At 69.5% G+C, this 55,024-nt stretch carries 58 protein-coding genes, 1 tRNA gene and 1 riboswitch (2 of these 60 cut by a window edge); of the genes, 34 read left to right on the plus strand and 25 right to left on the minus strand.

Going from position 1 to position 55,024, the window contains the following annotated elements; genetic code table 11:
* The 5 genes from scpA to BLQ77_RS18110 all read left to right on the plus strand — a co-directional run.
* Positions 1–1,203, plus strand: partial view of a methylmalonyl-CoA mutase gene (gene scpA, locus BLQ77_RS18090; protein WP_008885594.1) — the 3' portion only. Its footprint begins 927 nt before the window's first position; the window shows 1,203 of its 2,130 coding nt (coding positions 928–2,130); its start codon lies off the left edge, out of view; the stop codon is at positions 1,201–1,203.
* A gap of 354 nt (positions 1,204–1,557) precedes the next feature.
* A complete protein-coding gene (locus BLQ77_RS18095; RefSeq protein WP_089961760.1) occupies positions 1,558–2,175 on the plus strand; it encodes a VOC family protein in 618 nt (205 codons plus the stop codon).
* The gene (locus BLQ77_RS18100) at positions 2,172–2,651 is read left to right on the plus strand and encodes a GNAT family N-acetyltransferase (protein ID WP_089961763.1); all 480 of its coding nucleotides are present in this window, start codon (positions 2,172–2,174) and stop codon (positions 2,649–2,651) included. Before BLQ77_RS18095 ends, BLQ77_RS18100 begins: the two co-directional genes overlap by 4 nt.
* Positions 2,652–2,692: 41 nt before the next feature.
* Positions 2,693–3,376, plus strand: coding sequence for a molecular chaperone DjiA (locus BLQ77_RS18105; protein WP_008885498.1), 684 nt, complete (start codon positions 2,693–2,695; stop codon positions 3,374–3,376).
* 10 nt (positions 3,377–3,386) lie between these two features.
* Entirely contained in the window at positions 3,387–4,412 is a 1,026-nt protein-coding gene (locus BLQ77_RS18110) for an endonuclease/exonuclease/phosphatase family protein (protein ID WP_089961765.1), read from the plus strand.
* A 29-nt stretch (positions 4,413–4,441) separates the two neighbouring features.
* Here the strand turns inward: BLQ77_RS18110 and hisA are convergent, their stop codons facing one another.
* Complete coding sequence (hisA, locus tag BLQ77_RS18115) at positions 4,442–5,164, minus strand: 1-(5-phosphoribosyl)-5-[(5-phosphoribosylamino)methylideneamino]imidazole-4-carboxamide isomerase (RefSeq protein ID WP_008883600.1); 723 nt, start codon at positions 5,162–5,164, stop codon at positions 4,442–4,444.
* 138 nt (positions 5,165–5,302) lie between these two features.
* Between hisA and BLQ77_RS18120 the strand changes: the two genes are divergently transcribed.
* Positions 5,303–5,692, plus strand: a complete 390-nt coding sequence (locus BLQ77_RS18120) for a DUF2147 domain-containing protein (RefSeq protein ID WP_008884491.1) — start codon at positions 5,303–5,305, stop codon at positions 5,690–5,692.
* A gap of 395 nt (positions 5,693–6,087) precedes the next feature.
* Here BLQ77_RS18120 and hisH read toward each other — a convergent pair whose 3' ends face one another.
* The 3 genes from hisH to fabB all read right to left on the minus strand — a co-directional run bounded on the left by hisH (position 6,088) and on the right by fabB (position 8,833).
* Positions 6,088–6,723 carry an imidazole glycerol phosphate synthase subunit HisH gene (hisH, locus tag BLQ77_RS18125; RefSeq protein WP_089961767.1) on the minus strand — a complete coding sequence of 212 codons (636 nt, stop codon included), beginning with the start codon at positions 6,721–6,723 and terminating at the stop codon, positions 6,088–6,090.
* A gap of 63 nt (positions 6,724–6,786) precedes the next feature.
* Positions 6,787–7,578: an enoyl-ACP reductase FabI gene (locus BLQ77_RS18130; protein WP_089961768.1), complete on the minus strand. Its 792-nt coding sequence runs from the start codon at positions 7,576–7,578 to the stop codon at positions 6,787–6,789.
* Between the two features lie 25 nt (positions 7,579–7,603).
* Positions 7,604–8,833, minus strand: coding sequence for a beta-ketoacyl-ACP synthase I (gene fabB, locus BLQ77_RS18135; RefSeq protein WP_008884798.1), 1,230 nt, complete (start codon positions 8,831–8,833; stop codon positions 7,604–7,606).
* Between the two features lie 260 nt (positions 8,834–9,093).
* Here fabB and BLQ77_RS18140 point away from each other — a divergent pair, with 260 nt between their 5' ends.
* Positions 9,094–10,050, plus strand: a complete 957-nt coding sequence (locus BLQ77_RS18140) for a hypothetical protein (protein WP_089961772.1) — start codon at positions 9,094–9,096, stop codon at positions 10,048–10,050.
* A 260-nt stretch (positions 10,051–10,310) separates the two neighbouring features.
* Here BLQ77_RS18140 and fabA read toward each other — a convergent pair whose 3' ends face one another.
* Entirely contained in the window at positions 10,311–10,820 is a 510-nt protein-coding gene (gene fabA / locus BLQ77_RS18145; protein WP_040384155.1) for a bifunctional 3-hydroxydecanoyl-ACP dehydratase/trans-2-decenoyl-ACP isomerase, read from the minus strand.
* Positions 10,821–10,998: 178 nt separating this feature from the next.
* Here fabA and irrA point away from each other — a divergent pair, with 178 nt between their 5' ends.
* Complete coding sequence (gene irrA / locus BLQ77_RS18150) at positions 10,999–11,418, plus strand: iron response transcriptional regulator IrrA (protein ID WP_008884686.1); 420 nt, start codon at positions 10,999–11,001, stop codon at positions 11,416–11,418.
* A 201-nt stretch (positions 11,419–11,619) separates the two neighbouring features.
* On the plus strand, positions 11,620–12,306 hold the full coding sequence (locus BLQ77_RS18155) for an FAD-binding oxidoreductase (protein ID WP_089961774.1): 687 nt from the start codon (positions 11,620–11,622) through the stop codon (positions 12,304–12,306).
* 2 nt (positions 12,307–12,308) lie between these two features.
* Here the strand turns inward: BLQ77_RS18155 and BLQ77_RS18160 are convergent, their stop codons facing one another.
* Positions 12,309–12,809 (minus strand): GNAT family N-acetyltransferase, encoded by a 501-nt coding sequence (locus BLQ77_RS18160; protein ID WP_242661773.1) that lies wholly within the window; start codon positions 12,807–12,809, stop codon positions 12,309–12,311.
* The gene (locus BLQ77_RS18165) at positions 12,809–13,678 is read right to left on the minus strand and encodes a hypothetical protein (RefSeq protein ID WP_089961778.1); all 870 of its coding nucleotides are present in this window, start codon (positions 13,676–13,678) and stop codon (positions 12,809–12,811) included. The genes BLQ77_RS18160 and BLQ77_RS18165 overlap by 1 nt, the downstream gene beginning before the upstream one ends.
* A 229-nt stretch (positions 13,679–13,907) precedes the next feature.
* On the opposite strand from BLQ77_RS18165, the gene miaB reads away from it, so the two are divergent.
* From miaB to BLQ77_RS18260, 19 genes are all read left to right on the plus strand, one after another.
* Positions 13,908–15,215, plus strand: coding sequence for a tRNA (N6-isopentenyl adenosine(37)-C2)-methylthiotransferase MiaB (gene miaB / locus BLQ77_RS18170; protein WP_089961781.1), 1,308 nt, complete (start codon positions 13,908–13,910; stop codon positions 15,213–15,215).
* Positions 15,216–15,435: 220 nt separating this feature from the next.
* Positions 15,436–16,047: an OmpA family protein gene (locus BLQ77_RS18175; RefSeq protein WP_089961784.1), complete on the plus strand. Its 612-nt coding sequence runs from the start codon at positions 15,436–15,438 to the stop codon at positions 16,045–16,047.
* Between the two features lie 10 nt (positions 16,048–16,057).
* Positions 16,058–16,369, plus strand: coding sequence for a hypothetical protein (locus BLQ77_RS18180; RefSeq protein WP_089961787.1), 312 nt, complete (start codon positions 16,058–16,060; stop codon positions 16,367–16,369).
* Between the two features lie 150 nt (positions 16,370–16,519).
* Positions 16,520–17,497, plus strand: coding sequence for a PhoH family protein (locus BLQ77_RS18185; protein ID WP_008885625.1), 978 nt, complete (start codon positions 16,520–16,522; stop codon positions 17,495–17,497).
* Between the two features lie 184 nt (positions 17,498–17,681).
* Positions 17,682–18,161, plus strand: coding sequence for an rRNA maturation RNase YbeY (gene ybeY, locus BLQ77_RS18190; protein ID WP_089961788.1), 480 nt, complete (start codon positions 17,682–17,684; stop codon positions 18,159–18,161).
* A gap of 39 nt (positions 18,162–18,200) precedes the next feature.
* Positions 18,201–19,187, plus strand: coding sequence for a transporter associated domain-containing protein (locus tag BLQ77_RS18195; protein WP_089961791.1), 987 nt, complete (start codon positions 18,201–18,203; stop codon positions 19,185–19,187).
* Positions 19,180–20,715, plus strand: coding sequence for an apolipoprotein N-acyltransferase (lnt, locus tag BLQ77_RS18200; protein WP_089961794.1), 1,536 nt, complete (start codon positions 19,180–19,182; stop codon positions 20,713–20,715). The genes BLQ77_RS18195 and lnt overlap by 8 nt, the downstream gene beginning before the upstream one ends.
* Positions 20,716–20,754: 39 nt before the next feature.
* Positions 20,755–20,803: riboswitch (SAM-SAH riboswitch) on the plus strand.
* Between the two features lie 3 nt (positions 20,804–20,806).
* Positions 20,807–21,985, plus strand: coding sequence for a methionine adenosyltransferase (metK, locus tag BLQ77_RS18205; RefSeq protein WP_008885914.1), 1,179 nt, complete (start codon positions 20,807–20,809; stop codon positions 21,983–21,985).
* Positions 21,986–22,185: 200 nt separating this feature from the next.
* Entirely contained in the window at positions 22,186–22,899 is a 714-nt protein-coding gene (gene trmB, locus BLQ77_RS18210; protein WP_207545856.1) for a tRNA (guanine(46)-N(7))-methyltransferase TrmB, read from the plus strand.
* 142 nt (positions 22,900–23,041) lie between these two features.
* The gene (aroA, locus tag BLQ77_RS18215; RefSeq protein ID WP_089961797.1) at positions 23,042–24,397 is read left to right on the plus strand and encodes a 3-phosphoshikimate 1-carboxyvinyltransferase; all 1,356 of its coding nucleotides are present in this window, start codon (positions 23,042–23,044) and stop codon (positions 24,395–24,397) included.
* Between the two features lie 117 nt (positions 24,398–24,514).
* Complete coding sequence (gene cmk / locus BLQ77_RS18220; protein ID WP_089961802.1) at positions 24,515–25,138, plus strand: (d)CMP kinase; 624 nt, start codon at positions 24,515–24,517, stop codon at positions 25,136–25,138.
* Positions 25,135–26,127 (plus strand): aldo/keto reductase, encoded by a 993-nt coding sequence (locus BLQ77_RS18225; RefSeq protein ID WP_089961805.1) that lies wholly within the window; start codon positions 25,135–25,137, stop codon positions 26,125–26,127. The genes cmk and BLQ77_RS18225 overlap by 4 nt, the downstream gene beginning before the upstream one ends.
* A 411-nt stretch (positions 26,128–26,538) precedes the next feature.
* Positions 26,539–28,215 (plus strand): 30S ribosomal protein S1, encoded by a 1,677-nt coding sequence (gene rpsA, locus BLQ77_RS18230; RefSeq protein WP_089961806.1) that lies wholly within the window; start codon positions 26,539–26,541, stop codon positions 28,213–28,215.
* 142 nt (positions 28,216–28,357) lie between these two features.
* Positions 28,358–28,588: a hypothetical protein gene (locus BLQ77_RS18235; RefSeq protein WP_089961809.1), complete on the plus strand. Its 231-nt coding sequence runs from the start codon at positions 28,358–28,360 to the stop codon at positions 28,586–28,588.
* Positions 28,589–28,624: 36 nt separating this feature from the next.
* Complete coding sequence (locus tag BLQ77_RS18240) at positions 28,625–28,966, plus strand: hypothetical protein (protein ID WP_089961811.1); 342 nt, start codon at positions 28,625–28,627, stop codon at positions 28,964–28,966.
* A 211-nt stretch (positions 28,967–29,177) separates the two neighbouring features.
* Entirely contained in the window at positions 29,178–29,459 is a 282-nt protein-coding gene (gene ihfB / locus BLQ77_RS18245) for an integration host factor subunit beta (protein ID WP_008885705.1), read from the plus strand.
* Positions 29,460–29,469: 10 nt separating this feature from the next.
* Complete coding sequence (locus BLQ77_RS18250) at positions 29,470–29,820, plus strand: LapA family protein (protein WP_008883721.1); 351 nt, start codon at positions 29,470–29,472, stop codon at positions 29,818–29,820.
* 96 nt (positions 29,821–29,916) lie between these two features.
* A complete protein-coding gene (locus BLQ77_RS18255) occupies positions 29,917–30,588 on the plus strand; it encodes a phosphoribosylanthranilate isomerase (protein WP_089961813.1) in 672 nt (223 codons plus the stop codon).
* 157 nt (positions 30,589–30,745) lie between these two features.
* Positions 30,746–31,564, plus strand: a complete 819-nt coding sequence (locus BLQ77_RS18260) for a transglutaminase family protein (protein WP_089961816.1) — start codon at positions 30,746–30,748, stop codon at positions 31,562–31,564.
* A gap of 408 nt (positions 31,565–31,972) precedes the next feature.
* Here the strand turns inward: BLQ77_RS18260 and ykgO are convergent, their stop codons facing one another.
* Positions 31,973–32,098 carry a type B 50S ribosomal protein L36 gene (gene ykgO / locus BLQ77_RS18265; protein ID WP_008884645.1) on the minus strand — a complete coding sequence of 42 codons (126 nt, stop codon included), beginning with the start codon at positions 32,096–32,098 and terminating at the stop codon, positions 31,973–31,975.
* 80 nt (positions 32,099–32,178) lie between these two features.
* Positions 32,179–32,253, minus strand: a tRNA-Val gene (locus BLQ77_RS18270).
* 215 nt (positions 32,254–32,468) lie between these two features.
* Between BLQ77_RS18270 and BLQ77_RS18275 the strand changes: the two genes are divergently transcribed.
* The gene (locus BLQ77_RS18275) at positions 32,469–33,341 is read left to right on the plus strand and encodes an N-formylglutamate amidohydrolase (RefSeq protein WP_008884365.1); all 873 of its coding nucleotides are present in this window, start codon (positions 32,469–32,471) and stop codon (positions 33,339–33,341) included.
* 21 nt (positions 33,342–33,362) lie between these two features.
* Here BLQ77_RS18275 and lpxK read toward each other — a convergent pair whose 3' ends face one another.
* The 7 genes from lpxK to rbfA all read right to left on the minus strand — a co-directional run bounded on the left by lpxK (position 33,363) and on the right by rbfA (position 39,415).
* The gene (lpxK, locus tag BLQ77_RS18280; protein WP_089961818.1) at positions 33,363–34,352 is read right to left on the minus strand and encodes a tetraacyldisaccharide 4'-kinase; all 990 of its coding nucleotides are present in this window, start codon (positions 34,350–34,352) and stop codon (positions 33,363–33,365) included.
* The gene (locus BLQ77_RS18285) at positions 34,352–35,581 is read right to left on the minus strand and encodes a 3-deoxy-D-manno-octulosonic acid transferase (RefSeq protein ID WP_040384150.1); all 1,230 of its coding nucleotides are present in this window, start codon (positions 35,579–35,581) and stop codon (positions 34,352–34,354) included. Before BLQ77_RS18285 ends, lpxK begins: the two co-directional genes overlap by 1 nt.
* A gap of 5 nt (positions 35,582–35,586) precedes the next feature.
* Positions 35,587–35,829, minus strand: a complete 243-nt coding sequence (locus tag BLQ77_RS18290; protein WP_008883895.1) for a DUF4170 domain-containing protein — start codon at positions 35,827–35,829, stop codon at positions 35,587–35,589.
* Positions 35,830–36,008: 179 nt separating this feature from the next.
* The gene (locus BLQ77_RS18295; RefSeq protein ID WP_089961820.1) at positions 36,009–36,788 is read right to left on the minus strand and encodes a 3'(2'),5'-bisphosphate nucleotidase CysQ; all 780 of its coding nucleotides are present in this window, start codon (positions 36,786–36,788) and stop codon (positions 36,009–36,011) included.
* A complete protein-coding gene (locus tag BLQ77_RS18300; protein ID WP_089961823.1) occupies positions 36,775–38,121 on the minus strand; it encodes a TldD/PmbA family protein in 1,347 nt (448 codons plus the stop codon). Before BLQ77_RS18300 ends, BLQ77_RS18295 begins: the two co-directional genes overlap by 14 nt.
* 143 nt (positions 38,122–38,264) lie before the next feature.
* Entirely contained in the window at positions 38,265–39,011 is a 747-nt protein-coding gene (locus BLQ77_RS18305) for a phosphodiester glycosidase family protein (protein ID WP_089961825.1), read from the minus strand.
* A gap of 5 nt (positions 39,012–39,016) precedes the next feature.
* Complete coding sequence (gene rbfA / locus BLQ77_RS18310; protein WP_008884880.1) at positions 39,017–39,415, minus strand: 30S ribosome-binding factor RbfA; 399 nt, start codon at positions 39,413–39,415, stop codon at positions 39,017–39,019.
* A gap of 87 nt (positions 39,416–39,502) precedes the next feature.
* Here rbfA and dapB point away from each other — a divergent pair, with 87 nt between their 5' ends.
* Positions 39,503–40,318 carry a 4-hydroxy-tetrahydrodipicolinate reductase gene (gene dapB / locus BLQ77_RS18315; RefSeq protein ID WP_089961827.1) on the plus strand — a complete coding sequence of 272 codons (816 nt, stop codon included), beginning with the start codon at positions 39,503–39,505 and terminating at the stop codon, positions 40,316–40,318.
* Positions 40,319–40,830: 512 nt separating this feature from the next.
* Here dapB and BLQ77_RS18320 read toward each other — a convergent pair.
* Complete coding sequence (locus BLQ77_RS18320) at positions 40,831–41,028, minus strand: DUF1674 domain-containing protein (protein ID WP_089961830.1); 198 nt, start codon at positions 41,026–41,028, stop codon at positions 40,831–40,833.
* Between the two features lie 71 nt (positions 41,029–41,099).
* Here BLQ77_RS18320 and BLQ77_RS18325 point away from each other — a divergent pair, with 71 nt between their 5' ends.
* The 3 genes from BLQ77_RS18325 (at position 41,100) to purH (ending at position 45,821) form a co-directional block, all read left to right on the plus strand.
* Positions 41,100–42,362 carry an RsmB/NOP family class I SAM-dependent RNA methyltransferase gene (locus tag BLQ77_RS18325; protein WP_089961832.1) on the plus strand — a complete coding sequence of 421 codons (1,263 nt, stop codon included), beginning with the start codon at positions 41,100–41,102 and terminating at the stop codon, positions 42,360–42,362.
* 98 nt (positions 42,363–42,460) lie between these two features.
* On the plus strand, positions 42,461–44,209 hold the full coding sequence (locus BLQ77_RS18330; RefSeq protein ID WP_008884298.1) for a heparinase II/III family protein: 1,749 nt from the start codon (positions 42,461–42,463) through the stop codon (positions 44,207–44,209).
* A gap of 22 nt (positions 44,210–44,231) precedes the next feature.
* Complete coding sequence (gene purH, locus BLQ77_RS18335; RefSeq protein WP_089961834.1) at positions 44,232–45,821, plus strand: bifunctional phosphoribosylaminoimidazolecarboxamide formyltransferase/IMP cyclohydrolase; 1,590 nt, start codon at positions 44,232–44,234, stop codon at positions 45,819–45,821.
* Between the two features lie 80 nt (positions 45,822–45,901).
* Here purH and BLQ77_RS18340 read toward each other — a convergent pair whose 3' ends face one another.
* The 7 genes from BLQ77_RS18340 to dapA all read right to left on the minus strand — a co-directional run bounded on the left by BLQ77_RS18340 (position 45,902) and on the right by dapA (position 52,612).
* Positions 45,902–46,132: a cytochrome b/b6 domain-containing protein gene (locus BLQ77_RS18340; RefSeq protein ID WP_207545857.1), complete on the minus strand. Its 231-nt coding sequence runs from the start codon at positions 46,130–46,132 to the stop codon at positions 45,902–45,904.
* Positions 46,133–46,229: 97 nt separating this feature from the next.
* Positions 46,230–47,546, minus strand: coding sequence for a M16 family metallopeptidase (locus BLQ77_RS18345; RefSeq protein WP_089961835.1), 1,317 nt, complete (start codon positions 47,544–47,546; stop codon positions 46,230–46,232).
* Positions 47,543–48,928 carry a M16 family metallopeptidase gene (locus BLQ77_RS18350; RefSeq protein ID WP_008884822.1) on the minus strand — a complete coding sequence of 462 codons (1,386 nt, stop codon included), beginning with the start codon at positions 48,926–48,928 and terminating at the stop codon, positions 47,543–47,545. Before BLQ77_RS18350 ends, BLQ77_RS18345 begins: the two co-directional genes overlap by 4 nt.
* Before the next feature lie 147 nt (positions 48,929–49,075).
* Positions 49,076–49,606: a DUF3035 domain-containing protein gene (locus tag BLQ77_RS18355; protein WP_089961980.1), complete on the minus strand. Its 531-nt coding sequence runs from the start codon at positions 49,604–49,606 to the stop codon at positions 49,076–49,078.
* Between the two features lie 53 nt (positions 49,607–49,659).
* Positions 49,660–50,148: a signal peptidase II gene (gene lspA, locus BLQ77_RS18360; protein WP_008886085.1), complete on the minus strand. Its 489-nt coding sequence runs from the start codon at positions 50,146–50,148 to the stop codon at positions 49,660–49,662.
* Between the two features lie 70 nt (positions 50,149–50,218).
* Entirely contained in the window at positions 50,219–51,394 is a 1,176-nt protein-coding gene (locus BLQ77_RS18365; protein ID WP_242661774.1) for a serine hydrolase, read from the minus strand.
* A gap of 342 nt (positions 51,395–51,736) precedes the next feature.
* Positions 51,737–52,612: a 4-hydroxy-tetrahydrodipicolinate synthase gene (dapA, locus tag BLQ77_RS18370; protein ID WP_089961839.1), complete on the minus strand. Its 876-nt coding sequence runs from the start codon at positions 52,610–52,612 to the stop codon at positions 51,737–51,739.
* A gap of 132 nt (positions 52,613–52,744) precedes the next feature.
* On the opposite strand from dapA, the gene BLQ77_RS18375 reads away from it, so the two are divergent.
* On the plus strand, positions 52,745–54,694 hold the full coding sequence (locus BLQ77_RS18375) for a lytic transglycosylase domain-containing protein (RefSeq protein ID WP_089961841.1): 1,950 nt from the start codon (positions 52,745–52,747) through the stop codon (positions 54,692–54,694).
* Positions 54,695–54,778: 84 nt separating this feature from the next.
* Here the strand turns inward: BLQ77_RS18375 and BLQ77_RS18380 are convergent, their stop codons facing one another.
* Positions 54,779–55,024, minus strand: partial view of an LOG family protein gene (locus BLQ77_RS18380; protein WP_008885000.1) — the final stretch only. It continues 306 nt past the right edge of the window; only the last 246 of its 552 coding nucleotides appear in the window; its start codon lies beyond the right edge, outside the window; its stop codon occupies positions 54,779–54,781.

Consider the following 55,024-nt stretch of genomic DNA (forward strand, 5'->3'; position numbering starts at 1 on the left):
TCCAAGATGCTGCGCACCCACTGCCAGACCTCGGGCGTCTCGCTGACCGAGCAGGACCCCTACAACAACGTCATCCGCACCGCCTACGAGGCGATGAGCGCAGTGCTCGGCGGCACCCAGTCGCTGCACACCAACGCGCTCGACGAGGCCATCGCGCTGCCGACCGAGTTCTCGGCCCGGATCGCGCGGAACACCCAGCTCATCCTGCAGGAAGAGACCGGCGTGACCAAGGTCGTCGACCCGATGGCGGGTTCCTACTACGTCGAGAAGCTGACCGCCGACCTCGCCGAGGCGGCGTGGAAGCTGATCGAGGAAGTGGACGAGATGGGCGGCATGACCAAGGCCGTGGCCAGCGGCATGCCCAAGCTGCGGATCGAGGAGACCGCCGCCAAGCGTCAGGCCGACATCGACCGCGGCGACGACGTGATCGTAGGGGTGAACAAGTACCGCCTCGCGAAGGAAGACGAGCTCGACATCCTCGACATCGACAACGCCAAGGTCCGCGAGGGCCAGGTCAGGTCGCTCGAGACCATCCGCGCGACCCGTGACGGGGCCGCCTGCGACGCCGCGCTGGCCGAGCTGGAGCGGCGCGCGAAAGAGGGCGGCAACCTGCTCGAGGCCGCCGTCGAAGCAGCCCGCGCGCGGGCCACTGTCGGAGAGATCAGCATGGCGATGGAAAAGGTGTTCGGCCGCCACCGGGCCGAGGTGAAGACGCTGGCGGGGGTCTACGGCGCCGCCTACGAGGGCGACGAGGGCTTTGCCGCCATCCAGAAGGCCGTCGAGGACTTCGCCGAGGAGGAAGGCCGCCGTCCGCGGATGCTCGTGGTCAAGATGGGGCAGGACGGTCACGACCGCGGTGCCAAGGTCATCGCGACGGCCTTTGCCGACATCGGTTTCGACGTGGATGTGGGCCCGCTGTTCCAGACCCCGGACGAGGCCGCGCAGGATGCCATCGACAACGACGTGCACATCGTCGGGATCTCGTCGCAGGCGGCGGGTCACAAGACGCTGGCGCCGCAGCTCATCGAGGCGCTGAAGGCGCAGGGCGCCGAGGACATCATCGTGATCTGCGGCGGGGTCATCCCGCAACAGGATTACAAGTTCCTCTACGACTCCGGCGTGAAGGCGATCTTCGGCCCGGGCACCAACATCCCGGAAGCCGCGCGCGACATTCTCGAGCTCGTGCGCAAGGCGCGGAGCTGAGCAGGGCCTGCGGCCCGGCGCATCGGGCCGTCGTGTGACATCGGACAGGGCGCGGAGGCAGGTCTTCCGCGCCCTTCTGTTTCGGACGCTTGGGGCCGGCGCCCCCCACGGACTGCGCCCCATGCGTTCGTCTGGTGGGCCTGCGGTGACGCCACCGCGCACCGGGCACCTTGGCAACTGCGTTCGAACCGGGAGTTTGTCGCGTTTTCGGGGGGCGCGGGCCGCCGCCGCGCGACATTCCCCTGAAAATCGACGGAGCGAGGGGGCAGCCGCGGCCCCTGACACTCTTTTTCGATTTTCTTGGCGATTTCCGTGGCCTATCGTTTCCCGAACCTTTCTGAAGACGGGCGGCGGATGAAGCTGCAACTGGATCACATCGCGGTGCTGGGCGAGAGCCTCGAGGAAGCGGTCGCCCACACCGAGGCGGCGGCGGGCGTGCCGATGCTGCCGGGTGGCGCACATGAGCGCTACGGCACCCACAACCAGCTTCTCGGGCTGGGCGGCGTCTATCTCGAAGCCATCGCCATCGACCCTTCGGCCGAGCCCCCGGGGGGCCCGCGCTGGTTCGGGCTCGACCGGTTCCACGGGCCGGCGCGGCTCGACAAGTGGATCTGCCGGGTGAGCGACATGGACGCGGCCCTTGCGGCGCTGCCCATGGCGGGCCGGCCGGTGGAGCTGGCGCGCGGGCGGCTGCGCTGGATCATGGCGGTGCCCGAGGACGGGCTCCTGCCCTATGACGGCGTCTTCCCGGCGCTGATCCAGTGGCTGAGCCCGGTGCCCGCGGGCGCCATCCTATCGGCCTCCGGCACGCGGCTCGAGGGGCTCGAGGTCATCCACCCGCAGGCCACCGAGCTGCAGGCGCTGCTGGCGCCTTGGCTCGACGCGCCGATGGTGCGCTTCACCACCGGTGCCAAGCCCGGCCTGCGGGCCGAGCTGCGCACGCCGCAGGGCCACCCGCGCGTGCTGCAGTGATCGTCCGTCCGGCCAACGCGTCGGACGCGGCAGCGCTCGAGGCACTGTGGAACCCGTGGATCGAGACCACCGCCATCACCTTTTCGACCGAGCTCAGGACCACCGAGGGCATCGCCACCGACATCGCGGCCCGGGGGCCCGCCTTCCAGGTCGCCGAGGACGCCGGCACGCTGCTCGGATTCGCCACCTTCTTCCCGTTCCGCGGCGGCCCCGGCTATGCCCGGACCAAGGAGCACACCGTCATCCTCTCCCCCGAGGCAAGAGGTCGCGGGGCGGGGCGCGCGCTGATGGATGCCATCGAAGAGGTCGCGCGGGGGCAGGGCGTGCATTCGCTCTTCGCCGGCGTGTCGTCGGAAAACCCAGCGGGCATTGCGTTTCACGCCGCCATAGGCTTCCGCGAGGCCGCCCGCCTGCCGCAGGTCGGCTGGAAATTCGGGCGCTGGATGGATCTTGTGCTGATGCAGAAATTTCTCTGAACCGCGCTGACAGTCCGCGCGGGACCGCGTAGAATCCGCCCATGTCGATCTGGACCCGCATAACCGAAGCGCTTTCGGCGCTGGCGAAGGGCGAGGGGCTGGGCGCGGTGTTCGACCGCCTCCGCCAACCGCCCGAGCGCAGCGTTGCCTTCACCATCGCCGTCATCGCGCTATCCGCCAAGATGGCCAAGGCGGACGGGCAGGTGACCCGCAACGAGGTCGCCGCCTTCCGCGAGATCTTCTCGATCGCGCCCGAGGACGAGAAGGCCGCAGCGCGCGTCTTCAACCTTGCACGGCAGGACGTGGCGGGGTTCGAGGAATACGCCCGCCGCATCCGCCGCATGTTCGACGACACCAAGGGGCCGGTCTGCGACCTGCTCGAGGGGCTGTTCTACATCGCCATGGCGGACGGGCACTACCACCCGGCAGAGGAGGCCTTCCTCGACCGCGTGGCCGAGATCTTCGAGATCCCGGCGGCCGAGTACCGCGCCGTCCGCGCCCGCTTCGTGCCCGACGCGGTGCCCGATCCCTACGCCGTGCTGGGGGTCGATCCGGCGACGCCGCTGCCCGAGATCCGCAGCCACTGGCGGCAGCTGGTGCGCGACAGCCACCCGGACGTGATGCAGGCGCGGGGCGTGCCGCCAGAGGCGGTGAAGCTGTCCGAGAAGCGGCTCATCGACATCAACCGCGCCTGGGAAGAGATCTCGGCGCAGCGCGCGGCCTGAGGCCGGGCGGGTGCGGCTCGCCACCTACAACATCGAATGGTTCGACGCGCTCTTCGACGATTCCGGCCGGCTGCTGGCGGACGGCGGCTGGTCGGGCCGTCACGACATCACCCGGCGCGACCAGGCCGAGGCGCTGGGCATCGTCTTCACCGCCATGGACGCCGACGCGGTGATGATCATCGAGGCCCCGGACACGGGCTCGCGGCGCTCGACCGTGCGCGCGCTCGAGGCTTTTGCCGAGGCCTATGAGCTGCGCACGCGGCGGGTGCTGACCGGCTTCGTCAACGAGACTCAGCAGGAGATCGCGCTGCTCTACGATCCGGCGCTCCTGAGCGCCCGTCATGCGCCGCTGGGGCAGGTGACCGGCAGCCACGGCTCGCCGCGATTCGACGGGGTGTTCCGCATCGACCTCGACATCGACGCCACCGAGGACCGGGTGGTGTTCTCGAAGCCGCCGCTCGAGGTCGAGGCGGTGACCGCGACGGGGCACGTGCTGCGGCTCATCGGGGCGCATCTGAAATCGAAGGCGCCGCACGGGGCGCACAACCGCGACCAGGTGATGCGGCTGGGCATCGCCAACCGCCGCAAGCAGCTGGCGCAGGCGATCTGGCTGCGGCGGCGGGTCGAGACGCACCTGCAGGCCGGCGAGAGCGTGATCGTCATGGGCGATCTCAACGACGGCCCGGGACTCGACGAGTACGAGCACCTGTTCGGGCGCAGCTCGGTCGAGATCGTGCTGGGGGAGGGGGCCGTGGACGAGGCGATGCGGCTGCACGACCCGCACGCGGCGCAGGCGTTGTGCAACCGGCTCGGGCCGCAGCCCACCACCGCGCGGTTCTTCCTGAAGTCCCAGGGGCGCTACCTGCAGGCGATGCTCGATTACATCATGGTCTCGTCCGACCTCGCCGCGACGCGCCCGCACTGGCGCATCTGGCATCCGTTCGACGACCCGGTCTGCTGGCGCACTCCGGAGCTCCGCGAGGCCCTGCTGACCGCCTCGGACCATTTCCCGGTGACGATCGACCTTGCGCTCTGAGGCGCGACTGAGGCGCGCTTGGCGGCGCCTCAGTCGCGCAGCAGCTTCAGCGCCTCGCGCAGGTCGATGGCGCCATCGTAGAGCGCCCGGCCCGAGATCGCGCCGTTGAGCGAGGTGCCGCAGTCGCGCAGCGCCTTGAGGTCCTTGAGCGACGACACCCCGCCCGAGGCGATGACCGGGATGGTGACCGCGCGCGCGAGCGCCGCGGTGGCCTCGATGTTGGGGCCCTGCATGGCGCCGTCGCGGTTGATGTCGGTGTAGATGATGGCGGCGACGCCCGCGTCCTCGTAGCTCTTCGCGAGCTCGATGGCGTCGACGTCGGTGACCTCGGCCCAGCCCTTGGTGGCCACGCGGCCGTCCTTGGCGTCGATGCCCACGGCGATCTTGCCGGGGAACTCGGCCGCGGCCTCGCGCACGAGGGCGGGGTTCTCGACCGCCACGGTCCCGAGGATCACCCGCGCCAGCCCCTTGTCGAGCCAGCGCTCGATGGTGGCCATGTCGCGGATGCCGCCGCCGAGCTGGGCGGGGGTGTTGGTGGTCTTGAGGATGGCCTCGACCGCGGCGGCGTTGACCGGCTCGCCGGCGAAGGCGCCGTTGAGATCCACGAGATGGAGCCACTCACAGCCGGCGGCCACGAACTCCAGCGCCTGGGCGGCGGGGTCGTCGTTGAACACGGTGGCCTTGTCCATGTCGCCGCGAAGCAGGCGCACGGCTTTGCCGTCCTTGAGGTCGATCGCAGGGTAGAGGATCATTGCTGTCTGCTCAGTGCCGTTTTCTTGATCGTTTCATGACGCCGGGTCGCACATTATCGGACCCGGCGTCAATATTGAACGAAAACCCGGGCGGGTGCCATGCTGCAAGTCGATTTGCTCGACGGGAGGAGAGGAGCGATGAAGAAGGTGACGGCAATGGCCTGCGGACTGGCGCTGATGGCGGGTACGGCGCTGGCGGATCCGGTGGAAGGGGTCTGGAAAACGCAGGGCGACGACAACGGCCATTACGCGCTGGTGAGCATCGCCCCCTGCGGCAGCGAGATCTGCGGCACGCTCGGCAAGGGCTTCGACCGCGCCGGTAGCGAGATCCGCTCGCCCAACATCGGGCGGCAGATGATCTGGGGCATGAAGCCCAAGGGCGGCGGCAGCTACGGCGGCGGCAAGATCTGGGCCCCGGACCGGGACAAGACCTACAATTCCAGGATGCAGCTCACGGGCAATTCGCTGAAGGTCGAGGGCTGTGTGCTGGGCATCTGCCGCGGGCAGGTCTGGACGCGGGTGCGCTGAGGGGGAGAGCGCGGGGGGAGGTTTTCTTGCGGCTCTTGGTGCGCCTGGGGTTTTCAGGGCCGCACGTCGTGCAGGTGGCGGGGAGGAGGGGGCGCTGCCCCCGTCTCCTGCGGAGACTCCCCCGGAGTTTATCCGGCAAGATGAAGGGCGGGCGTGGCGCGTTCGGTGAGGTTCGGGCCAGGGTTGACGCGGTGGCGGCGTCGTGGCGCCGCGGCGCGGGTTTGGGATCGGGCGAGGCCGGGGAGGTGAGGGGCGCTGACAAACGCCATGGGGCGTCAGGTTTCGCCGATCCGATCGCGTCCTGGATCGGCTGAAGACCACCCACTCAACGAGATCGTGCCCGGGAGGGTGCCCATGCGCCCCGCCGGTCGAGATCTCGCTTCTACGGTGACCTGTCAGGGGTGCCAGGTCAGGAAGTTGGCGATCATGCGCAGGCCGGTGGCGGCGCTTTTCTCGGGGTGGAACTGCAGGCCCACGACGCTGTCCCTGGCCACGATGGCGGTGACGTCGCCGCCGTAGTCCACGTGGGCCACGCGCTGCGCCGGGTCGCTGAGGCGCATCTGGTAGGAGTGCACGAAATAGGCGTGATCGCCGGTGGCGATGCCGTCGAGCACCGGGTGCGGGCGGTCGACCACGAGGTCGTTCCAGCCCATGTGCGGCACCTTCATCGCGGGATCCGAGGGCGCGATGCGCTCGACCTCGCCGTCGATCCAGCCGAGCCCGTCGGTTTCCGTATACTCGTGGCCCTTGCGGGCAAGGAGCTGCATGCCGACGCAGATGCCGAGGAAAGGCACGCCGCGGCGCTCTACCGCCTCGACCATGGCCTGGAAGCAGCCCGAGCGCCACAGCGCGGCGGCGCAGGACGGGAAGGCGCCGTCGCCGGGCAGCACGATGCGGTCGGCGCCGGCCACGGTCTCGGGGTCGGTGGTCACCACGACCTCGCCGGCACCCGTCTCCTGCGCCATGCGCTGGAACGCCTTCTCGGCCGAGTGCAGGTTGCCGCTTTCGTAGTCGATGATCGCCGTCAGCATCCGTGCCGTCCTTTCCGGTTCGCCCGCGACATGCGCCGCCGGGGCGGGCACGTCAAGGCAGGCTCAGAGGTTCTCGTATTGCGGCATGCCCAGCACGTGGTAGCCGCAATCGACACGGATGGTCTCGCCGGTGGTGCAGGCGCCCGCGTCCGAGACCAGGAACACCGCGGTGCCGCCCACCGCCTCGAGCGTCGCGTTCGAGCGCAGCGGGGCGTTCTGCTCGGTGAACTTGTAGGTCTTGCGCGCGCCGCCGATGGCCGCGCCGGCCAGCGTCTTCATCGGGCCGGGGGAGATGGCGTTGACCCGGATGCCCTCGGGGCCGAGGTCGTTGGCGAGGTAGCGGGTCGCCGATTCCAGCGCCGCCTTGGCCACGCCCATGACGTTGTAGTTCGGGAACACCCGGGTGCTGCCGTCATAGGTGAGCGTGAGCAGCGTGCCGCCGTTCTCGACCATCAGCGGGTGGGCGCGGCGCGCCACCTCGATGAAGCTGTAGCAGGAGATGTCGAGCGAGTTCTTGAAGTTCGCCCGGCTGGTGTCGAGGAACCGCCCGGTGAGCTCGGACTTGTCCGAGAAGGCGATGGCGTGCACCAGGAAGTCGATGGTGGGCCAGCGCTCGGCCAGCATCGCGAAGCCCGCGTCGAGCGAGGCATCGTCGGTGACGTCCACGTCCACCATCAGGTCGCTGCCGACCTGGGCCGCGAGCGGTGCAAGTCGCTTGCCGAAGGCCTCGCCCTGGTAGGTGAAAGCCAGCTCGGCCCCCGCCTCGTGCAGGGCCTTCGCGATCCCCCATGCGATGGAGCGGTCGTTTGCCACTCCCATGACCAGCCCGCGCTTGCCCTTCAGTAGCTCCGACATATCTCGTTATCCATTGTTTTTCTTGTTAATCGCGATAGCGGCTCAGCAGCATGGACCCGTTGGTCCCGCCGAAGCCGAAGGAATTCGTCATCACCGTGTCGAGCCCGGCGTTCTCGACCAGTGCGGTCGCGATCTCGGCCGGATCCAGCGCCTCGTCGAGGGTCTCGACGTTGATCGAGGGGATGATGAAATCATGTTCGAGCGCCAGCAGGCAATAGATCGCCTCCTGCGCGCCGGTGGCACCCTGGCTGTGGCCGGTCATCGACTTGGTGGAGCTGACGGGCGGCGTGCTGCCGGTGCCGAAGACGCGGCGCACGGCCTCGATCTCGCCCACGTCGCCGACCGGGGTCGAGGTGCCGTGCGCGTTGATGTAGCCGACCTTGCGGTCCTCGGGCAGGGTCGACAGCGCCAGCCGCATGGCGCGCTCGCCGCCCTCGCCGGAGGGGGCGACCATGTTGTGGCCGTCCGAGGTGGCGGCGTAGCCGGTGACTTCGGCGTATATCCTGGCGCCGCGGGCACGGGCGTGCTCGAGCTCTTCCAGCACGATGATGCCGCCGCCGCCGGAGATGACGAAGCCGTCACGGTCCTTGTCGAAGGCGCGGCTGGCCTTCTCGGGCGTGTCGTTGAAATTCGAGGACATCGCGCCCATGGCGTCGAAGAGGCAGGAGAGCGTCCAGTCGAGCTCTTCGCCGCCGCCGGCGAACATCACGTCCTGCTTGCCCATCATGATCTGCTCGGCGGCGTTGCCGATGCAGTGCAGCGAGGTCGAGCAGGCCGAGGTGATCGAGTAGTTGATGCCCTTGATCTGGAAGGCGGTGGCGAGATTTGCCGACACCGTCGAGCACATCGCCTTGGGCACAGCGACCGGGCCCACGCGCTTGGTGCTGCCGGTCTTGAGCACGGTCTGGTGCGCGGTCAGCAGCGCCGAGGTGGAGGGACCGCCGGAGCCCGCGACCAGGCCGGTGCGCGGGTTGATGACGTCGCCTTCCTCGAGGCCGGAATCCGTGATCGCCTGCTGCATGGCGATGTGGGCATAGGCCGCTCCCGGGCCCATGAAGCGCAGGGCGCGCTTCTCCACATGCGCGGCGACGTCGATGTCGACGGCGCCGGCCACCTGGCTGCGGAAGCCGTGTTCCTTCATCTGCTCGTTTGCGGTGATGCCCGAGCGGCCCGCCTTCAGCGAGGCGAGCACCTCTTGGGCATTGTTGCCGATGGACGATACGATGCCCAGTCCGGTAACGACGACGCGGCGCATGCGTGCCTCCTCATATTGGTTGGCGCCTTAGTAGTGCACGGAGGGTGGCAGGTGCAAGAAGGTCGGCTGCCGCGCGGGAACCGGGCTGCGCCGGGCGGGAGGGCCTGGGCGCGGGATTGGGCAGGCGGGGCTGCGCTGTCGCAGGATACTCAGCTTTTGATGAGTCATATGTCATTAAACACATCCTATGGGGTATGTGGATCGCCCTTTGAGCGGTATCCTGCAGCAAATCCATTTCATTTCGCGATCGGGAGATTGATATGCCCATTTCGATCGAGGACGCCCGCCGGATCCTTCGCGAGGTCCTGCTGCGGGGGCCGAACGACCCCGAGCGCTACGGCGGACCTATCCAGGAACTCTATGACAAGATCCGTTTCAGTTTCGACGGGCGGCGCGGCACGCCGAAGGTGACCGGGGTCGGGCTGACCGCAGAGGGGGGCGAATCGCGTCTGGTGATCTTTCTCGAGGAGGAGCTCGACGGCTTCGCAGGCGTGGTGCGCGAGGTGCTGGGGCTCAGCGCCTTCGACATCACCGAGCGCACGAGCGGGCCCATCCTGCCGCGCGCGCGTCCGGCGCAGGGAGGGGACTCGCTGGGCGAGGGCCGTGCGGGCGGTGAGAGCGGCACGCTCGGGGCGCTGGTCAAGAACGCCGCGGGGCAGCGCTTCATCCTGACCTGCAATCACGTCGTGGGGGCGGTCAACCAGGCGCGCCCCGGCGATGTCGTCTGGCAGCCCTCGGCGCGGGACGGCGGAGGGGCGCGGGACTGCATCGGCACCGTCCACCAGATCCACACCATCGACCTGACGGGCACCGGTTTGAACCATATGGACGCGGCATTGATCGAGCCGGACAACGTCGGCGACGTGATCGACGGGGTCATCGTGCTGGGCAGCATCAACGGGACCGCTCCGGGGATCGCGCTGCAGGATCCGGTGCGCAAGTATGGCTGGCAGACCCAGAGAACCGACGGGCACTACATGTTCAAGATGGACTTTCTCATGCCCTACGCCGGGCATGGCACCGCGCTTTTCGTCGACCAACTCGGCATCGTGGACAATGTCGGGATCTTCGGTCAGGGCGGCGATTCCGGGTCGGTGGTGCTCGACGCGAAGGATCAGCTCGTCGGTCTGTACTTCGGCGATGCCGCGGCGATCAGCATGAGCTTCGCCAACCCCATCGAACCGATCCTGAGCCATTTCGGCGTCTCGCCGGTGTGAGGCGGGCCTTTCCTTCAGTTGGCGATCAGGGGACCGTTCACGATGAGCTGTCGCGTGAAGACGCTGGCCACAACAACGCCGCCTCCGCGCGTCCGACGAGAGACGGAGCCCGAGGCGTCATTGCGGGCCTGCACCGCCAACATGAGCCGAGGCGGGGACGTCGCCGGCATCAGGTCTCGGGAAAAGCGTTCGGGAAGGACCGTCGTGCAGGACCGCGCGCGGGCGCGGTCGCTGCTGGCAGGCAAGGGGAGGCGGAGGGCTCAGCTCTCGCTGAGCGCCACCTTCATGTCCTTGACCTCGTAGATCACCTCGCCGTCGGCTTCGACGATGCCGTCGGCAACGCCCATGGTCAGCCGGCGGGTCTGCACGGCCTTGGTGAAATCCACCTTGTAGGTCAGCATCTTGCGGTCGGGACGGACCATGCCCTTGAGCTTGACCTCACCGACGCCGAGCGCATAGCCGCGCCCCTGCCAGCCGCGCCAGCCGAGGTTGAAGCCGGTCAGCTGCCAGAGCCCGTCGAGGCCGAGGCAGCCGGGCATGATCGGGTTGCCGGGGAAGTGGCAGTCGAAGAACCAGAGGTCCGGCGTGATGTCGAATTCCGCCAGCACGTGACCCTTGCCGTGCAGGCCGCCATCCCCCGACACCTCGGTGATGCGGTCCATCATCAGCATGGGCGGCGCCGGAAGCTGCGCGTTGCCGGGCCCGAAAAGCTCGCCACGGGCGCATTTCAAAAGGTCTTCCTTGCCGAAGCTGGTAGGGTAGTCGGCCATCTGCAAAAGGCCCCTTGTTGCTTGATTTTCAGGTTGCGCCCCCTCTATCATCGCGAAAGCGCGCGTTGCAAGCCTGCCGCGAGGGCGCCGGATGGCACGGGGAGCAAGGATTTCCATTTGAATTCTCCCTTGGGGATTCCCTATATATATGTGCGGAATACAACGAACCGGATAAGGCATGACCTCGGAAGCTGTTCAGAGAGGCACGGAGTGGCTGGGACGCGTCGGACTGCGCCCCACGCGTCAACGCGTCGCGCTGGCGGCGCTGCTGGTCGGTGACGGCCGCAACCGGCACGTCACGGCCGAGAGCCTGTTCGCCGCAGCCAAGGACGAGGGCGACAGCGTTTCTCTGGCGACCGTCTACAACACCCTGCGCGCCTTCTGCGACGCGGGGCTGATGCAGGAAGTCACCGTCGACGGCTCGCGCAGCTACTTCGACACCAACATCCACGAGCACCCGCATTTCTACTGGGAAGACGACGGCCATCTCACCGATGCGCCCGCCGACCAGATGGTGATCTCGCGGCTGCCCGAGGCGCCTCCGGGCGCCGAGATCGCGTCGGTCGACGTGGTCATCCGGCTGCGCAAGCGTCACTGAGCCGCAGGGCCCGCTCTGCGCCGGGCTGACCTTCTGGCATCCGTCCTGCCTCTGCCTGACATCGGTCAAAGCGCGCGGCATCGTTCGCCCGGCCTCCGCCAAGGCGCCGGCCCACGGTCCCCGTGATATCGGTCAAAAAGCACCGGCCCCCGGAACCGCGTTCGGCGCGTGGTCGTTTCCTTGCCAAAAGGAGGCACCATCATGACCCGCAAGCTCATGCTCAGATCCATCACCGCCGTGACCCACGACACCCATCACCTGGTGTTCGACCGTCCCGACGATTTCGACTTCGCCCCGGGGCAGGCGGTGGACATGGCGCTCGACCGCGACGGGTGGCGCGAGTCCCGCCACCCGTTCACCATGACCTCGCTGCCCGGCGAGGAGACGCTCGAGTTCGTCATCAAGTCGTACTCGGAAGAGGCCGAGGGCCACGAGGGCATGACCGCCCGGCTGGGTCGGATGCAGCCCGGCGACGCGGTGCTGGTCGAGGATCCCTGGGGCGCGATCCAGGACGAGGGCGACGGCGTCTTCATCGCCGGCGGGGCGGGCGTCACGCCCTTCATCTCGATCCTGCGCAAGAAGCTCCACGAGCGCGGCACGCTCGAGGGCAACACGCTGGTGTTCTCGAACAAGGCCGAGCGCGACATCATCCTGCGCGACGATTTCGAGAAGATGCCGGGGCTCAGGACCCGCTTCATCGTCACCGAAGAGACCGAGAGCCCGCTGCACTACGAGAAGATCGACGCGGCGCTTCTGCGCGACTACGTCACGCCGGGCCGCGACACCTGCTACATTTGCGGCCCCGACGCCATGCTCGACGACATGGTGACCGAGCTGACATCGCTCGATGTGGCCGAGGCGGACATCGTCACCGAAGAGTTCGACTGAGCTCAGCCGCGCAGGTCGCGGGTGTAGAACAGGTCGGTCTCGGGCCCGTCGGGGCCCACCACCGTGTTCGGCATCCGCCCCTGCCGCACGAAGCCCCGCCGTTCGTAGAACCGGATGGCGCGGGCATTTTGCTCGGCCACGCAGAGCTCGAGCTGCCAGACCCCGAGCGCCATGGCGTGATCCACGATCGCCTGCATCAGCCGCTCGGCGGCGCCCTGTCCGTGCAGCCGGGGGCGGATGTAGAAGCCGCCGATCTCGACCCGGTGCGCGGCGCGGGCGAAGGGCAGGCGGCGCAGCCCCGCCATGCCGACAAGCTCCGCCGCCTCGAAAAGCCCCAGCGTCATGCCCTGCGCCAGCATCTGCGCGACCGTCTCGAGCGGCATGGCGCGGGCCTCCTCGGCGCTGGCGAGGAAGGCCGAGGGGTAGGCCTCGACCGCCTCGACGCGCAGGCCCTTCCATGCAGGGGCGTCGTCCGCGGTCAGGACGCGGGTGCTCAGCGCCATCAGAACCACTGGCCCGGCTCCATCAGCCCGAGGTCGAGCAGCTGTTGCGAGTGCCACTCGAAGGGCGTCGAGTTGTGCCACCGGAAGCTGTGGATGTCGAAGCTGCTGCCCGGGTTGCGCTTCAGCGCCTTGGCGGTGCGGAAGGAGACCAGCGCCGCGGTCAGGTTGTTGTGCCAGCGGCAGGCGTAGGTGTTGTATTCCTCGTCACTGAAGGTGTGGTCGTCGCGCAGCCGCAGGCCTGCCTTGGCGCGGAAGACCGAAATCCGGTCGATCTTGCGGCGCTCGGGCGGCACGTGTTCCTCGTAGCGCCAGCGCAGCCCGCCGAAGAAGTCGAGCTGCCGCTCCCTGGGGTGATCGTGGTTGGCGGGATCGTTGCGGGCCTGCGCGTAATAGCCCGAGCGGTCGAGGAAGGCCTCGTCCAGCGACACCGCGTCGGGATGGCGCTGCAGGTCGCCGGCGTAGAGGTCGATGACATAGGTCAGCATCGCGTCGCGCCGTTCCTCGCCGTGGAAGGCCAGCATCTCCGAGACCGAGCGGGTCTCGCAGAACGGGTAGAACAGGTACTCGGCGTTGTAGCAGTAGAACATCCAGAGCCCGGGGGCCGCCTCGCTCACCCGCGTGACGGCGTCGGCCACGGCGCGTTCGGCGGTCATGTCGTGGTCGATGCGGTGGACGCGGTCGTGCAGGTCGGGGGCCAGCGTGAAATGCGGCGGCATGAAGGCCAGCACGCAGCGGAAGCCCGCCTGCAGGTGGTGGCGCAGCGTGGTGTCGATCTCGGTCTCGTCCTCGCAGAAGACCATCGCCACCGGGCCCTTGCCCATGATGCTGCGGGCGGTCTTCAGAAAGGCGCTGAGGCCGGGGTACAACATGCTCTGCCTCGCTGCGGGTCCGGGGCGGAGGATTCTGGAAATCGTCCGGGGATGCAAGCGCGATGGCAGGCTCCGCGGCGCTGGTCAGGGCGGGGCGTTTGCGGGTATTCATGGCAAAGACGGACGCGGGGCAGGGGCCGGTGACGACGGGCCCGGGCCGCGCGGGCTTTTCACGCGGGCGGTTTTGCGCTATCCGCCCCGACTTGAACCGCGCCACCGGGAGCAAGCCATGACCCAGCCCAAGAAGCTCTTCATCAAGACCTACGGGTGCCAGATGAACGTCTACGACAGCGAGCGGATGGCCGAGGCCATGGGCGGGCAGGGCTACGTGCAGACCGACAGCCCCGACGATGCGGACATGATCCTTCTCAACACCTGCCACATCCGCGAGAAGGCCGCCGAAAAGGTCTATTCAGAGCTCGGCCGCTACAAGGTGCTGAAGGCCGAACGCCCGGACCTCAAGATCGGCGTGGCGGGCTGCGTGGCGCAGGCCGAGGGCGAAGAGATCATGCGCCGCCAGCCGATGGTCGACCTCGTGGTGGGGCCGCAGAGCTACCACCGCCTGCCCGAGCTCGAGGCCAAGGCGCGCAGCGGCGAGAAGGCGCTCGACACCGACTTCCCCGAGGAGGACAAGTTCGAGCGGCTGCAGGCCCGGCCCAAGGCCAAGCGCGGCCCGACCGCCTTCCTTACGGTGCAGGAGGGCTGCGACAAGTTCTGCGCCTTCTGCGTGGTGCCCTATACCCGCGGCGCCGAAGTTTCGCGTCCGGCGGACCGGGTGCTGACCGAGGCGCGCGACCTCGTGGAGCGCGGCGTGCGCGAGATCACCCTGCTGGGCCAGAACGTCAACGCCTACCACGGCCATGACCGCGGCCTCGCCGGCCTGATCCGCGAGCTGGCGGCGATCGACGGGCTCGAGCGCATCCGCTTCACCACCTCGCACCCCAACGACATGGACGATGCGCTGATCGCCGCCCACGGCGATTGCGAGAAGCTCATGCCCTACCTCCACCTGCCGGTGCAGGCGGGGTCGGACCGCATCCTCAAGCGGATGAACCGCCACCACACCGCCGAGGCCTACCTCAAGCTTGTCGAGCGGCTGCGCGCGGCGCGCCCGGACCTGCACCTCTCGGGCGACTTCATCGTGGGCTTCCCGGAAGAGACCGAAGCGGATTTCCAGGCGACGCTCGACCTCGTCGAGGCGGTGCAATACGGCTCGGCCTTCTCGTTCAAGTATTCCGAGCGCCCCGGCACCCCCGCCGCCGAGCGCCCGCAGGTCCCGGAGGCCGAAAAGGACGACCGGCTGCAGCGCCTCCAGGCCCTGCTCGTGCGCCAGCAGCGCGCGCTGCAGGACGCCATGATCGGGCGCGAGGTCGGCGTGCTCTTCGAGAAAGCCGGTCGCCGCCCGGGCCAGATGGTGGGCAAGTCCGACTACCTGCACGCGGTCTACGTGGAGTCGGACGGGCTCGCCCGGGGCGACCTGCGCCGCGTCCGCATCGTCGAGAGCAGCCCCAACTCCCTGCGCGGCGTGCTGGCCTGAGGTCCCGCCGGGCGGCGCCATCCGGGGCTTTGAATCCGTCCGCGGGACAATGCCGCGAACATCTTCCGTTTGTCCCGAAATGAGCCACAATATGTAGGGTTTTTCGCTTCTCGGGGCGGATTAGTCTGTTAAAAACCCGTTTTATCGTAAGTTTACCGTGCCGCCTCGAATCCGAAAACCGGGTGTGCGGTGTTCAACCAGTAACAAGGGGACAGAGGCTGTGGCGAATCGCATCACCAAAGCCGTCCGCGGCGCCCTTGCGGCGGTCGCACTGGCAGCCATCGCCGCCATCGCGACCACGTCGCCGGCCGCCGCCGGCACCGCCGGCGTCAGCGAACCGGTCATTTCCACGCAGAACACCCGCACCATCCGCGGCCAGCGCTACATCCCGGGCGTCTCGATCTCGCCCGACGGCTGCGAGATCTGGGTGATGGACGACGGCGCCGAGGGCTACGCCGTAAGCCGGGTGACCCGCGACGGCCGCCCGGTCTGCCACGACATCAACGTCTGCGGCACGCTGAACTCGGACCAGTACTTCGCCACCGACAGCTACGCCATCAGCCCGCAGGGGCAGGCGCGCATCCGCGAGTTCTTCCGGAACGCCACCGCCTTCGGCTTCATCATCACCGGCCACACCGACGCCCGCGCCAGCGACGCATACAACCGCCGCCTGAGCTACAACCGCGCCAACTCGGTGGCCCGGGTGGCCCGCTCGGCGGGCGCGCGCATCGTCGACGTGCGGGGCTACGGGGAATCCTACCCGGTGGCGACCAACAGCACGGTCGAGGGTATGGCCAGGAACCGCCGCGTCGAAATCCTGTGTGTGCGCTGAGGAGACGGACATGAAGCTTGTGAAACTCGCCTTCGCGCTCGCCGCCGCCGTCACCGTCTCGGCCTGCGACACGCCCATCGGCCCCGACAAGAGCGTCGACCGCAACCTGATCGACCGTAAGGATCTCAGCCAGATCAAGTGGGGCGTCTGGGTCGACCCGGACGGCTGCGACAACTGGATCGCCGACGACGGCGTCGAGGGCTATCTGGCCCGCCGCCTCGACAAGTACGGCAAGCCGGTCTGCTCGGGCGTGGCCCCGCCGACCGTCGCCACCGGCGGTTTCAAGAACGGCGCCACCGGCGTCATCGGCGATCCGCTCTGATCCGGCCCCCCGTTCCGGGGCCTTTCCGACCGCGCAGCTGCCCGCCGCGCGGTCGTTTTTCGTACGATCTGCCCGGATCGGCCGCTCGGGGCTTGCCCTATGGCGGCGCGCTTGGCACCATTGAGAGAGACTCAAGCGCAGGAGACATGCGTGAACGCAGGCACTCTCACCGAAGCCATCCTCGAATTCCCCGACAACCGTCTATTGATCGACCTTTGCGGTGAATTCGACCGCAATCTCACCGACATCGAGACCCGAACCGGCGTGCAGATCCTGCGACGCGGGAACCAGCTCGCGATCCACGGACCCGAGGAATCGCAGGCGGCGGCGCGGGACGTGCTGATGGCGCTCTACCAGCGGCTCGAACAGGGGCGCTCGGTCGGGCGGGGCGACATCGACCGCGAATTCCGCCTCGCGCCCGAGGACGAGACCCCGGACCGCCAGCTCGAGATGTTCGACGGCGGCAAGGTCGAGATCAAGACCCGCCGCAAGCTGATCGAGCCGCGCACCGAGGCGCAGAAGGCCTACGTGCGCTCGCTCTACCAGAACGAGATGTGCTTCGGCATCGGCCCTGCGGGCACCGGCAAGACCTACCTCGCCGTCGCGGTCGGGGTGAACATGCTGATCACCGGCGCCGTCGACAAGATCATCCTCTGCCGCCCTGCCGTCGAGGCGGGCGAGCGGCTGGGCTTCCTGCCCGGCACGCAGGAGGAAAAGGTCGATCCCTACATGCAGCCGCTCTACGACGCGCTGAACGACTTCCTGCCCGGCAAGCAGCTCGCCAAGATGCGCGAGGAGAAGACCGTCGAGATCGCGCCGCTCGCCTTCATGCGTGGCCGTACGCTCTCGAACGCCTTCGTGGTGCTCGACGAGGCGCAGAACGCCACCACCATGCAGATGAAGATGTTCCTCACCCGTCTGGGCGAGGGCTCGCGCATGGTGATCACCGGCGACCGCACCCAGGTCGACCTGCCGCGCGGTGTGCCCTCGGGCCTGCAGGACGCCGAGCGCCTGCTGAAGGACATCGACAAGATCGGCTTCAACTACTTCACCGCCAAGGACGTGGTGCGCCACCCGCTGGTGGCCGCGATCATCGAGGCCTACGAGCGCGACGCCGAGGGCGGCTGACCCGCGGGCAGGGCACCGGCCAGGGCAGGGGCCGGGCCATAGGGCCATGGCGGCTTGCGCCTGTCGCGCAGACCGCTATAGCCGGCCCCGGCGCGCCCCGCAGCTTCATCTTGCCCCCTAAACTCCGGGGGAGGAGCGCCCCCGGGCGCGACGGGGGCAGCGCCCCCCTGCGACGGATCCGCCCATGCTGACCGACACCCTTCTCGAAGACGACCGCTGGCAGGAGGCCGGGTTCGAGGCGCTCGCCGAAACCGCCGCCCGCGCCGCGCTGACCGCGCTCGACCTCGACCCCGACGGGTTCGAGATCGCCATCCTCGCCTGCGACGACGCCCGCATCGCCAAGCTCAACGGCGATTTCCGCGACAAGCCTGCACCCACCAACGTCCTGTCCTGGCCCTCGGAAGAGCGTGACCCGGAAGACCTGCCCGAACCGGGCATGCCGGGGATGCCGGAAGAGCTCGGGGACATCGCCATCGCCTGGGAAACCTGCCTGCGCGAGGCCCAGGAACAGGACAAGCCGCTTTCCGCTCATCTGACCCACCTGATCGTTCACGCAACATTGCATCTTCTGGGTTACGATCACATTCGTGACGAAGACGCCACGGTCATGGAAACTCTCGAAGTGGAAATACTTGGCAAACTGGGGGTAGCGAACCCATATTGATGAGACTTGGGGTCGAGGCCCCGCCAACGGATAGGATCGATGGGCGATAGTGACGGCTCGTCTACGGCAGCGCAAAGCGCGCGGCAGACGGCAGATGGGAACCACGGCGACGGTATTTTCCGCCGTGTTTTCAATGTATTCCGACCGGCAACCGACACCGGCACTGGGATGAACGGCGCAGCTGCGCCACAGGTTCAGGCGCCACCGCCGAGCCTGATGAACCTGCGCCGGATGCGGGTGGAGGACGTGGCGATTCCCAAGGCGGACATCGTCGCGGTGCCAGACACCATCACCAAGCCCGAACTGGTGCAGGTCTTTCGCGAAAGCGGCATGACCCGCCTGCCGGTCTATTCCGGCACGCTCGACACGCCCGTGGGCATGGCACACCTCAAGGATTTCGCGCTTCGCCACGGCTTCAACGGCTCCGGCCAGCGCTTCGATCTCAAGAAGATGCTGCGCCCGCTGGTCTTCGTCCCGCCCTCCATGCCGATCGGCGTGCTGCTCACCAAGATGCAGACCGAACGCCGGCACATGGCGCTGGTGATCGACGAATACGGCGGCGTCGACGGGCTCGTGACCATCGAGGATCTCATCGAGCAGGTCATCGGCGAGATCGAGGACGAACACGACATCGCCGAGGGCCGCAACTTCTTCCGCGAGAAGTCGGGGAGCTGGCTGGCGCTGGCCAAGACCCCGCTCGAGGAGTTCGAGGGCGAGACCGGCCTTGCGCTCACCGACGACGACGAGATCGACGAGGAGGAGATCGACACGCTGGGCGGTCTGGTCTTCATGCTCGCCGGTCACGTGCCCGCGCGCGGCGAGGTGATCCCGCACCCGGCGGGCATCGACTTCGAGGTGGTGGATGCCGATCCGCGCCGCATCAAGCGGCTGCGGGTGCGTCCGCACACGCAGGCGGGCGGTGCCACGCCCAAGCCTGTGGCGGCGCTGCCGCCGCCTGCCGCCGTGGCCGCGAAGCCCGAGGCCGCTGCCAAGACCGAGACCGGCACGGAGGTACGCAGTGCCTGACACCAGCCCGTCGTGGCTGGACCGCTTGCCCCGCTGGGCACCGATCCTCCCGGGGATCGGTGCCGGCGCGCTGATGGGTCTGGGGCAGGCGCCCTGGGCGCTGACTTGGCTCGCCGTCGCGGGGCTTCTGGGAGCGGTCCTCGTGTTCTCGATCACGTCCACCCGGCGCGGTGCCTTCGGCGCCGGCTGGGGCGTGGGGCTCGGCTACTTCGCGCTCGTGCTGAACTGGGTCACCGAACCGTTCCAGGTCGATGCCGCTACCACCGGCTGGATGGCGCCCTTCGCGCTGTTCTTCCTTGCCGCCGGGCTCGCGCTGTTCTGGGCGCTGGCCTTCTGGGGCGCAGGCCACGCGCGCGGGCTGTGCACGCGGCTCTTCGCGCTCGCCGTCGCCTGGGCCGCGGCGGAGCTGGCGCGGGCCTACGTGCTCACCGGCTTTCCCTGGGCCATGGTCGGCTATCTCTGGGCCCCGGTCGATGCGATCCAGTGGGTTTCGGTGATCGGCCCGCACGGGCTCAACCTCGTCACCCTGCTGGCGGTGTCGCTCATCGCCATGGCCCTGCGCGGCGGACGTCGCGCCTGGGTTACGGGCGGCGTCGGTGTTGCCACGGTCGTGGCGCTGGTCTGGGGCGGGGCGGCCATGGTGCCGCCGCTGCAGGACCTGACCGGGCGCCCGGTCGTGCGGCTGGTGCAGCCCAACGCGCCGCAGCACCAGAAATGGGACCGCGCCTTCGTGCCGATCTTCTTCGAGCGCCAGGTCGATTTCACCGCCGCGCCCTCGCATGACGGGCTGGGCCGCCCGGATCTGGTGATCTGGCCGGAAACCGCGGTGCCGATGCTGCTCGACAGTGCCGACGAGGCGCTGGGCATCATCACCGACGCGGCCTTCCCGGCGCGGGTGGTGCTGGGCATCCAGCGCGAAGAGGACGGCGCGTGGTACAATTCGCTGGTGCTCGCGGGGCAGGGACCCGACGTGATGCAGGTCTACGACAAGCACCACCTCGTGCCGTTCGGGGAATACATGCCCGCCGCGGCGCTGTTCCGGCACGTGGGGGTGGGCGGGCTCGCGCAGCGCGCCGAGGGCGGCTACACTGCCGGGCCGGGGCCGCAGATCATCGACCTCGGCGAAGGCCTTGGCCGCGCCCTGCCGCTGATCTGCTACGAGGCGGTGTTCCCGCAGGACGTGCACAACGCGCCGGGCCGGGCGGATTTCCTGCTACAGATCACCAATGACGCGTGGTTCGGCCAGGTCTCGGGCCCGTACCAGCACCTCTCGCAATCGCGCATCCGGGCCATCGAGCAGGGGCTGCCGATGCTGCGCGCCGCCAACACCGGGGTCTCTGCGGTGATCGACGGCGCCGGGCGGGTGCTGGATTCGGTGCCGCTGGGCGAGGCCGGTTACCTCGACACGCCGCTGCCGCCGCCGCTGCGGGTGACACCTTACAGCCGGACCGGGGACCTCCCCATGCTCATTGCTCTCTTTTTCCTCGGATGTGGGGCATTTTACATATCGCGTCGCGTTTCCGATTGACGCGGACCCCCTGACCACGTAGCGGTGGTCCATTGTAAATTACCGTCACAACGGCTTCCTGGCGTGATGGCTCGGTATTAATGGAGCGACAATGTCCCGAAAAGATTATACATTCACCTCGGAGTCTGTTTCCGAGGGTCACCCTGACAAGGTCTGCGATCGCATTTCCGATGCAGTCCTCGACGCCCTTCTAGCCGAAGACCCGCTTGCGCGCGTTGCCTGCGAGACCTTCGCCACCACCAACCGCGTGGTCATCGGTGGCGAGGTCGGCCTGACCGATCAAGACAAGCTGGCCGAATACATGAAGGCGATGCCCGATATCGTGCGCGCCTGCATCAAGGATATCGGCTACGAGCAGGACAAGTTCCACTGGGAAACCTGCGAGATCACCAACCTCCTGCACGAGCAGTCGGCCCACATCGCACAGGGTGTGACCGGCGAACGCGGCGACGAGGGCGCCGGCGATCAGGGCATCATGTTCGGCTATGCCACGAACGAGACGGCCGAGCTGATGCCGGCTCCGATCCTGTACTCGCACGCGGTGCTCAAGCGCCTCGCCGAGGCCCGCAAGTCGGGCGCCGAGCCGGTGCTCGGCCCGGATGCGAAATCGCAGTTCTCGGTGCGCTACGAAGGTGGCAAGCCGGTGGCGGTGTCGTCGGTGGTGCTGTCGCACCAGCATCTCGACCCGGACCTGAGCTCGGATGACGTGCGCGCCATCGTCGAGCCCTACATCCGCGAGGTTCTGCCGGACGGCTGGCTCACCAACACCACCGAGTGGTGGGTGAACCCGACCGGTGCCTTCGTGATCGGCGGGCCCGACGGCGACGCGGGTCTCACCGGGCGCAAGATCATCGTCGACACCTACGGCGGTGCCGCACCGCACGGCGGCGGTGCGTTCTCGGGCAAGGATCCGACCAAGGTCGACCGCTCGGCCGCCTATGCCGCGCGCTACCTCGCCAAGAATGTCGTGGCCTCGGGCATGGCCGACCGCTGCACCGTGCAGCTGTCCTATGCCATCGGCGTCGCCCGGCCGCTGTCGATCTACGTCGACACCCACGGCACCGGCGAAGTCGACGCGGCGGCGATCGAACTGGCGATCCCCAAGGTCATGGACCTGACGCCGCGCGGCATCCGCACCCATCTCGAGCTGAACAAGCCGATCTACGCCCGCACCGCGGCCTATGGCCACTTCGGCCGGGCCCCCGAAGAGGACGGCGGCTTCTCGTGGGAGCGTACCGACCTCGCCGACGCGCTGATGGCGGCGGTCTGAAACGGAGCCCCGCTCCGGCGCTGTCGGGGTGAGGGACCAGAGACACAGATTTCCCCCCCGGTGATGCCGGGGGGAGAGACAAGGGGGGCGTCGCGGGCCGGATCGGCTTGCGGCGCCCTTCTCGTTTGCGGGGCGTTTGCGGTGGCGGCTGCCCGCTGCGGGATTGCCCCGCGCCCGACTTGGCGCTAAACGCCCGGGCCATGACAACGTCCAACAAGCATCCCGACGCCCCCTGGCGCAATTTCTACGGCCGCGTGCGGGGCAAGACCCTGAAGGCGTCCCAGGAAACCTATCTCGACGAGGACCTCGGTCGGCTCTCGCCGGGCGCCGTGGACTGGGAGGAGAACCCCGAGCGGCTGCCGCTCGACACGGGGGCGATCTTTGACGGCAAGCCGGTCTGGCTCGAGGTGGGGTTCGGCGGCGGCGAGCACATGGTGCACCAGGCCGCGACCTACCCGGATGTGGGCGTGATCGGCTGCGAGCCCTTCATCAACGGCGTCGCCATGCTGCTGGGCAAGATCCGGCGGGCCGGGGTCGAGAACGTACGGGTCTACCCGGGCGACGTGCGCAACCTCTTCGACGTGCTGCCCGAGGGCAGCGTCGACAAGGCGTTCCTGCTCTATCCCGATCCCTGGCCCAAGAAGCGCCACCACCGGCGCCGCTTCGTGACGCAGGAGCACCTCGGGCCGCTGGCGCGGGTGCTGAAGCCGGGCGCCGAGTTCCGGGTCGCGACGGACATTCCCGACTACGTGCGCCAGACGCTGGTCGAGGTGCCGAAGGCCGGGTTCGAGTGGCTGGCGGAGCGCCCCGAGGACTGGCGGCAGCCGTGGTCGGACTGGATCTCGACCCGCTACGAGCAGAAGGCGCTGCGCGAGGGACGGGTGCCGCATTACCTGACCTTCCGCAAGCGGTGAGCGGGGCAGGGGGCTCTGCCCCCGTCGCCCATGCGGGCGACTCCCCCGGAGTTTTCCCGGCAAGATGAAGGGCCGGGGTTGTGATGGACGGTCGCATGACGCGCTGCTATGGGCGGTGTGAGCGATAACACGAGGGGGCGAGATGTCGAGCCACGGGGAACCCATTCCAATGATTGCGCGCCGGTCCGAAGGGCTGCGCGGCGAGGCCCATGTGCCGGGCGACAAGTCGATCTCGCACCGGTCGCTGATCCTGGGCGCGATGGCGGTGGGCGAGACCCGCGTGACCGGGCTGCTCGAGGGGCAGGACGTGCTGGACACCGCTAAGGCGATGCGCGCGTTCGGGGCCGAGGTCGAGAAGCGCGGCGACACCTGGCACGTGCAGGGCGTGGGCGTCGGTGGCTTTGCCGAGCCCGAACAGGTGATCGACTGCGGCAACTCGGGGACCGGGGTCCGGCTGATCATGGGCGCCATGGCGACGACGCCGATCGCCGCGACCTTTACCGGGGATGCGAGCCTCAACAAGCGCCCGATGGCGCGGGTCACCGATCCGCTGGCGCTGTTCGGGGCGCGGGCCTACGGGCGCGAGGGCGGGCGGCTGCCGATGACCATCGTCGGCGCGCGCGACCCGCTGCCGGTGCGCTACGCCACGCCGGTGCCCTCGGCGCAGGTGAAATCCGCGGTGCTTCTGGCGGGTCTGAACGCGCCGGGCGAGACCGTGGTGATCGAGCGCGAGGCGACGCGCGACCATTCCGAGCGGATGCTGGCGGGCTTCGGTGCGCAGGTCAGCACCGAGACCACCGCCGAGGGCCGGGTCATCACCCTGACCGGCCAGCCCGAGCTGCGGCCGCAGGTGATCGTGGTGCCGCGCGACCCGAGCTCCGCCGCCTTCCCGGTCTGCGCCGCGCTGATCACCGAGGGCTCGGACGTGCTGGTGCCCAACATCGGCCTCAACCCGACCCGCGCGGGGCTGTTCTTCACCCTGCAGGACATGGGCGCGGATCTCGCCTTCGAGAACGAACGCGAGGAGGGCGGCGAGCCGGTCGCCGACCTGCGGGCGCGGTTCTCGCCGGATCTCAGGGGGATCGAGGTGCCGGCCGAGCGCGCGGCGAGCATGATCGACGAATACCCGGTGCTGTCGGTGGTCGCGGCCTTCGCGACGGGAAAGACCCACATGCCGGGGGTCAGGGAACTGCGCGTCAAGGAGAGCGACCGCATCGACGCCATGGCCGTGGGACTGCGCGCCGCGGGCGTGACCGTCGACGAAGGCGAGGACTGGTGGACCGTGCACGGTCTTGGCCACGGCAATGTGCCCGGCGGCGTGGTGACGGCGAGCCATCTCGACCACCGCATCGCCATGTCCTTCCTGGTGATGGGGCTTGCCACGCGCTCCCCGATGCGGGTGGATGACGGCGGCCCGATCGCCACCTCCTTCCCGATCTTCGAAGGCCTGATGACCGGGCTCGGCGCCGACATCTCGCGCGAGGGCCAGGCGCGGTGACGCGGTTTTCGGGCAGTCTTCGGCCGGGACGACCGCCTGGGCGCCGCGAGGCTTGCAGCCCGGCGCGGGGCTGGCCATAAGCCGGGGAGCACTGTCCGAACCGGAGACCACGCCCCCATGAGCTTCACCATCGCCATCGACGGACCGGCGGCCGCCGGCAAGGGCACCATCAGCAAGCGGCTGGCGGCGCATTTCGGCTTCGGTCACCTCGACACCGGGTTGCTCTACCGCGCGGTGGGTCGCCTGATGCTGACCGGCACCGAGCCGGTGGCGGCGGCGCAGGCGCTGGTGGCGGCCGATCTCGAGGCCGAGGGGCTGCGCACGGCGCAGGTGGCGCAGGCCGCGAGCAAGGTCGCCGCGATCCCCGAGGTCCGCGCAGCACTGGTGGATTTCCAGCGCGCCTACGCCCGGCGGTCGGGCGGCGCGGTGCTTGACGGGCGCGATATCGGCACGGTGATCTGCCCCGAGGCCGAGGCCAAGCTCTTCGTCACCGCCAGCGCCGAGGTCCGGGCCCGCCGGCGCTTCGACGAGTTGCAGGGCAACGGGGTCCAGACCGATTACGAGACCGTCCTTGCCGAGACGAAGGAGCGCGACCACCGCGACCGCACCCGCGCCGACGCGCCGCTGCGCCCGGCGGAGGACGCGGTGATCCTCGACACCTCGGAGATGGACATCGAGAGCGCCGTCGCGCAGGCCATCGCCGCGGTCAACGCCACCATGAGCGAGAGGGCAGGGCAATGAGAACGCGCAACATCGGCGGGACGCAGGTCTCGTGCCTCGGCATCGGGGCGATGTCCTTCGCGGATTTCTACGGGCCCACGACCGAGGAGAACTCCTTTGCCATCCTCGATGCCGCCCGCGCCGCCGGGGTGACCCACATCGACACCTCGAACGTCTACGGCATGGGCCGCTCGGAGCGCACCATCGGGGCCTGGCTTGCGGCGAATCCCGGTGCGCGCGAAGGCGTGCACATCGCCACCAAGGCGGGGATCACCCGCACCGCCGACGGCCAACGCGCCTTCGACAACTCGCTGGCGCACATGGAGCACGAGCTCGACGGCTCGCTGGCGCGGCTGGGCACCGATTGCGTCGATCTCTTCTACGTGCACCGCTACCAGGCGGCGATCCCGGTCGAGGACGTGGCGGGCACCATGGGGCGGCTGGTCGAGAAGGGCAAATGCAAGGCCATCGGCTTCTCGGAGATCGCGCCGTCGACGCTGCGCCGGGCCCATGCCGTGCATCCCGTCGCCGCGGTGCAGTCGGAATACTCGCTGTCGACGCGGCTGCCCGAGATGGGGCTGCTGCAGGCCTGCGAGGAGCTGGGCGTCGCGCTCGTTGCCTTTTCGCCGGTGGGGCGCTCGCTGCTGACCGACACGCCGATCACCCGCGAGCGGATCGCGGCCAACCCCTTCCTCGCCTCGAACCCGCGGATGATGGAGCCGAACCTCTCGGCCAACCTGAAGATCGTCGAGGGCTTCCGGGCGCTCGCCGCCGAGATGGGGCTGAGCGCCGCGGCGCTGGCCATCGCCTGGGGGCTGCACAAGGGCGGACACGTGGTCTCGATCCCCGGCACCCGCTCGGTCGCGCATTTCGCCGAGCTCGTGGCGGGCGCCGAGGCCGAGCTCACGGCCGAGGACATGGCCCGGGTCGAGACGGTGCTGCCGATCGGCTGGTGCCACGGCGACCGGTACTCGCGCGACCAGTCGGTGGGGCCCGAGAACTACTGCTGAGCCCGCGGGGCCGGCGGCAGGAAGGGGGCGCTGCCCCCGTCGCGCGATGCGCGACTCCCCCGGGATATTTCAGGCCATTGGATGCCCATGGGCGGGGCTCCCGGTTTCCAATGGCCCCAAATATCCCCGCCGGAGGCATCCGGGGCTGCGGCCGGGCGGCGGGTCGGAACGAGGGCGCGGCGTTCGGGGCTTGATCCGGGCGCGCGCTTTGCGTATACCGCGCCCGGTCAAGACAGGCGACAACGCCGCGGACAGGACAACGGGCAGGGCCAGGATTTCATCCGGCCCTTTTTGTCATACGCGGATGTCTGAACGGGCCAGAAGGTTCGCCGCAAGTGCGGACATCATCCAAGACCGGCGGAGACAACCGCCCGGCCAGAAAAAACGAATTGTAAAGGAACATGACGCCACATGGCTAACGCAACCATGGAGGAATTCGAGGCCCTCCTTAATGAAAGCCTCGAAATGGACACTCCGGACGAAGGTTCGGTTGTCAAAGGCAAGGTCATCGCGATCGAAGCGGGCCAGGCCATCATCGACGTCGGCTACAAGATGGAAGGCCGCGTCGATCTCAAAGAATTCGCGAACCCCGGCGAAGCGCCCGACATCTCCGTCGGCGACGAAGTCGAGGTGTACCTGCGCTCCGCAGAGAACGCCCGCGGCGAAGCCGTCATCTCGCGCGAGATGGCCCGTCGTGAAGAGGCATGGGACCGTCTCGAGAAGGCCTACGCCGACGACGCCCGCGTCGAAGGTGCGATCTTCGGCCGCGTCAAGGGTGGCTTCACCGTCGATCTCGGCGGCGCCGTTGCCTTCCTGCCCGGCTCGCAGGTCGACGTCCGCCCCGTGCGTGACGCGGGCCCGCTCATGGGTCTCAAGCAGCCGTTCCAGATCCTCAAGATGGACCGTCGCCGTGGCAACATCGTTGTCTCGCGTCGTGCGATCCTCGAGGAATCGCGCGCCGAGCAGCGTGCGGAAGTCATCGCCAACCTCACCGAAGGCCAGACGGTCGACGGCGTGGTCAAGAACATCACCGAATACGGTGCGTTCGTCGACCTGGGCGGCGTGGACGGCCTGCTGCACGTCACCGACATGGCATGGCGCCGTGTGAACCACCCGTCCGAGATCCTGTCGATCGGCGAGACCGTCAAGGTCCAGGTCATCAAGATCAACAAGGACACCCACCGTATCAGCCTCGGCATGAAGCAGCTGCAGGAAGATCCGTGGGATCTGGTTGCCGTCAAGTTCCCGCTGGGGTCGGTCCACAAGGGCCGCGTCACGAACACCACCGATTACGGCGCGTTCGTGGAGCTGGAGCCGGGCGTCGAGGGCCTCGTTCACGTGTCCGAAATGTCCTGGACCAAGAAGAACGTGCACCCCGGCAAGATCGTCTCCACCTCGCAGGAAGTGGACGTCATGGTGCTCGAGATCGACCCGGCCAAGCGCCGCGTGTCGCTCGGCCTGAAGCAGACCATGCGCAACCCGTGGGAGGTCTTCTCCGAGACTCACCCCGAGGGCACGCAGGTCGAGGGCGAGGTCAAGAACATCACCGAGTTCGGCCTGTTCATCGGTCTCGACGGCGAGATCGACGGCATGGTGCACCTCTCGGACCTCTCGTGGGACCAGCGTGGCGAAGAAGCCATCCAGGAATACCGCAAGGGCGACATCGTGCAGGCCGTGGTCACCGAAGTGGACACCGAGAAGGAGCGTATCTCGCTCTCGATCAAGGCCCTCGGCGGCGACAAGTTCGCGGAAGCCGTTGGCGGCGTGAAGCGCGGCTCGATCATCACCGTGAACGTCACGGCGATCGAGGACGGCGGCATCGAGGTGGAATACGAAGGCATGAAGTCCTTCATCCGCCGCTCCGACCTGTCGCGTGACCGCTCCGAGCAGCGCCCCGAGCGGTTCTCGGTTGGCGACCACATCGACGTCCGCGTCACCAACATCGACAGCAAGACCCGTCGTCTGGGCCTGTCGATCAAGGCACGCGAGATCGCCGAAGAGAAGGAAGCCGTGCAGCAGTACGGGTCGTCCGACTCGGGTGCATCGCTGGGCGACATCCTCGGCGCAGCGCTCAAGGGCGACAACTGAGCCTGAGCGACTTCGCTTGTGAATTGGGGGCCCCGCCGGAGAGATCCGGCGGGGCCCTTGCCGTTCCGGGGGCTCGCGATCCTTGACAGGTCGCGTCCGCGGCGGTCAGTCTGGGCAGGGATTTCAACGAGGTCCTTTGCCGATGCCCGATCGTTTCGGTTTCCGCCTTGCGGCCCTGATCGCGGCCATGGCCTGTCCCGCCCCCGTCGCCGCGCAATCGCTCGAGGACGTGGTGCCCTTCGATCCCGTCAACATGGCGGAGACGGGGCGCTTCTGCGAGGCGAACTGGGCAGACGTCCACGACGATCCGACCCTCAAACGCATGTGCCACAACGTCTTCATCTGCGGCGACGGCGGCTGCCTTCCGGAGTAGATCGTCGCGGTTGTGGCGCGGGAGCGCGAGGAGGAATTGCGCGCGGTCGTGGCAGGGCTGCCGCTCGACGGCTTCGCGCCATGCGATCCGGGCGATCCCTGGCAGCGGTATTACGCGGCGCCGCTGGAACAGGAGCTCGAGCCCATGGGGCTTCTCGGGTTCCTCGAGCCGCTTCGCGGTCGCGACGTGATCTCCTACTGCGGCAAGACCTTTCCGGGTTTCGAGGCCGACGTGGTGGCGACGCTGCGCCAGTTCGGCACCGAGGACCTGCTTCCCGGGGCTGTCGCGGCGGTCGAAAGTGCCTTCGGCGGCTTCTTCACGACGCTTTTCCTGACCCTCTTCGGGCAGGAGGCGCCGGAGACGCGTGCGCGCACGTGACGCCCGCGAATCGCGCGAACGTGAAGAGGCCTTTCTGCGGCGCAGCACCGCGCTATGTGGTCGGCAGACCGGCCGCTCGGCGGGAAAATGGCTTCAAACTGCTGCTACAGAATGCTTTTTCAGGGTGGCCGCCGGGTTTCCGGTTGGCGCGAAGGCGCCGAGTGTCGTAGAACGAAAAGGCGCGGAGAGACGCATTGAGGGATGTGCGAGGATGATCAGATCGGAATTGATCCAGAAGATCGCGGAGGAGAACCCGCATCTCTACCAACGTGACGTGGAGCGGATCGTGAACACGATCTTCGAAGAGATCACCAATGCCATGGCCCGGGGCGACCGGGTCGAACTGCGCGGTTTCGGCGCCTTTTCGGTCAAGAAGCGCGATGCCAGGATGGGGCGTAACCCCCGGACGGGCGACGCGGTCGAGGTCGAGGAGAAGCACGTGCCCTTCTTCAAGACGGGCAAGCTGCTGCGCGACCGGCTGAACGGAAAGTAAGAACAGGACCATGCGCTACATTCGCTTTGCATTTCTGGGCGCCCTCGCGGTCGTCCTCATCGCCGTTGCGATGGCCAACCGCTCGATGGTCGAGCTGCAGCTGCTGCCCGATGAACTGGCGTCGTTGCTGAGCTTCCAGCAGACCCTGAGCCTGCCGCTGTTCCTGGTGTTCTTCGGCGGCATCGTCTTCGGCCTGCTGATCGGCTTCGTCTGGGAGTGGCTGCGCGAGCACAAGCACCGCGCCGCCGCCGCCGAGCGCAAGACCGAGGTCCGCAAGCTCGAGCGCGAGCTGAAGAAGACCCAGGCCGAGCGCGACAAGGACAAGGACGAGGTCCTCGCGATCCTCGACCAGAGCGCCTGATCCTGCTTCAGGGCGCCGGCGCCCGTCCGGACTCCCTTGGGGGGATCCGGGCACCGGACCACGAGCCGGGCAACGCGCCAGATGGGACCTGTGGTCATGGATGACATCCGGGTAAAGATCTGTGGGCTCAAAAGGCCCGAAGAGGTGGCGGCCGCCGCCGGTGCCGGTGTGCGCTACATCGGGCTGGTGTTCTTCCCGCGCAGCCCGCGGGCGGTGAGCCTCGGGCAGGCGCGGTCGCTGGCGCTCGAGGCGCCGGTGGGGCTCGCCAAGGTGGCGCTCGTGGTCGATGCCGAAGACGCGCTGCTCGACCAGATCGTGGAGACGGTGCCACTCGACATGCTTCAGCTGCACGGGCGCGAGAGCGTCGAGCGCGTGGTCGAGCTGCGCGCCCGCTACGGTCTGCCGGTGATGAAGGCGGTGGGGGTGGCCTCGGAAGAGGATCTCCCGGCGCTGCAGGAGTATGCGCGCGTGGCCGACCAGCTGCTGGTCGATGCCAAGGCGCCGAAGGGCTCCGTGCTTCCGGGCGGCAACGGGCTGAGCTTCGACTGGCGGCTGCTCGCCGGGCGGCGCTGGCCCTGTCCGTGGATGCTTGCCGGTGGGCTGACGCCCGACAATGTCGGGCAGGCCATCGCCCTGACCGGGGCGCGGCAGGTCGACGTCTCCTCGGGCGTCGAATCGGCGCCGGGGGTGAAGGATCTCGACAAGATCGCTGCCTTTGCCAGTGCCGCCGCTGCGGCGGGCACCGTGGACGCCGTCCCGCGGCTCTGAGCCGCCACGGGCCCGGCGGCCCTCAAGCCCCACGGGCGCTGCCCATCGAAAAGGCTGGCTGCCGCCCTCGGCGCCCGCCGAGGGCGTTCCGCGCTGGAAACTCCCCCGACAGCGGTGCTTTGCTGCGTGCTGAAGCGCCCGGCAGGAGGAGCCCGCGATGCGATTTTCCATACGTCACGAGACCGTCTACCGCTACGAGGCCCCGGTGAGCCTCGCGCCGCACGTGCTGCGGCTGACCCCGCGTGCCGACACCGGCCGCGTGCTGTCGCGGCGGCTGCTGATCCTGCCCGAGCCGCTGTCGCTGATCGAAGAGACCGACGCCCACGGCAATTGCCTCACGCGGGTCGAATTCGGGCCCGCCACGCAGCGCCTCTCCATCGAGAGCCGGTTCGAGGTCGAGACGGCGGTCCCCGGCACGGCGGGGCAGGACGTCGTGCTGCCGTGGCGCGAGGCGCCGGAGGGGTTTGCGCCGTGCCTTGCGCAGGCCGATCCCGGCGCGGCAGTGCGGAGTTTCGCGCAGGGGATGGTCGCCGCCGGGGGCGGGCGGGCGCCCGGCTTTCTCGATGCGCTGACCACGACGCTCTTTGCCCGCACCGACCGGCACATCCGCGAGACGGGCTATGCCCAGAGCCCTGAGGAGACGCTGCTGAGGGCACAGGGCGCGTGCCGGGACCTCGCGGTGCTCTTCATCGCCTGCTGCCGCCTCATGGGCCTGCCTGCGCGCTTCGTGAGCGGCTATCAGGCGCGGGCCGAGAGCGTCGATGGCAGGCGCCACCTGCACGCCTGGCCCGAGGTCTGGCTGCCCGGCGGCTGGGTCGCCTTCGACCCGACCCACGGCACCCGTGTCAGCGACGGCCACGTGGCGCTCTTCGCCGCGCCGGAGCAGGCAGCAACGATGCCGGTGGAGGGCGGCTACTACGGCGCCCCGACGGGCGCTACGCTGCGCTACAGCGTGGAGATCGAGGCGACGGGCTGAGGGAAGGCGTGGCGCTGCGGGGGGAGGCGAGAGGGAGAGGCGGAGGTCCGTTGGCCGGAGCCCCGACTGCTCTCGCAGGGAGAGCCGGAGCCCGTGGAGCTCGGGGCCAGTGCTTGGCGAGCGTGGGCTCGAAGCAAGGGAGCGGGAAGGTCCGCGACGGAATCCGGAAAGCCAGCGAGTGCCGGTGAACCTCGGGTTCGGTGTCCGGCGCGCGCCAACCGGGGATGCGAGCCCTGCACGCGCCATCTGGAAAACAAGAGCCCGGGCAGGGCGGCGGCACGGCCCGGTCCGCCTAGTCCGAAAAAAACAAAGCCCGGGAAACCCGGGCCCTGGGAAAACAGAAAGGCCACCCGCGAGGGTGGCCCTTGTTCGTCTCGTGAGATCGCCCGGAGACGATCCTCAGCAGTTTCAGCCCTGACGAGCTTTGAAACGACGCTGGGTCTTGTTGATCACGTAGACGCGGCCCTTCCGGCGCACGACGCGGCAGTCGCGGTGGCGCTGTTTGAGCGAGCGGAGCGAGTTTGCGACCTTCATTTGGGTCTCTCCTCTTATCGCGGCGCGCGAGCGCCAGCCGTTGAAGTCTGGCTTCGCTTCCGCGAAGCCGGTGAAGGTCATGGTGGGCGGTACTGGGATCGAACCAGTGGCCCCTACGATGTCAACGTAGTGCTCTACCGCTGAGCTAACCGCCCATTCATGGCCTGCGCTTATGCTCTCATCATGCCCCGGAAAGTAACGGGGCGCGGGGAGAACCGCGCCGGTGGAGGGCTCTATAAAAGGAGTCGGAGACCGTGGCAAGGGCTTTCGGGAGAGAAATCCTGCATCCTGCCGATCTTTCCGAACCTCTTGCAAAACAGTCTTTTTGCAGCGGTGGAAATCGGGCTAGAGTGATCCGGAAGGAGACGGAATGCCCAAAGTCGCATATCATCTCGACCTGCCGGATGCCCCCACGTCCTGCGCGGTCTTTGCCTCGCCGCATTCCGGACGCGACTACCCCTGGAGCTTCCTGCGCGGCACGATTCTCGACGAACAGTCCATCCGCTCTTCCGAGGACGCCTTCGTCGACCGGCTCTTCGACTGCGCGCCGCAATTCGGGGCACCGCTGTTGCGGGCCGGGGCGCCGCGCGCCTTCATCGACCTGAATCGGGCCCCGGACGAGCTCGACCCCGCGCTGATCGAGGGCGTGCGCCGCACCGGGCACAATCCGCGCGTGGCCAGCGGGCTGGGCGTGGTGCCGCGGGTGGTGTCGAACGGCCGCGCGATCTACCGCGGCAAGCTGCCGCTGGCCGAGGCCGAGCGCCGGATCTCGCGCTACTGGCATCCCTATCACACCCAGCTCAGGGCGCTGCTCGACCGGTCTCTGGCGCAATTCGGCGAGGCGGTGCTGATCGACTGCCATTCCATGCCTCACGAGGCGGTGGACGGAATCGCCCGCAACTCGGCGCGGCGGCCCGAGATCGTGATCGGTGACCGCTTCGGCGCCTCTGCCACCCCCGAGATCGTCGAATGCATCGAGAGCGCCTTCGCCGCGGCGGGGCTCACCGTGGTGCGCAACACGCCCTTTGCCGGGGCCTACGTGACGCAGGCCTACGGCCGGCCGTCGCGCGGGCAGCATGCGGTGCAGGTCGAGATCGACCGGTCGATCTACATGGACGAGACGCAGATTCGCCCCAACGCCAATTTTCAGGCCTTCCGTCGCATCCTGCGCGGCGTGGTGGCCGAGATCTCGGCCATCGGGCATCGCGACCGCGACCGCGAGCAGCCGCTCGCCGCGGAATAACCGCCTCAGGCGTCAGGCACGTCAGCCGAACAGCGCAGACAGCGCCGCGTCGAGGGGCGCGGGGGTCTCGATCTGCAGGCGCACCGGCAGGGTGAGCACCCTGGGCCGGAACGCCGCGGGCAGGCGCACCGCGTCCTTCTCGGTGGTCACCAGCTGCGCCCCGAGCCGCGCGGCATCGGTCTCGAGCCGGGTGAGCAGTGCCGGGGTGAAGGGCTGGTGATCGTCGAGCGCGCGGCATTCGCGCAGCTCGGCGCCCAGGGATTTCAGCGTGGCGAAGAACTTCTCCGGGTGGCCGATGCCCGCGAAGGCGAGCGCCGGCAGGTCCTGCCAGTCCATGCCGGTCTGCAGCGGCTCGAGCCGTGCGGTGACGTGGGGCAGGGCGATGCTGCCCTTCCATGTCTCGGCAAAGGCGCGTTGCGCCGGCTCGGGTCCGATCGAGAGCAGCAGGTCGGCGCGGGCGAGCCCCGTGGCCACCGGCTCGCGCAGCGGGCCTGCGGGCATGCAGCGGCCGTTGCCGAAGCCCTTGGCGGCGTCGACCACCACCAGCGACAGGTCCTTGTGCAGCGCAGGGTTCTGGAACCCGTCGTCGAGCAGGATGACCCCGGCGCCGGCCGCGACGGCGGCGCGCGCCCCGGCGGCGCGGTCGCGGGCCACCCAGACCGTCGTGAAGGCCGCCAGCAGCAGCGGCTCGTCGCCGACGTCCTCGGGGCCGTGGCGGGCGGGATCGACGCGCACGGGGCCTTCCAGGCGGCCTCCGTAGCCGCGCGAGACCACGTGCACCGACAGCCCGCGCTGCGTCAGCCGCTCGGTCAGCGCGATCACGGTGGGGGTCTTGCCGGTGCCGCCCGCGTTGATGTTGCCGACGCAGATCACCGGGACGTCGACGCGCGCGCCCGGGCGGGCGATGCGCCGGGCGGTGGCGCGGGCGGTCAGGGCACCGAGCGGAGCCAGCAGCCGGGCCTGCGGGGCGGGCTGGTCGGGAGGCGTGAACCAGAAGCCGGGCGCGCGCATCAGGCCGCCTCCCCGCTGGTGCCGCCGCCGTCGAGCCACTCGAAGGCGAGCGCGATGACCTCGTCCGTGAGCGCAGCCCCCTGGCTCACCACGTCCCAGCCCGCATGCGCCATGGCGGCGGCGCGGTCGGGGGCGACGAGCTGCGAGATCGCGGTGGCAAGCGTGTCGAAATCGCGGACGATGCGGGCGGCACCGGCCTCGACCAGCCGCGTGTAGGACGACAGGTGGCGGCCGACGTTGGGGCCGTAGAGCAGCGCCGCGCCATGGGCCGCCGCTTCGAGCGGGTCCTCGCCGCCATGGCCGGGCCGCAGCGAGCCGCCCAGGAAGGCCACGGGGGCGAGCCGGTACCAGAGCCCGAGCTCGGAGGCATCCTCCGTGAGCAGCACCTGGCAGTTCTCGTCGGGCATCTCGCCGTTTTCCCAGCGCGCGACGCGCAGGTCGCTGTCGCGGGCCAGCGCCTCGATGGCGGCACCGTCCTCGCGGGTGGCGGGGACCAGCAGCAGGATCAGCCGGTGGGCGAGGCGGGTGGCGCGGCGATGGGCCTGCAGGATGTCGGGCGCCTCTTCGGCGCGGGCGCGGGCGGCCAGCCAGACCGGGCGGCCGGAGAGCAGCTGCGCCATCTCCTCGTGCAGGTCCGGGTCGCAATCGAGCGGCGGCGTGGTCTCGGTGAGCGGACCGGCGCGGCGCAGGTGCTGGTCGGGTAGCCCGGCTCGGCGCAGGCGGCGCACGGCAGCGTCATCCTCGGCGAAGATGCGGTCGAAGAGCGCCAGCGTCGCCGCGGCACTGTCGGGCACCCAGAGCGGCGCGGGCGTCTGCCAGGGCTCGTTGCGGGCGCCGAGCAGCATCAGCCGGCTGCCCGCGTCCGAGAGCCGCGACAGCAGCGCCGGGTGCAGGCGCTGGCCGGTCCAGAGCGCGAGATCGGGGCGCCAGTGGGCGGCGAAGCTCTGGGCGTCGGACGCGCTGTCGGGGGGCAGCGGCTGGGCGAGGCAGCCGCGCGGATCGAGCGCAGGGTCCGGTCCGTCCGAGGGCCATGTCAGCAGCGCCGAGATCTCGGGGCGCTGCGACTGCATGCGCGCGGCAAGCGCCGACAGCGCGCGGGCGGTCTCGGGGCGCTCGGCATGGGCCCAGATCAGCGGCCCGTCCGGGCGCGGCAGCATGGCCGGGGCCGCCGCGGGGCGGCCTCGGGCAAAGGCGAGGTAGGCCTGAAGCGCGAAAGGTCTGCGCGACAACGGTGTCAGCCGAGTTCCTCGGTGGTCGAGGCTTCGGTCTCCTCGTCGCGGAGACGGTGAAGGTGGGCGATGTAGTAGCGCATGTGGGCGTTGTCCACGGTGCGCTGCGCCTCGGCCTTCCACGCGTCATGGGCGCTGGCGTAGTCGGGGAAGATGCCCACCACGTGCAGGTCTTCGACGTTCTTGAAGACGTTCTTTTCCGGGGTCACCAGCTCGCCGCCGAAGACGAGATGAAGTCGCTGAACCATGCTCTGACCTTTCAGATAATGACGGGCGCAACCTACGGTCTCCCCCCGCCACGTCAAGTCGCGAGGTCGGGAGGTGCCGCGAGGGAGGCCATACGGAATGCCGACAGCGTTTCCTGTCCCGCCAATGCCGCCGCCCGAGGCGGCTTGCACGGCCACGAGGCGGTTCTGCGACGGGGCGCTCAGGGCAGGGGGCGCAGGCGCCGCAGGATGTCGTCGTGCAGCGCCGGGTTCGCGGCCACGATGCCCTGATGCAGCGGCGTGGCGGCGTTGAAGCGGAGCGGCGCGCCGTGACGGTCGGTGATCCGTGCCCCGGCCTCGGACAGCAGCAGGGCGCCGGCGGCGATGTCCCACTCCCAGCTCGGGCGGAAGGTGAACATGGCGTCGAAACGCCCCTCGGCCACCAGCCCCAGCCGGTAGGCGATCGACGGGCGGTGGCTGCGCTGCAGGTCCGGCGCCTCGTGCCAGTGCCCGGGATCGAGCGCCGGCCGCGTCGCCAGCACATGGGCGTCCTCCAGCGTCGCGACCCGGCTCGTGCGAAGGGTCTCGCCGTTGAGTCGCGCGCCCTCACCCAGCGCCGCGTCGTAGAGCCGGTCGCGCATCGGCAGGTAGACCACCGCGGCGGTGATCTCGCCATCCTCGGCCACGGCCAGCGAATGCGCCCAGCTTTCGGAGCCCTCGATGAAGCTGCGGGTGCCGTCGATGGGGTCGACGATGAAGACCCGGCGGGCGGCGAGCCGGGCGCCGTCGTCGGCGCTTTCCTCGCTGAGCCAGCCGTAGTCGGGGCGCGCCCCGCGCAGGATGTCGCCCAGCACGCTGTTCACCGCCATGTCCGCGTCGGTCACCGGGCTGCCGTCCGCCGCCTTGTGGCGCACGTTCATCTCGCCGCCGATGTAGCGCGTGGCGGTCTCGGCCGCGGTCTGCGCCGCCCGGATCAGGAGGGCGAGATCACTCTCCTGCAAGCGTGAGCCCTTCGACCAGCAGCGAGGGCACGACCCGCGACAGCCACGGCCGCGCGTCGTTGGCGGGGGTCATTCGGCGCAGGAAATCGCGCAGGTTGCCGGCGATGGTCACGCCCGAGACCGGGTAGACCGGCACGCCGTTCTCGACCCACATCCCCGCCGCCCCGCGCGAGTAGTCGCCGGTATTGGGGTTGATGGTGGCGCCGATCATCGAGGTCACGACGAGCCCGGTACCCATCTCGGCGAGCAGCTCCTCGCGGCTCTTGTCTCCTTGCGTCAGCGCGAGGTTCCAGCTCGACGGCGACGGCCCGCCAGAGGTGCCGCGCGCGGCGTTCGCGGTGGGGGGCATGTCGAGCTTGCGGGCGGTGGCGAGGTCAAGCGTGTAGCCCGTGAGCACGCCGTTCTCGACCAGCGTGCGCTGCCGGGTCGGCAGCCCCTCGGCATCGAAGGGCCGGCTGCCCGAGATCCGCGGCCGGTGCGGGTCCTCGACCAGCGACAGGCCGCTGGGCAGCACCTCCTCGCCGAGCGCGCCGCGCAGCCACGAGGCGCCGCGCGCCACCGAGGCGCCGTTGGCGGCGGCCATCAGGTGCCCGATCAGCGAGGCGGCGATGCGCTCGTCGAAGAGCACCGGCCAGGCGCCGGTCCTGGGCTTGCGCGGGTTCAGCCGCTCGAGCGCGCGCTCGGCGGCGCGGCGGCCGATCTCCTCGGCGCCGCGCAGGTCGGACTGGAAGGTGCGGCTGTCACCGTCGTAATCGCGCTCCATCGCCAGCCCCTCGCCGGCGATGGCCACGCAGGACACCGACCGCGAGCTGCGCGCATAGCCACCCGAGAAGCCGTTGGATGCGGCAAGATGCACCTCGCGACGGCCGTAGCCCGCGGACGATGCCTGCACCTGGCTCACGCCCTGCACCGCAAGCGCCGCGGCCTCGGCGCGCGAGGCGTCCTCCTGCAGCTCGGCGGGCGAGGGCTCGGCGGCGGGGTCACACATCTCGAGCGCGGCGCTGTCCCACTGCGTGGCAAGCTGCGACGGATCGGCGAGCCCGGCGTGCGGATCCTCGGGCGCCTCCCGGGCCATGGCGACGGCGCGTTCGGCCATCGCCGCCAGCGTCTCGTCGCGGGTGTCCGACGAGGAGACGATGGCGCTTTGCCGTCCCACGAAGACCCGCAGCCCGATGTCGACCCCTTCGGAGCGCTCGGCCCGTTCCAGCGTGCCGCCGCGCACGTCGATCTCGATGGAGCTGCCCTCCACGGCGAGCGCGTCGGCAGACTCCGCCCCGGCTTTGCTGGCGGCGTCGAGAAGGGCTTGGGTCAGGGTGTCGAGGGGGCGGGCCATGGATCCTCCGGTATCGTCCGTCCTTCGAGGTAGGACGGGCGGCGCGTGGGTGCAAGGAAAAGGCGCGCGGGCCGGTCGTGGCAGGGCAGGCCGGGGCAGCCGGCGCCCTCAGCCGGGCGCATCGGTGCTGCGGTCGGGCGGGATCAGTCCGCCGCTTCGACCACGCCCACGATCGGGCCCATGGTGCGGCCGAGATCGCGGCGCGACACCCCCGGCGCCCAGAGCCGCGAGACGTTGCCGTCGAGGAACAGCGCCTGCGGCATCTTCAGGAAGTCGCGGAACATCGAGCCGAACTCGTGGAAGCTCACCGCGTTTTCCGAGATCGCGAAGATCACCGACTTGCCGTCTGCCGAGGTGCCGACGCCGTTGCGCACGTAGCGCGAGGTGCTGTCGGGCAGGAAGCGCGGGTGCAGCTCGCCGTCGATCACCAGCATCGGCCCGGACTGGGTGGCGAAGCGGCAATCGGGCCGGTCGCGCAGGAAGGCGCGGGTCTCGATCACGTCGGCGCGACGGTCGCGGATGCAGAGGATGCCGTTGGGCAGCAGGCCGAAGTTGCCGGGCCCGGCGCTCGAGATCACCCGCATCTGCTCGCGGCCGCGCTCGACGTAGTAGCCCACGGGCGCGCGGTCCTCGTGGTACATGCCGGCGTTCATCGCGAAGGCAAGCTTGCGGCCCTCTTGGTGCAGCGCGGTGTCGAGTGCGGTGAACTGGCCCCAGGGCGTGCCGTCTGGCGTGCTGAGGAAGGTGCGCAGCTCTTCCTTGGCGGGGAACACCTTGCACAGCGTGTAGCGGTTGCCCTCGTAGACCGAGGTCTCGCAGGTCACGGCCCGGGCGGGCAGCGCCGCGAAGGCCGCGAGCGCCAGTGCCGCGGCGGCGAGCCAGCCTCGCACGCCGCTTACTCCTCTTCCAGGTCGCGGCGCACCGCGTCCTGTGCGAACAGGCGGCGGGTCTCGTCGAGCCGGTCGAAGGTCTCGTCCAGCTTGAAGCGCAGCTCGGGCGCGAATTTCAGCGTCAGCCCCTTAGAGACGGCGCGGCGCAGCTCCGAGCGGTTGCGCTTGAGCAGGTCGAACATCTCGTCCGAGGCGCCACCGCCGAGCGGCACGACATAGGCGGTCGCGACCTTGAGGTCCGGCGACACGACGACCTCGCCCACGGTGATCGACAGGCGGTTGAGTTCGGGGTCGTGGATGTCGCCCCGGGTCAGCACGTCCGAAAGGGTGCGGCGAATGAGTTCGCCGACCCGAAGTTGCCGCTGGCTGGGACCGTGCCCATCTTGGAATCTGTTCTTGCCCATGTCTCCCCACTTAGTCCTTGCCCGCCCCTTTGCCAAGCGCGCCGACGCGGGGTAAGGAAAGCCGGAACAGATGGATCGGAGAGCAGGATGACCGAGAAGCCGGGTGTCGTGGTGACGGGCGCGTCGGGCCGCATGGGCCAGATGCTGGTGCGCGAGGTGCAGAAGAGCGACCGGCTGAAGCTCGTGGGCGCGGTCGAGCGCTCGGGCAACGACTGGGTGGGCCGGGATCTGGGGCTCTGCATGGGCGGCACCGAGACGGGCATCACCGTGACCGACGATGCGCTCGAGGCCTTTGCCAGGGCACAGGCGGTGATCGACTTCACCAGCCCCGCGGCCACCGTGGGCTTCGCCGAGCTTGCCGCCCAGGCGCGCGCCGTCCACGTGATCGGCACCACCGGGCTCTCCGACGACGACCTGAGGAAGATCCACGTGGCCGCCCGCCACGCGGTGATCGTGCGCGCCGGCAACATGTCGCTGGGGGTGAACCTGCTGACCCGGATCACCAGACAGGTCGCCGCGGCGCTCGACGCCGACTGGGACATCGAGATCATCGAATCCCACCACAACCAGAAGGTCGACGCGCCGTCCGGCACGGCGCTGATGCTGGGCGAGGCGGCGGCCGAGGGCCGCGGGGTGGCGCTCTCCGAAGTCTCGGACCGGGGCCGCGACGGCATCACCGGCAAGCGCGAGCGCGGCCACATCGGCTTCCACGCCATCCGCGGCGGCGACGTAGTGGGCGAGCACGAGGTGATCTTCGCCACCGCGGGCGAGCGCATCGTGCTCAAGCACCTTGCCTCGGACCGCACCCTCTTTGCCCGCGGCGCCCTCAAGGCGGCGCTCTGGGGGCAGGACAAGGCCCCGGGCGAATACGACATGCTCGACGTGCTCGGCCTCGGCGACTGAGCCACGGCCGGCACCGGGTGGCCCGCGACCAGCGCCAGACGGCCGGCTCTCACGCTGGCCGCCTTCACCGCCCGGCCCGGCCCTCTCGCTGGCCCACCTGACCGCCGCTCCGGGTAAGCCAGACGGACGTGGCAAAGGCGCTCTTCCGGTCTTCCTCTGGCCAGAAATATCCCGGGGTGAATTGGCGCGGTACGTGCCAAGAGGGGCAGCGCCCCTCCACCCGGCGCGGGCAGCGCCCGCGCAACACCTGAAGGGCGGGCAAGGCCCGCACATGCCTTAGGTACCTCGGAATGCCGCGCATGATTTCAGACCCGGCGCGCGTCCACTAAAACATGTCTAGCGCCGCGCAGGACGTGCGCCGCGTCTCAGACTGAACCAGCCTGCGCCGCATTCCGGATCAAGGACGAAAACCCGCGCCATTCCTCGGGCGCCACGCGGACCAGGCGCGGAACCAGCCACACTCAGGAACAAAGCGCTCCTCGGACGCCTGCTCCCCTCAGGACCCACCGCCCTCAGAAGTCGATGGCGAGGCCCTTCTTCTCCCAGTCGCCGTAGCGTGCGGGGTCGAGCCCGTCGCGGCCGCCGTATTCCTTCGGCGTCGGACTCTTCGCCTCGGCGTCCTCTGCCAGCCGTCGGCGCTCGGCGGCCTCGGCCAGCGCGCGCCGGGCGGCGGGGGGAAGGTCGGGCTTGGGCATCTGGTCGTCGGACATGGCGGCTTTCCTCGCGGGGGTCCCCCTGATATAGGCCCCGCCAGCCCATCGACACAACCCGGGAGAGCCCGATGCCCGCCACTCCGACCGCCCGCGGCCAGGCCGTTCAGCTTCTGGGACAGGTGCTCGGGCAGGGGCGCCTGCTCTCAGAGGCCATGTCCGGCGGCGCCTGGGACAGCCTCGCCCCGGCCGAGCGCGCCGCCGCGCAGCGGCTGGCGCAGGAGGTGCTGCGCAACCTCGAGCGCTGCGACCGGGTCCTGAAGCCGCATCTGCGCAAGGCGCCGCCGCTCTTCGTCAAGAACGTGCTGCGGCTCGGCGCGTGGGAGCTCTGCACCGGCGGCGCGGCCCATGGCGTGGTCAACGAGGCGGTGCAGCTCGTGGGCGCCGACCGCAAGGCGCACAGCATGAAGGGCATGGTGAACGCGGTGCTGCGCAAGCTCGCCGCCGAGGGCCCCGCGCAATGGACGAAGCTCCGCGTCCCGCGCCTGCCGCGCTGGCTGCGCGACCCGCTGGCCAGCGCCTGGGGCGGCAAGCCCGTCGCGGCGATGGAGGCGGCGCACCTGGCCGGCGCCCCGCTCGATCTCACCGCCAAGGGCGACCCCGCGGCGCTGGCCGAACGGCTCGGAGGCGAGCTGCTGCCCACCGGATCGGTGCGGCTGCTCGATGCGGGGCAGGTCTCGGCGCTGCCGGGCTATGACGAGGGCGCGTGGTGGGTGCAGGACGCCGCCGCGGCGCTGCCCGCACGGCTTCTGGGCGACGTGGCCGGGCTCGAGGTGCTCGACATGTGCGCGGCCCCGGGCGGCAAGACCATGCAGCTGGCTGCGGCCGGCGCGAAGGTCACCGCGCTCGACCTCTCCGAGACCCGCATGGCGCGGGTCACCGAGAACCTTGCCCGCACCGGGCTTTCGGCCGCGACCGTCACCGGCGACGCCATGGAGCACGAGGGCAGCTACGACGCCATCCTGCTCGACGCGCCCTGTTCAGCCACCGGCACCATCCGCCGCCACCCGGACCTGCCCCACGCCAGGCACGGCGAGGGCATCACCGAGCTCATCGGCCTGCAGGAGGCGATGTTCGACCACGCCCTGCGGCTGCTGCGGCCCGGCGGGCGGTTGGTCTTCTGCACCTGTTCGCTGATCCCCGACGAGGGCGAATGCCATGTCGAGGAGGCGCTTGCCCGCCATCCCGGGCTCGAGGTTCTCCCGGCCGATGCGCCGGGCATCGAGGACCGCTGGCGCAGCGCCGAGGGCGGGCTGCGGCTGCGGCCCGATTTCTGGGCAGAGCGCGGCGGCATGGACGGGTTCTATATGGCACACCTGCGGAAAGCCGGCTGAGCCGCGCCGTTCCAGGGTGACTCGGAATCACTGATTCGCTAGGCTCTTCCCGACGGAGAACCGCGCCAACAGCGGACGGGTGAGAGGCAAGACGAGGCATGTCGGAGAACGGAGGCTGGTCCGCCGCGCTGACGCGGTTCCTGAACCGTCTGCACGCGCGTCTTGCGGCCCGCGCCCGGACCACCGGCGCGCTGGTCTCGCAGCCCGAACCCCGCAGCACCGGCAGCTACGCGCGCGGCCTTCAGCTCTGCGCCGGCAACCTGATGTTCGCGGGGCACCTGGTCGAAGCCCCCGACGCGATGATCTGGGATCTCGATCCCCCCGACAGCGCCTGGGCGGAAGAGATCCAGGGCTTCCGCTGGCTCGACGATCTCGCCGCCGTCGGCGACGCCCGCGCGCGGCAGGTTGCGCAGCGCTGGCTCTGGGGCTGGATCGACCGCTATGGCACCGGCAAGGGCGACGGCTGGACCCCGGAGGCGGCGGGCCGCCGGCTGATCCGCTGCATCCACCACGCGCTCTTCCTGCTGCGCGGCGTCGAGGGTGACGCCTCGGCGCGGTTCCACCGGGCGCTCGCGGCGCAGGCGGTGTTCCTGAGCCGCCGCTGGCAGGGCGCCGCCCCGGGGCTGCCGCGTTTCGAGGCGCTGACCGGGCTGCTCTACGCCGGGCTCTCGCTCGAGGGCATGGGCCCGCAGGTCGAGCCCGCGCGCCGGGCGCTGGCACGGGACTGCGCGGCGCAGGTCGATGCCGAGGGCGGCATCCCCACCCGCAATCCCGAGGAACTGCTCGAGGTCTTCACCCTGCTGACATGGGCCCGTGCGGCGCTCGAGGCCGAGGACAAGGCCCCCGACGAGGCGCATGTGGCGGCGATCGGGCGCATCGCGCCGACGCTGCGGGCCCTGCGCCACGCCGATGGTGGGCTGGCGCGGTTCCAGGGCGGGGGCAGGGGGCTCGACGGGCGGCTCGACATGGCGCTCGCCGCCTCCGGTGCCAAGCGGCGTCCGCCGGTCGGACTTGCCATGGGCTACGCGCGGCTCGCGGCGGCGCGCACCAGCGTCATCATCGATGCCGCGGCACCGCCCAGGGGGCGGGCCTCGGGCGATGCCCATGCCTCGACGCTGGCCTTCGAGCTCACCTCCGGGCGCCGCCCGGTCATCGTGAGCTGTGGTTCGGGCGCGGTCTTCGGCGAGGACTGGCGGCGGGCCGGCCGGGCCACGCCCAGCCATTCGACGCTTTGCCTCGACGGCTATTCCAGCGCCCGGCTCGCCACTCCGGTGCGGATCGGCGGCATGGAGCGCGAGTATCTCGAGGACGCGCCCGCGCTGGTGCCGGTGCAGATGGCCCAGACCGAGGGCGGGACCCGCTTCGAAGGTGGCCACGACGGCTACCGCCGGACCCACGGGCTGACCCACGCACGGGTGCTCGATCTCGCCTACGACGGCCGCAGCCTGAGCGGCGAGGACATGCTGGTGACGCTTGACGAAGCCGACAAGGCCAGCTTCGACCGGCGCATGGACGCGGCGCGGCTGGCGGGCTTTCCGTGGCAGATCCGCTTCCACCTGCACCCGGACGTGGATGCGCGGCTCGACATGGGCGGCAGCGCAGTGTCGCTGGTGCTGCGCTCGGGCGAGGTCTGGGTGTTCCGCCCCGATGGCACCCCGCAACTGACGGTCGAGCCCTCGGTTTACCTCGAAAAAGGCAGATTGCGGCCCCGTGCCGCCAAACAGGTCGTTTTATCCGGGCGCGCGATGGAGTATGCGACGCGCATCCGCTGGTCCCTTGCCAAGGCACAGGACACCGCAATCGCGGTGCGAGACCTTGTCACGGACGAGACGGAGCCGACGCATTGATCCACCTGGGGACCCGAACCGTATGCCTGACCTGCACAAAGTCGCCCGCGCACTGATTTCCGTATCCGACAAGACCGGCCTCATCGACCTCGGCCGGGCGCTGTCCGAACGGGGAATCGAGATTCTCTCCACCGGCGGTTCCGCCAAGGCGCTGCGCGACGAGGGCATCGCGGTCAAGGACGTGGCCGAGGTCACCGAGTTCCCCGAGATGATGGACGGCCGGGTCAAGACCCTGCACCCGCGCATCCACGGCGGCCTGCTGGCGCTGCGTGACAACGCCGACCACATGGCCTCGATGCAGGGCCACGCGATCCCCGAGATCGACCTGCTGGTGGTGAACCTCTACCCGTTCGAGGAAACCGTCGCCAAGGGCGCCGACTACGAGACCTGCATCGAGAACATCGACATCGGTGGCCCCGCGATGATCCGCGCCGCAGCCAAGAACCACGCCTTCGTCAACGTGGTGACCGACATCGCCGACTACGCGCCGCTGCTGGCCGAGCTCGACGCCAATGACGGCGCCACCTCCTACGCGTTCCGCCAGAAGCTGGCGCTGACCGCCTACGCCCGCACCGGCGCCTACGACGCCGCCGTCTCGACCTGGATGGCGGGCGCGCTGGGCGATGAGGCGCCGCGTCGCCGTGCCTTCGCCGGCGAGATCGCCCAGACCCTGCGCTACGGCGAGAACCCGCACCAGAAGGCCGCCTTCTACCGCGACGGCTCGGACCGTCCGGGCGTCGCCAGCGCCGTGCAGCATCAGGGCAAGGAGCTGAGCTACAACAACATCAACGACACCGACGCCGCCTTCGAGCTGGTCTCGGAGTTCCTGCCTTCGGATGGCCCGGCCTGCGCGATCATCAAGCACGCCAACCCCTGCGGCGTGGCCCGTGGCGCGACGCTCAGGGAAGCCTACCAGAAGGCCTTCGACTGCGACCGCACCTCGGCCTTCGGCGGCATTGTGGCGCTGAACATGAAGCTCGACATGGAGACCGCCGAGGCGATCACCGAGATCTTCACCGAGGTGGTCATCGCGCCGGGTGCCGATGACGCCGCCAAGGAGGTCTTCGCGAAGAAGAAGAACCTGCGCCTGCTGACGACCTCGGGCCTTGCCAACACCGCCGAGCCGGGGCTGGCCTATCGCCAGGTGTCGGGCGGCTTTCTCGTGCAGGACAAGGACAACGGCCTGATCACCCTCGACGACCTGAAGGTGGTGACCAAGAAGCAGCCGACCGAGGACGAACTGCGCGACCTGCTCTTCGCGTGGAAGGTCGCCAAGCACGTGAAGTCCAACGCCATCGTCTACGTCAAGGACGGCGCCACCGTGGGCGTGGGCGCGGGCCAGATGAGCCGCGTCGACTCGGCGCTGATTGCCGCCAAGAAATCCGAGCGCATGGCCGAGGCACTGGGCCTGCCCGAGGCGCTGACCAAGGGCTCGGCCGTGGCGTCGGACGCGTTCTTCCCCTTCGCTGACGGGCTGCTCGAAGCGGCTGCGGCGGGCGCCACCACGGTGATCCAGCCGGGCGGCTCGATGCGTGACAACGAGGTGATCGCGGCGGCCGACGAGGCGGGCCTCGCGATGGTCTTCACCGGAATGCGCCACTTCCGCCACTGAGGCAGCGGGCCGTTTCCGGAAACAGAGAAGGGCCGGAGCGATGCTCCGGCCCTTTTGCGTTGATCCGGGATGGAAAGGGCTCAGCCCGTCCTCCGGCTCAGCACGACGTCGCGCTTGACGAGATGGTGCCAGCCCACGGCCATGGCGATGTGGCCCGGCACCAGAAGCGCGAGGACCCAGCCAAGTTTGCCGTGCCATTCCGCCGGCGCCCGCATCCACGCGATGCCGGCTTCGCGGGGGGCAAAGACGGTCTTGCCAAGGTAGGTGAGCCCGCCCGGGCCGCCGCCGGGGCGGGCATCGACGGATGCCAAGTCCCTGAAATGCAGACGAAATCAGACGCCCGAACCGCAAGAGGCCGGAGCTTTCGCCCCGGCCCCCCGTGATCCCTGCGATGCCCTGCGGCAGCGGTTACTGGACCTGCGGCTCCTCCAGCCCCTCGGGCTGGCCCACCACCACGAAGCGCAGCGCGTCCGGGCGCAGGACCCGTGCCGCGACCCGCTTCACGTCGTCCTGCGTCACCGCCTCGATGCGATCGTTGCGGCTGGCGATGTAGTCGGCGGGAAGTCCGTCCATCTGCATCCCCACGAGGATCCGCGCGATGGTGCCGTTGCCGTCGAAGCGCAGCGGGTAGGCGCCGGTGAGGTAGGTCTTGGTCTGCTCGAGTTCCTGCTCGGTCACGCCCTCGGACGCCATCTTCGCCCATTCGTCGCGGATCACCGAGATCGCCTCGGCGATGCGGTCGTTGGCCGAGGCGACGCGGCCCATCAGCAGCTCGGCATGGTCCATGCCGGCGAGATAGGAATAGACGCCGTAGGTGAGCCCGCGCTTCTCGCGCACCTCGTTCATCAGCCGGGACTCGAAGCTGCCGCCGCCGAGGATGGTGTTCATCACGTAGGCGGCGAAGAAGTCGGGATCGTCGATGGCCAGCCCCTCGTGCCCGAAGACCGCCACCGACTGCGGCGTGTCGAAGGGCACGACGGTGGTGCCGGCGGTGGTCTCGGCGGCCACGTCCGGGGGCAGGGCGGGGCCGGTCTCGGGCAGGTCGCCCAGCAGCCGGTCGATCAGCGCGGAAAGCTCCTCGGGGGTGATGTCGCCCGCGGCGGCGATGTAGACCCGGTCGCGGGTCATGGTGGCGTCATGGGCGGCGATCATGTCGTCTCGGTCGAGCGCGGTGACGCTCTGCTCGGTGCCCTGCGGATCCGAGCCGTAGGGGTGGTCGCCGAAGACCATGGCGTCGAAGGTGGCGCTGGCGATGGCGTCGGGGTCCATGGCGTCGCTGCGGATGCCCGAGAGCACCTGTTCGCGCACCCGGTCGATGGCGTCCTGATCGAAGCGCGGGTTCACGAGGCTCTCGCGCAGCAGCTCCACCGCCGCGTCGCGGTTCTCGGACAGGAAGCGGGCCGAGACCGAAACCGCATCGGCGCTGGCATCGTAGTCGAAGCTGGCGGCGAGCTGCTCGCGCGCCTCTGCAAAGCCGCGGGCGTCGAGTTCGCCCGCGCCTTCCTCGAGCAGCCCGACCATGAGGTTGGTGGCGCCGCGCTTGCCGGGCGCGTCGAGCGACGTGCCGCCGCGGAAGCGGATCTGCAGCGAGGTGAAGGGGATCGAGGGTTCCTCGACCAGCCAGGCCTTGAAGCCGAGCGGCGTCTCGACCTGCTGGATGTCGATCTCGGCCAGCACCGGCGTGGCGAGGAAGAGGCTGAAGACAAATGCGAGAAGCGGTTTCATTGGCTGATCTCCCCGGCCGGAGCGGGCCCGTCCACGGGCATCAGGTAGCCGGTGACCGACTGCTTGCGGTCAAAGACCTTGCGCGCGGCCTCGACGATCTCGTCCGCGGTGATGGATTGCAGCACCTCGGGCCACGCGCGCACGTCCTCGATGGTGAGCCCGGTGGTCAGGGCATTGCCGTAGCGCCGCGCCAGCGAGCCCACGTCGTCGCGCTGGTAGATGCGCTCGGCGCGCAGGCGGAACTTGATCCGCTCGAGCTGCGCCGGGTCGACGCCCTCGTCGAGGAACTCTGCCAGCGCCCCGTCGAGCGCCGCCTCGGCATCTTCCAGCGACATGCCCTTGGCGGGCACGACGACCAGCCCGAAGGTGGTGTCGTCGTAGGAACTCGCGTCGTAGAAGGTCCCGGTATAGAGCGCCTTGCGGGTCTCGAACTGCAGCTTGCGGTTCAGCACCGAGGTCTGGCCGCCGCCGAGGATCTTGTCGAGCAGCACCAGCGCCGCGGCCTCGCGCTGCGCGCCGGGGTCACGCTCGGGGGCGAGGTAGGTGCGCATGACGTAGGGCTGCGCGACGCGGGCGTCCTTGAAGACCAGCCGGCGTTCGGCGCTCTGCGGCGGTTCCTGCGGGCGTTCGCGCGGGGCACCGACCTCGGGGTTGGCGGCAAGCGGACCGTAGTGTTCCTCGGCCAGCTGCCGGACCTCGTCCGGGGTCACGTCGCCCGCCACGATGACGATGGCGTTGTTGGGCGCGTAATTGCGGTGGTAAAAGGCGTTGGCATCTTCAAGACCCAGCGTCTCCATCTCGTGCCGCCAGCCGATGATCGGCACGCCGTAGCGGTGGTTGAGGTACTGCGCCGCCCCCATCTGCTCGCGCATCAGCGCTGACGGGTCGTTCTCGGTGCGCATGTTGCGCTCTTCGATGATGACGTCGCGCTCGGTCAGGATGTCCTCTTCCGACAGGTCGAGGTTGACCATCCGGTCCGCTTCCATCTCCATCATCAGCCCGAGCCGGTCGGCGGCGACGCGCTGGTAATAGGCGGTCTGGTCGTAGGAGGTGAAGGCGTTGTCGGTGCCGCCGTTCTCTGCGACCACCCGCGAGAACTCGCCGGGTTCGAGCGTCTTGGTGCCCTTGAAGAGCAGGTGTTCGAGGAAATGCGCGACGCCGGAATGGCCTGCGGTCTCGTCCGCCGATCCTGCCTTGTACCAGACCATGTGGACCACGACCGGGGCCCGGTGATCCTCGACCACCACGACCTCGAGACCGTTGTCGAGGGTGAAGGTCGAGACCTGGTCACCCGTTTCCGGCGTGGCGGGCGAATCCTGCGCGGGCGCGGGTGGCGCGGCAAGGCAGAGGGCGGCGGCGGCGGCCGCGGCGAGCTTCTTCATGGGCACCTTTCCCCGGTTCTTGAGCCGTCCGGACCCCGGACGCGCCGATCAACCTATCCGCATGCGGAAAGGGTGCAAGCGGGGCTTGCGCGATCGTGAAGCGGCGGCATCGGCCCGTGGATCCCGCGTGCCGGGGTGGGGGAGGCGTTACTCTTCCCAGCCTTCCGGCGGTGCCGAGGGCGTCTGCGCGCCGGCGCGGCGGTAGGCGTCAAGCGCGGAGCGGCTGTCGAGCGATTGCTCCTCGTAGGCCTTGTTGTACTCGTCCTCGGGGAAGAGCTTGAACGAGAACAGCGACTTGCGCTTGCGGTACTCGAGATCGTCCGAGGCCAGCCGGGTGCGGATGCCGGGCTCGGTGCCGTAGCGGGTGGCGCGGTTGACCAGCGCCGCGTCGCCGCCCGAGGGTGTGCCGCCGGCGTTGACCCGCGCGGGGTTGCCGCCAAGGGCCGCGACCGCGTCGGCCTTCGGCGTCTGGTCGGTGCGGTTGGCGCTGCCCGGCGTGGGCGACGGCAGGGCGTTGTAGCTCTCGGGCTGCTGCAGGGGCTTGTTGGGAACGATGGCGAATTCGTTGGGCGTGCCGCTGTTGGTCTTCAGACGGTGCAGCCCGACGTCGCGCCCGAGCGAAGAACAGCCCGCCAGCCCGATCAGCCCCATCATCAGCACACAGTGCGACAGCTTCATTGCCATTCTCCGGTTCTTGCTCGTTCCTGCTTTAACCCATGAACCGCGCGGCGTCACGAGCCCTTTTTCCCCGCTTTCGCGCCGGTTTGCCGGCCTGGCAACAGCACCAGACCCACGGCGCCGGCAAAGATCGCGATATCGGCGACGTTGAAGGCGAAGGGGTTGTCGAGACCGCAGCAGGACATGTTGAGAAAGTCCGCCACGGCGCCATAAAGCAGCCGGTCGACCACGTTGCCGAGCGCGCCTCCGACGAGCAGCCCGCCCGCCACCAGCGCCGCCGGCCCCGGCGGATCGCGGCGCAGCCAGAGCAGCACGAAGAGCACGATGCCGAGCGCCACCGAGATCAGCACCCAGCGGGTGTTGTCGCCGCCGCCGAAGAGGCCGAAGTTGATGCCGTTGTTCCACGCCATGCGGAAGTTCAGGAACGGCGGCCACACGTCGATGGCGAGCTTGCGGTCAAGCTCCATCACGTGCACCACCAGCCACTTGCTGGCCTGGTCGATCAGAAAGGTGACCAGCGCCACCCAGGCCACTGTCCGCATGGCTCTGTCCCTGTCCTGTCCTGCCTCCGCCCCGCTCTACCTGCAACGGCGCGGCTTGGAAACCCATGGCTCATGGCAATGCCGTGAGTGCACGCAGGAAGGCGCCGAAATCGGCCACCGCTTCGGACAAGGGAATCTCGGCCCCGTCGTTGACGGTCAGCGCCACGCACCAGTCCCGCCCGCGCACATCGCGCATCAGCGCCGTGAAGTTGAGCACGCCCGGCTCGGAGCCGCCCTTGTAGGCGATGCGCTGCCAGAGCGCCGGGTCGGGCGTCACCGGGCCCGGGTTCACCTGCATCAGCGGCAGCTCCGCGAGCGGCGCCCCCAGCGCGCAGAGCCGGTCAAGCGGCAGTGTCCACTCCACCCCCGGCACGAAGGGCCCGCCCACCTGCGCGGGCGCCGGAAGCTGCTCGGCCGCGCGCGCGGCAAGGGCAGGGCGCTCGGCCACCGGGGCGGCAAGCCACGCCTCGCGCAGCGCGGCATCGGCCTTCAGCCCGAAGAAGGCTCGGGTGGAGAGAAAGTCCTCCGGCGCGATCTCCAGCCGCGCCGCCACCCGCGCCGCGCCCAGCGTGTCGATCAGCAGGTCGGTGGCGGTGTTGTCGCTCTCGGCGATCATCGCCAGCGCAACGCTGTGCAGGGTGACGGGCGCGCCTTCGGGAAAGTCCTGCATGCGCCCGGTGGGCAGCGAGCGGTGCCGGGGCGCCAGCCGCACCACATCGGCCCAGTCGCGCCGCCCGGCGGCGATGTCCTCGGCCAGCACCGAGAGCACGCCGATCTTGAAGGCCGAACCAACCGCCAGCGGCACGTCACTCTCCCGCGCCGCCAGCACCTCGCCGTCGCGCAGCGCCAGCCACGCGGTCTTGCGCCCGAGCCCCGCCAGCAGCGCCTCGGCCTCGGCAAGCCCGCCCACCCGCGGCTCGGGTGCGTCGAACCAGAGCACCGCCACGCGCCCCTCGCCATCGAGGGCGATCCGGGCCCGCACCAGATGGCTCGCGGTCTCGACCTGGTAATCCTCGCCCGTGGCCACGATGTCCTCGACCGCGCCGATCTGGTCGCGCAGCCCCGCCAGCACCTGCTGCAAGGTCTCGCGCGGCACCTCCGCCACGAGCGCCGGCGCCAGCGCCACCGCGTCGTCGCCCGCGAGCAACGCGAGCAGCGCCGCCTCGTCCTCCTCGGCCGCCGCCGCGACCCCGGCACCGGCGAACACCACCGCCAGCGCCACCCAAAATGCGTTCCGAAAACCCACGCCGGCCCTCCCTCTGACACGCGGGCCAGTGTGCCGCTCCCATCCCGGGACGCAACCCCACCCATCCTCGTCCGGAAACGACCTCACCACCCGCCGTCCGGAAACGAAAAAGAGGGACCCGGTCTCCCGCGCCCCTCCTTCATCTTGCCAAATAAACTCCGGGGGAGTCCGCGTCAGCGGACGGGGGCAGCGCCCCCTCTGTCGCCACCTCGGTCCCCTCGCAGCGCCGCCGGGACTGGACCCCGAACCGGATCAACACGCCGACCGGCAGCGACCGGAAAACCGCCTGCCAATCTCAGGATGCGGCGCGCCCGAAAACGCGCCGCATCCGCAGGTCTGTGCTCAGTTCAGCAGCCCGGCGTGGCGCAGCGCGTCGTCGAGCCGGGCCCGCACCGGCTCGGTCACGGGCAGCAGCGGCAGGCGCATCTCTTCCTCGCAGAGGCCAAGGCGCGCCATGGCGTATTTCGCGCCGCAGACGCCGGGCTCGGCGAAGATCGCCTGGTGCAGCGGCATCAGCCGGTCCTGGATCGTCAGCGCCTTGCCATAATCGCCGGCGAGCGTCGCTTCCTGCAGTTCCGAGCAGAGCTTCGGCGCCACGTTCGCGGTCACCGAGATGCAGCCGATACCGCCCTGGGCGTTGAAGCCGTGCGCGGTGGCGTCCTCGCCCGAGAGCTGGATGAAGTCCGGGCCGCAGGTGATGCGCTGGGCGCAAACCCGCGCAAGGTCACCGGTGGCGTCCTTGACGCCGATGATGCGCGGCAGCTTCGCGAGCTCGCCCATGGTGGCGGGCGACATGTCCACCGCCGAACGGCCGGGGATGTTGTAGATCACGATCGGGATCTCGGCGCAGTCGTGCAGCGCCTTGAAATGCGCGTAGAGCCCGGCCTGCGTCGGCTTGTTGTAATAGGGCGTCACCACCAGCGCCGCATCGGCGCCCACGGTCTTGGCGAACTGCACGAAGCGCATCGCCTCGTCGGTGTTGTTCGACCCGGCGCCCGCGATCACCGGGATGCGCCCGGCCACGGCCTCGACCACGCAGGCGATGACCGCCTCGTGCTCCTTGTGGGTGAGCGTCGGGCTCTCGCCGGTCGTGCCCACCGGCACGAGCCCGTGGCTGCCTTCGGCCACGTGCCACTCGACGAGACGTTTGAGCGTGTCGAAATCCACTGCACCGTCCTTGAACGGCGTGACCAGGGCAGGCATCGAACCTTTCAACATAACACGCTCCTTTATCCGTTTATCGTCGTGACAAGAGGTCCGGCCTGAAGGGATTGTGAGTTGGAAGCCAACCGCCGCCGGGATATCCTCTGAAGCGCGTCTATTCCTTTTCAAGCCGGAAATTGCAAGCTCATGTCGCGCCTCTGGGCCCTCATCTTCCTCATCCTCACGACCTTTCCCGCGGCGGCCCAGCAGGACCGCCCCCTCGCACAGGCCATGCAGGCCATGCGCGAGGGCAACTGGGCGGCCGCGCTGATCGATTCGCGCGGCGACGGACAGCCCGCGCTCGACGTCATCCTCTGGAACTACCTGCGCGCCAGCCGCGGCAACGCGGCGCAGGTGATGGACTTCCTCGAGCGCAACCCGGACTGGCCGGGCATGGATTACCTGCGCGAGAAATCCGAAATCGCGATCTCGGAATCCCGCGACAATGCCATCGTGAAGACCTTTTTCGAGGGCTACCGCCCGCAGACCGGTGCCGGTGCGCTGGCACTGGCCCGTGCCTATGCCGCCGAGGGCGAGCGCGGCGCCGCCGAGGCCGAGGTGGTGCTGGCATGGCGCACGCTGGCGCTGTCCTCCGAGGAGCGCAGCGCCTTTCTGACGCAATGGGGTGACCTGCTGAAGCCGCACCACCAGGCGCGGCTCGACATGGCGCTCTGGCAGGGGTGGGAGGCCAACGCCCGCGCTGTCATGCCGCTGGTCAGCGATGGCTGGCAGAAGCTCGCGGAGGCCCGCATCGGGTTGCGCGACTCGGTGCCCGGCGTCGACCGCCTGATCGAGGCGGTGCCCGAGACGCTGGCCGACGATCCGGGCCTCGCCTACGAGCGCTACCTCTGGCGCGTCCGCAAGGGCCGCGACGCCGACGCCATCGCGCTGCTGCTCGAACGCTCGAAGAATGCCGAGAGCCTCGGCGAGCCCTGGGCCTGGGCCGGGCGCCGCGACAGCCTTGCCCACGAATTGATGCTCGAGGGCAAGTACCGCGAGGCCTATCGCGTGGCCTCCACTCACCAGATGACCGAGGGGTCGGATTTCGCCGCGCTCGAATGGCTTTCCGGCTACATCGCGCTGCGCTTCCTCGACCAGCCGCAGGTGGCGTTGAACCATTTCCGCAGCCATGGCGAGGCGGTCGAATCCCCGATCTCGCGCGGCCGCGCCGGCTACTGGACCGGGCGGGCGCTGGAGGCGCTCGGCGACAAGGAGGCCGCGCAGCAGGCCTACCGCGAAGGCGCGCGCTGGCAGACCTCGTTCTACGGGCTGCTCGCTGCCGAGAAGGCGGGCACGGGCCCCGATCCCAAGCTCGCCGGCACCGAGAACTTCCCAGACTGGCGCGAGGCGCCCTTCACCCAATCGAGCGTCTACCAGGCGGCGGTGCTGCTGCTGGCCTCGGGCGAGCTGTCGCTGGGCGAACGCTTCCTGACCCACCTCGCCGAGGGGCTCGACCGTCAGCAGATCGGCCAGCTTGGCGAGATGCTGGCCGAGCTCGGCCGCCCGCATGTGCAGGTCATGGTCGGCAAGCGCGCGGCGCAATACGGCATCGAGCTGCCCGGGCCCTACTACGCGCTGCACCCCGATATCTTGAAAACCGAGTTCCCGGTGCCCAAGGAGCTGGTCCTCTCCATCGCCCGCCGCGAATCCGAATTCGACCCCGAGGTCGTGTCGCATGCCGGTGCGCGCGGCCTGATGCAGCTGATGCCGGGCACCGCCAAGGAGGTCTCGGGCTGGCTCGACATCGCCTATTCCCATGACGGGCTGACCGCGGATCCGGCCTACAATGCGCGGCTCGGCTCGGCCTATCTCGCGAGCCTCGCGCGGCGCTTCAACGGCAACGCGGTGATGATGGCGGCGGGCTACAACGCCGGGCCGGGGCGGCCGATCCGCTGGATGGAGCAGTTCGGCGACCCGCGCAGCGGCGACATCGACGTGGTCGACTGGATCGAGATGATCCCCTTCAACGAGACCCGCAACTACGTGATGCGCGTCACCGAGAGCCTGCCGGTCTACCGCGCACGGCTCGGGCGCGACCCGCACCCGGTGCCGTTCAGCCAGGAGCTTGTGGGCAGCACGCTGCTTCCCACCGACTGAGGTGATCCTTGTCCGCGGCGTCGCCCTCGGGCCGGCGCCGCGGTTCCATCTGTCACGAAAGAGTTTTCCTGTTCGGGCGCGGCCCTAGCAGAGCGCCCGGCGCAGGATCTCGACCGCGCCCTGGGCGGTCTCGGCGCTCTGCACGTAGTCGAGCAGCGAGCGGTCGGCGAACTCCTCGTCCACCACGTGGTGCAGCAGCGCCTTGAGCGGTCCCCAGAACCCCTCGCTGTCGAGCAGCACGATGGGCTTGTCGTGCAGCCCCAGCTGGCGCCACGTCAGCACCTCGAAGAACTCGTCGAGGCTGCCGGCGCCACCGGGCAGCACCACGAT

This window comes from Salipiger thiooxidans (assembly GCF_900102075.1).
In the GTDB taxonomy this organism is placed as follows: domain Bacteria; phylum Pseudomonadota; class Alphaproteobacteria; order Rhodobacterales; family Rhodobacteraceae; genus Salipiger; species Salipiger thiooxidans.

Bases quoted from the DNA above. Each gene is read 5' to 3' on its own strand.
- BLQ77_RS18095 (WP_089961760.1), top strand. From the start codon at position 1,558: ATGAAGCTGCAACTGGATCACATCGCGGTGCTGGGCGAGAGCCTCGAG.
- BLQ77_RS18105 (WP_008885498.1), top strand. From the start codon at position 2,693: ATGTCGATCTGGACCCGCATAACCGAAGCGCTTTCGGCGCTGGCGAAG.
- hisA (WP_008883600.1), bottom strand. From the start codon at position 5,164: ATGATCCTCTACCCTGCGATCGACCTCAAGGACGGCAAAGCCGTGCGC.
- BLQ77_RS18120 (WP_008884491.1), top strand. From the start codon at position 5,303: ATGAAGAAGGTGACGGCAATGGCCTGCGGACTGGCGCTGATGGCGGGT.
- hisH (WP_089961767.1), bottom strand. From the start codon at position 6,723: ATGCTGACGGCGATCATCGACTACGAAAGCGGCAACCTGCACTCGGCC.
- BLQ77_RS18130 (WP_089961768.1), bottom strand. From the start codon at position 7,578: ATGTCGGAGCTACTGAAGGGCAAGCGCGGGCTGGTCATGGGAGTGGCA.
- fabB (WP_008884798.1), bottom strand. From the start codon at position 8,833: ATGCGCCGCGTCGTCGTTACCGGACTGGGCATCGTATCGTCCATCGGC.
- BLQ77_RS18140 (WP_089961772.1), top strand. From the start codon at position 9,094: ATGCCCATTTCGATCGAGGACGCCCGCCGGATCCTTCGCGAGGTCCTG.
- fabA (WP_040384155.1), bottom strand. From the start codon at position 10,820: ATGGCCGACTACCCTACCAGCTTCGGCAAGGAAGACCTTTTGAAATGC.
- irrA (WP_008884686.1), top strand. From the start codon at position 10,999: ATGACCTCGGAAGCTGTTCAGAGAGGCACGGAGTGGCTGGGACGCGTC.
- BLQ77_RS18155 (WP_089961774.1), top strand. From the start codon at position 11,620: ATGACCCGCAAGCTCATGCTCAGATCCATCACCGCCGTGACCCACGAC.
- BLQ77_RS18160 (WP_242661773.1), bottom strand. From the start codon at position 12,809: ATGGCGCTGAGCACCCGCGTCCTGACCGCGGACGACGCCCCTGCATGG.
- BLQ77_RS18165 (WP_089961778.1), bottom strand. From the start codon at position 13,678: ATGTTGTACCCCGGCCTCAGCGCCTTTCTGAAGACCGCCCGCAGCATC.
- miaB (WP_089961781.1), top strand. From the start codon at position 13,908: ATGACCCAGCCCAAGAAGCTCTTCATCAAGACCTACGGGTGCCAGATG.
- BLQ77_RS18180 (WP_089961787.1), top strand. From the start codon at position 16,058: ATGAAGCTTGTGAAACTCGCCTTCGCGCTCGCCGCCGCCGTCACCGTC.
- ybeY (WP_089961788.1), top strand. From the start codon at position 17,682: ATGCTGACCGACACCCTTCTCGAAGACGACCGCTGGCAGGAGGCCGGG.
- BLQ77_RS18195 (WP_089961791.1), top strand. From the start codon at position 18,201: ATGGGCGATAGTGACGGCTCGTCTACGGCAGCGCAAAGCGCGCGGCAG.
- metK (WP_008885914.1), top strand. From the start codon at position 20,807: ATGTCCCGAAAAGATTATACATTCACCTCGGAGTCTGTTTCCGAGGGT.
- trmB (WP_207545856.1), top strand. From the start codon at position 22,186: ATGACAACGTCCAACAAGCATCCCGACGCCCCCTGGCGCAATTTCTAC.
- aroA (WP_089961797.1), top strand. From the start codon at position 23,042: ATGTCGAGCCACGGGGAACCCATTCCAATGATTGCGCGCCGGTCCGAA.
- cmk (WP_089961802.1), top strand. From the start codon at position 24,515: ATGAGCTTCACCATCGCCATCGACGGACCGGCGGCCGCCGGCAAGGGC.
- BLQ77_RS18225 (WP_089961805.1), top strand. From the start codon at position 25,135: ATGAGAACGCGCAACATCGGCGGGACGCAGGTCTCGTGCCTCGGCATC.
- rpsA (WP_089961806.1), top strand. From the start codon at position 26,539: ATGGCTAACGCAACCATGGAGGAATTCGAGGCCCTCCTTAATGAAAGC.
- BLQ77_RS18235 (WP_089961809.1), top strand. From the start codon at position 28,358: ATGCCCGATCGTTTCGGTTTCCGCCTTGCGGCCCTGATCGCGGCCATG.
- ihfB (WP_008885705.1), top strand. From the start codon at position 29,178: ATGATCAGATCGGAATTGATCCAGAAGATCGCGGAGGAGAACCCGCAT.
- BLQ77_RS18250 (WP_008883721.1), top strand. From the start codon at position 29,470: ATGCGCTACATTCGCTTTGCATTTCTGGGCGCCCTCGCGGTCGTCCTC.
- BLQ77_RS18255 (WP_089961813.1), top strand. From the start codon at position 29,917: ATGGATGACATCCGGGTAAAGATCTGTGGGCTCAAAAGGCCCGAAGAG.
- BLQ77_RS18260 (WP_089961816.1), top strand. From the start codon at position 30,746: ATGCGATTTTCCATACGTCACGAGACCGTCTACCGCTACGAGGCCCCG.
- ykgO (WP_008884645.1), bottom strand. From the start codon at position 32,098: ATGAAGGTCGCAAACTCGCTCCGCTCGCTCAAACAGCGCCACCGCGAC.
- BLQ77_RS18275 (WP_008884365.1), top strand. From the start codon at position 32,469: ATGCCCAAAGTCGCATATCATCTCGACCTGCCGGATGCCCCCACGTCC.
- lpxK (WP_089961818.1), bottom strand. From the start codon at position 34,352: ATGCGCGCGCCCGGCTTCTGGTTCACGCCTCCCGACCAGCCCGCCCCG.
- BLQ77_RS18290 (WP_008883895.1), bottom strand. From the start codon at position 35,829: ATGGTTCAGCGACTTCATCTCGTCTTCGGCGGCGAGCTGGTGACCCCG.
- BLQ77_RS18300 (WP_089961823.1), bottom strand. From the start codon at position 38,121: ATGGCCCGCCCCCTCGACACCCTGACCCAAGCCCTTCTCGACGCCGCC.
- rbfA (WP_008884880.1), bottom strand. From the start codon at position 39,415: ATGGGCAAGAACAGATTCCAAGATGGGCACGGTCCCAGCCAGCGGCAA.
- dapB (WP_089961827.1), top strand. From the start codon at position 39,503: ATGACCGAGAAGCCGGGTGTCGTGGTGACGGGCGCGTCGGGCCGCATG.
- BLQ77_RS18320 (WP_089961830.1), bottom strand. From the start codon at position 41,028: ATGTCCGACGACCAGATGCCCAAGCCCGACCTTCCCCCCGCCGCCCGG.
- BLQ77_RS18325 (WP_089961832.1), top strand. From the start codon at position 41,100: ATGCCCGCCACTCCGACCGCCCGCGGCCAGGCCGTTCAGCTTCTGGGA.
- BLQ77_RS18330 (WP_008884298.1), top strand. From the start codon at position 42,461: ATGTCGGAGAACGGAGGCTGGTCCGCCGCGCTGACGCGGTTCCTGAAC.
- purH (WP_089961834.1), top strand. From the start codon at position 44,232: ATGCCTGACCTGCACAAAGTCGCCCGCGCACTGATTTCCGTATCCGAC.
- BLQ77_RS18345 (WP_089961835.1), bottom strand. From the start codon at position 47,546: ATGAAACCGCTTCTCGCATTTGTCTTCAGCCTCTTCCTCGCCACGCCG.
- BLQ77_RS18350 (WP_008884822.1), bottom strand. From the start codon at position 48,928: ATGAAGAAGCTCGCCGCGGCCGCCGCCGCCGCCCTCTGCCTTGCCGCG.
- BLQ77_RS18355 (WP_089961980.1), bottom strand. From the start codon at position 49,606: ATGAAGCTGTCGCACTGTGTGCTGATGATGGGGCTGATCGGGCTGGCG.
- lspA (WP_008886085.1), bottom strand. From the start codon at position 50,148: ATGCGGACAGTGGCCTGGGTGGCGCTGGTCACCTTTCTGATCGACCAG.
- dapA (WP_089961839.1), bottom strand. From the start codon at position 52,612: ATGTTGAAAGGTTCGATGCCTGCCCTGGTCACGCCGTTCAAGGACGGT.
- BLQ77_RS18375 (WP_089961841.1), top strand. From the start codon at position 52,745: ATGTCGCGCCTCTGGGCCCTCATCTTCCTCATCCTCACGACCTTTCCC.